Genomic DNA, 57,671 nt, shown 5'->3' on the forward strand with positions numbered 1-57,671 from the left:
AAACGCCCGGTTACATTCCGAACCCGGAAGCTAAGCCTTACAGCGCCGATGGTACTGCAGGGGGGACCCTGTGGGAGAGTAGGACGCCGCCGAACAATCTTTGGAAGGACCCTTGGTCCCAGCGTTCAGCTGGGACCAAGGGTCCTTTTTGTTTTGGCAGTGCGCGCTGGGCACCCGGCTGCGCGAGAATGACTTGCGGTACCGAAGACAGGAGTCACCATGTCCACCAACTCTCCCGACGACCGACCGGAGCGCGACCAGCGGCGACGGGAGGGGGACCGGGGCGACCGCAACGACCGCGGCGGTCAGCGCGGGGGCCGCGGTGATCGTGGTGACCGTGGTGGCTTCCGTCGCGACAACGACCGGGGCGGCAACGACCGCGGAGGATACGGACGTCGTGAAGGCGACCGCGACCGCGGCGATCGTCCCGACCGCGGTGACCGTGGCGGTTTCCGGCGCGACGACAGTCGTGGTGGCGGCTTCGGCCGGCGTGACGACCGTGACCGCGGTCCGCGCAGGGACGATCGTGACCGGGGTGGGTTCCGTCGGGACGACCGTGGTGAGCGCCCGCCCTTCCGCCGTGACGACCGGGACAATCGCGGCGAGCGCAGGGACGACCGCGACCGTGGCGGTTTCCGGCGCGACGACAGTCGTGGTGGCGGCTTCGGCCGGCGTGACGACCGTGACCGCGGCCCCCGTAGGGACGATCGTGACCGGGGTGGGTTCCGTCGGGACGACCGTGGTGAGCGCCCGCCCTTCCGCCGTGACGACCGGGACAACCGCGGCGAGCGTCCCGCATTCCGGCGCGACGACCGGCGCGACGACCGCAGGGACGACCGGCGTGACGGCGACCGCGGCGGGTTCCCCCGCCGCGACGACCGGGACCGTGGCGGTTTCCGCCGGGACGACAACCGCGGCGAGCGCGGTGGTTTCCGCAGCGACGACCGGGACCGGCCGCGCGACGGCGACCGGGACCGTGGCGGTTTCCGGCGCGACGACCGCGGTGGCTTCCGCGGCCGCGACGAGCGCAGGGACGACCGTCGCGGTGACGACCGCGGCGAGCGCGGCGGTTTCCGGCGCGACGACGGCGGCCGGGGCGGACGTCCCGGTTTCCGCCGTGAGGACGGCCCCCGCGGCGACCGCGGCGACTTCCGTCGGGACGACAACCGTGGCGACCGCGGCGACTTCCGTCGGGACGACAACCGTGGCGACCGCGGCGACTTCCGTCGGGACGACAACCGTGGCGAGCGTGGTGGTTTCCGCGGTCGTGACGACCGTGGTGGGCGCGGGCCCCGGCGGGACGACCGCGGTGACCGTGGCTTCCGGCGTGACGGCGACCGGCGTGACGGCGACCGTGGTGGTTTCCGCGGCCGTGACGACCGGCGCGGCCCGGGCCGGTTCCGTGAGGAGCGCGAGCGGGACAGGGAGCCGATCAAGCGGCTGCCGATCCCCGAGGACGTCACGGGCGACGAGATCGACAAGGACGTACGGCAGGAGCTGCAGAGCCTGCCCAAGACGCTCGCCGACGACGTCGCCAGGAACCTGGTGATGGTCGCGCGGCTCCTCGACGAGGACCCGGAGGGCGCGTACGGGTACTCCAGGGTGGCGCTGCGGCTGGCGTCGCGTGTCGCCGCCGTGCGGGAAGCCGCCGGATTCGCCGCGTACGCCAGTCAGAAGTACGGCGAGGCGCTGGCCGAGTTCCGGGCCGCCAAGCGGATGACCGGGAACATCGACCTGTGGCCCGTCATGGCCGACTGCGAACGCGGGCTCGGCCGGCCGGAGAAGGCGCTGGACATGGCCGGGGCGCCCGAGGTGCACAAGCTCGACAAGGCCGGCCAGGTGGAGATGCGGCTCGTCGCGGCCGGTGCCCGGCGGGACATGGGGCAGCTGGACGCGGCCATCGTGACGCTGCAGAGTCCCGAGCTGGCCGCGAACTCCGTGCAGCCGTGGACCGCGCGCCTGCGGTACGCCTACGCCGACGCGCTGCTCGCCGCCGGGCGCGAGGGCGAGGCGCGGGAGTGGTTCGCCAAGGCCGTCGAGGCCGACCGTGACGGCAGCACCGACGCCTCGGACCGGCTCGCCGAGCTGGACGGCGTGGAGTTCGTCGACGCCATGGTCGAGGACGAGGACGAGGAGGCTCCGGCCCCGCGGAAGGCGGACGAGAGCGAGACCGACGCCGAAGGCGGCGACGACAAGGACTGATGTCCGTACGAAAGGGGGCGGGACCCGGGCTGCGAGGCCTCGGGTCCCGCCCCTTCGTCATGACGTCCTGTCAGAGGTCCAGTGCCCGCAGTACCAGGCCGGTTGCCGGTTTCGGACCGAACGACGTCGACTTGCGGGGCATCGTCACGCCCTGGCGGGCCAGCTCCCGCACGACCTCCTCGCGTACCGGGTGCATCAGGACGGCCGTTCCACCGTCGCGTTCCGCCTTCTCGACCGTGGCCGCGGTGTCGTGGATGTAGGCGATGTGGGCGGGTGAGTCCTCCGGGACGCGCCAGACCTGTTCGAGGAGCGTGGCGTGCAGGACCGTCGCGTCCAGGGTCCGCCAGGCCGCGGGGCGGTCGGAGGGGACCGTACGGGCCAGCAGGCCCGGGTCCGGGTGGTCGACGAGGTGGAAGGCGCCGTCGCCGGCCAGCAGGAACGCGTTTCCGGCGCAGGCGGCGTCGGCCAGAGTGTCCAGGGCCTCGGACAGGGGGACGTCGAGGCGCCGCACGCGGAAGTGGCCTTCCAGGGCCGCCACGGCCTCGGCGACCGGCAGATCGTGCAGGAGGCGGTGGATGGCGCGGACCCGGAGCGGATAGCGGGCCGTGTCGACGAGGAGGACCAGGCCGTGGTCCCACGGGCTGGGAGAGGGGTGCTCCGCGCGCAGGCGGCGGTAGGTCGCCCAGCGGTGGTGGCCGTCGGCGATCAGGGCCTGGTGCCGGCCGAGGTCCGCCTGGATCGTCGCCAGGTCCTTCGGGGCGGTGACCGACCACAGGCGGTGGCGGAAACCGTCCTCCGTGGTGGTGGCCAGGAGCGGCGGCAGGGTCGCGGTGTGCTCGATCAGGTCAGCTGTGGCGGTCGTCGAGCCGTTGCCCCGGTAGGTGAGCAGGAGGGGTTCGAGGTTGGCCGAGGTGGCGCGCATGAGTGCCGCGCGGTCGGCGACGACGTGCGGCATGACGTCCTCGTGCGGCAGCACCAGCTGCTCCGCCGGATCCGACACGCGCAGGGCGCCGATGATGCCGCGTTGCAGCATGCCCTCGCCGTCCTGCTGCTCGTAGACGTAGAGGCCCGGTTCCGGGTCGGTGGTCAGGATGCCCTCGGACAGCCAGCGGCGCAGGGTGTCGGCGGCGCGCTCGTTGCGGGCGCTGGGCGTGGCGGCCTGGGGGAGGATCAGGCGGACGATGTTGTGGGGGTCGGCGGATTCGAGGTGGTGCAGGCCGTCGGGGCGGACCACGACGTCGTACGGGGGAGATGTGACGGCGGCAAGGCTGCCGACCCGGTCGGGGTCGTAACGAAGGCCTCGGAACGGGGTGAGTTCCAGGCCTCGGTGCGTCGTTGCCTCCGAGTGACCTGCTGAGTTCATCCCGGCATCGTACGGCTGTCGGTGGCATGGGGGATGATCGGGGGAAAGCCGTCGAACGAGGAGCGATGCGGGATGAGCCGAAGCGTCAGGACGAGGCCCGAGGGCAGTGGGCAGGCCCTGAGCGAGGCGTACGACACGGCGCTGCTCGATCTCGACGGTGTCGTGTACGCGGGCGGGAGCGCGATCGCGCACGCGGTCGAGTCGCTGGCGACGGCCCGGGAGGGCGGGATGCGCCTGGCGTACGTGACGAACAACGCGCTGCGGACCCCCGACACCGTGGCAGCGCATCTGACCGAGCTGGGGATACCGACGGGCGCGCAGGACGTCATCACCTCGGCGCAGGCCGTTGCGCGGCTGATCAGTGAGCAGGTGCCGCAGGGCGCCCGGGTGCTGGTGATCGGCGGGGACGGGCTGCGGGTCGCGCTGCGGGAGCGCGGGCTGGTGCCCGTGGAGTCCGCGGACGACGACCCGGCGGCGGTGGTGCAGGGGTTCGGCGGGGCCGATCTGCCCTGGGGCCGTTTCGCCGAGGCCTCCTACGCGGTGGCGCGGGGCGTGCCGTGGTTCGCCTCCAACACCGACCTGACGATTCCGAGCGAGCGGGGCATCGCGCCGGGCAACGGGGCCGCGGTGGAGGTCGTCCGGATCGCCACGGGGGCCGAGCCGCAGGTCGCGGGCAAGCCGCTGCCGCCGATGCACCGGGAGACCATCCTGCGGACCGGGGCGCGGCGGCCGCTGGTGGTCGGGGACCGGCTGGACACGGACATCGAGGGCGCTTTCAACGGGGAGGTCGACTCGCTGCTCGTCCTGACCGGTGTCACCGACGGCGCGCAGCTGCTGGCCGCGCCGCCGCAGCACCGGCCGACGTATGTGGACGCAGATCTGCGGGGAATGCTCGCCGGTCAGCCGGAGGTCGTCGCGGTGGGCGAGGGCGGCTTCCGGTGCGGTGGCTGGACGGCGACGGCCGGTGCGGACCGGCTGGAGCTCGACGGGGAAGGTGAGGCGCTGGACGGGCTGCGCGCGCTGTGTGCCGTGGCGTGGACGGCGGCCGGTGAGGGTGCGTGCGCGCTGGACGGGGGGAAGGCCCTGGCACGGCTGGGCATCTGAGCGCCTGTCAGTGCCCGGGCCGGGTACCCGGGCGGGGAGGGACACCGGATCTTGCCGGAATGCGAGGGTAGGCTAACCTAACCACGTGTTGGTCGAGAGTCCCCCCGAACAGCGCGCGGAGACCGCCCCCGCGCCCCCGACCCGACGGGCGGTGCGAGCCTTCGGGCTGCTCCTGTCCGTGGCGATCCTGGTGCTCGTCGCGCTGGCGAGTATCGCGATCGGAGCGAAAGAGCTGTCCCTCGGGCAGGTCTGGCACGGCTTGTTCGAGGACTCGGGGACCTACGGCGACGTCGTCGTGGCGGAGCGGCTGTCGCGGACCCTGCTCGGGCTGCTCGCCGGTGCCGCGCTCGGTCTGTCCGGGGCGGTGCTGCAGGCCCTCACGCGCAACCCGCTGGCCGATCCCGGGCTGCTCGGCATCAACGCGGGAGCCTCCGCCGCGGTCGTCACGGCCATCACCTACTTCGGGGTCACCTCACTCACCGGCTACGTCTGGTTCGCGTTCCTCGGCGCGGCCGCGGTCGGGGCGCTGGTCTGGTTCCTCGGTGGCAGCCGGGGCGCCACGCCCGTGCGGCTCGCGCTCGCCGGCACGGCCGTCAGCGCCGCGTTGTACGGCTACCTCCAGGCCGTGATGATCATGGACGAGGCGGCGCTGGGCAAGATGCGCTTCTGGACGGTCGGTTCGCTGGCCTCGGCGACGAACTCGACCATTACGCAGGTCCTGCCGTTCCTGCTGACCGGCACGGTCCTGGCCCTGGCCCTGGCCCGGCCGCTCAACGCGATGGCCATGGGCGACGACACCGCCAAGGCGCTCGGCGCCAACCTCAACCGCACCCGGGCGCTGTCGATGCTGGCCGCGACCGTGCTGTGCGGGGCCGCCACCGCCGCCTGCGGGCCGATCGTGTTCGTCGGGCTGATGGTGCCGCACGTGGTCCGCTCGTTCACCGGGCCCGACCTGCGCTGGATCCTGCCGTACGCGGCGATCCTGTCGCCCGTGCTGCTGCTCGGCGCCGATGTCATCGGCCGGATCGTGGCCCGTCCTTCGGAGCTGCAGGTGGGTATCGTCACCGCGATCCTCGGCGGGCCGGTGTTCATCTTTCTCGTACGACGGCGGAGGACGGCACAGCTGTGAAGACCACCAACCGTGCCGTGCGGACCGGCGGGCTCTCGGTACGCCTGGACGTGCGGGCCCTCATCGTCGTGCTTCTGCTGCTCGTCGCGGCGCTCGTGGCGAGTGTCGTGCTCATCGGCACCGGCGACTTCCCGATCCCGGCCGCCGATGTGCTGCGGACGCTGGCCGGAGAGGGAAATCCGGGCCAGGAGTTCATCGTCAACGAGCTGCGGCTGCCGCGGGTCCTGGTCGGGCTGCTGGTCGGTGCCTCGCTCGGCCTCGGCGGCGCGCTGTTCCAGGCCATCTCCCGCAACCCGCTGGGCAGTCCGGACGTGCTCGGCCTCGGGCAGGGGGCGACGGCCGGCGCGCTCACGGTGATCGTGCTGACCTCCGGCAGCGCCAACCAGGTCGCCGCCGGGGCGCTGGTGGGCGGTCTGGTGACCGGCCTCGCCATCTACCTGCTCGCCTGGAAGCGTGGCGTGCACGGCTACCGGCTGGTCCTGGTCGGCATCGGCGTCTCAGCGATCGTCACGGCGGTCAACGGCTATCTGCTCACCAAGTCGGACATCGTGGACGCCGCCCGCGCGGTGGTGTGGATGACCGGGTCCCTCGACGGCCGGGACTGGGACCAGGTGTGGCCGCTGCTCGCGCTGACCGCCGTGCTGGTGCCGCTCGTCCTGGCCAACGCGCGGGGGCTGCGGATGATGGAGATGGGCGACGACGTGTCGTACGCCCTCGGGGTGCGGGTCGAGCGCGTGCGGCTGCTGCTCATGGTGGCGGCCGTGCTGCTCACCGCCTCCGCCACCGCCGCGGCCGGTCCCGTCAGCTTCGTGGCGCTCACCGCGCCGCAGCTGGCCCGGCGCCTGACCCGTTCACCCGGGCCGAACCTGCTGGCCTCGCTGTGCATGGGCGCCGCCCTGCTGGTCGTCGCCGACTGGCTCTCGCAGCGGGCGTTCGGCGCCGAGCAGCTGCCCGTGGGCGTGGTGACCGGCGTGCTCGGCGGGGTCTACCTGCTGTGGCTGCTGGTCAGTGAGCGCAGGGCGGGCCGGATATGAGGGCGGGTACGCACGCCGAGAGCAGGACCAGCAGCGGACTGAACTACCAAGGGAGCACCGTGAACCGCCTGTCCGCAGAGAACGTCACCCTCGCCTACGACCAGCGGGTCATCGCCGAGCAGCTGTCGGTGGAGATACCCGACCAGTCGTTCACGGTGATCGTCGGCCCCAACGCCTGCGGCAAGTCGACGCTGCTGCGGGCGCTGTCGCGGATGCTCAAGCCGAGCGAGGGCCGGGTGCTGCTCGACGGGCAGGTCATCCAGTCGATGCCCGCGAAGAAGGTCGCGCGGACCCTCGGCCTGCTGCCCCAGTCGTCGATCGCGCCCGACGGCATCACCGTCGCCGACCTGGTCGGGCGCGGCCGCTACCCGCACCAGGGCATCCTGCGCCAGTGGTCCGCCGAGGACGAGCGGGTCGTCCAGGAGTCCATGCGGCAGACGGGCGTCGCCGAGCTCGGCGACCGCTACGTCGACGAGCTCTCGGGCGGCCAGCGCCAGCGCGTGTGGATCGCCATGGCCCTCGCCCAGCAGACGCCGCTGCTGCTGCTCGACGAGCCGACGACGTACCTGGACATCCAGCACCAGATCGACGTCCTGGACCTGTGCGCGGAGCTGCACGAGGAACAGGGCCGCACGCTCGTCGCCGTACTGCACGACCTCAACCACGCCGCCCGCTACGCCACCCACCTCATCGCCCTGCGCGAGGGCCGGGTCATCGCCGAGGGCGCGCCGAAGGACATCGTCACGGCGGACCTGGTCGAGGAGGTCTTCGGGCTGCGCTGCCAGGTCATCGACGATCCGGAGACGGGCACACCGCTGGTCGTGCCGGCGGCCCGCAAGACCCGCGTTCAGAGCACGGTCGGGAAGGCCGCGGCTACAGAAGCTTCCTGAGCTGCAGCAGGTCACGCACACCGGCGTGCAGCTTCACCCGGCCCGAACCCCAGGCCCTGGCGAAGTTCAGCTCGCCGCCCACCAGGGCCACCAGGTCGTCGCCGGTCATGGCGAGTCTGATCTCGGCCTTGCCGGGCGGCGGGCCCTGCACGGTGTCGTGCACCTCGATCCGCCCGCCGCGCATCCGGCCGGCGAAGGTGACGTCGAGGTCCGTGATGTGGCAGCTCACCGAGCGGTCCAGGGCCGCGGCGTCGCGGACGTCCCCTTCGGCGCGCTGCATGTTGTCCGAAAGCTTGTCGAGTGCGCTGCGGCACTCCTCGATCGTGGCCATCGCGGTCGACGGTACCGCAGCGGTTCGCGGTAGCGTCGGGGCATGAACGACGCAGTTCCCGAGCCTCCGCCGGTGGCGGAGGAAGAGCCGGCGTACGACCCCGCCGCCCCGGCTCCCCTGAACGTGCCCCGCACGCCCACCGGTGACGCCGGGGTGGACGCCGCCCTGGACCGGCTCGGCGACGCGGACCACCTCGCCACGGACGGGCATCTCGAGGTGTACGAGGATGTACACCGGGGGCTGCGCGACGCGCTCACCGCGCTCGACGCACGCCCGGGACCTCCCTCCCATGCCCCCAAGCCGCACGCACCTAGGAGCTGAACCGAACGTGGCAGGAGTCGCACGTCGCCGTCTGGACGCGGAGCTGGTCCGCCGGAAGCTCGCGCGCTCGCGTGAGCACGCCGCGCAGCTGATCGCCGCGGGGCGGGTCTCCGTGGGCAAGACCGTCGCGACGAAACCCGCCACGCAGGTGGAGACCGCGGCCGCGATCCTGGTCGCCCAGGACGACAGCGACCCCGACTACGTCTCGCGCGGCGGTCACAAGCTGGCCGGCGCGCTCGCGGTGTTCGGCCCTCAGGGGCTGGCCGTCGAGGGGCGCAGGGCGCTCGACGCGGGCGCGTCCACCGGCGGTTTCACCGACGTCCTGCTGCGGGCGGGCGCGGCCCACGTCGTCGCCGTGGACGTCGGATACGGACAACTCGCGTGGTCCCTCCAGAAGGATGAACGCGTCACCGTCAAGGACCGTACGAACGTACGCGAGTTGACGCTTGAAGCGATCGATGGGGAGCCAGTGGATCTTGTCGTGGGGGATCTGTCCTTCATCCCGCTCGGGCTGGTCCTGCCCGCCCTGGTGCGGTGCGTGAAGCCGGACGCCGATCTGGTGATGATGGTCAAGCCGCAGTTCGAGGTGGGCAAGGAGCGCCTCGGCAGCGGGGGAGTGGTGCGCAGCACCCAGCTGCGGGCCGAGGCGGTACGGGGGGTGGCCGAGAAGGCCTGGGGGCTGGGGCTCGGGGTGAAGGGCGTGACGGCCAGTCCGCTGCCCGGGCCGTCGGGGAATGTCGAATACTTTCTGTGGCTGCGGTCCGGGGCACCGGAACTGGACCCGGCCGAGGCAGACCGTGCAGTGGCGGAGGGGCCGCGTTGACCGAGAACCGAGCTCGTACTGTTTTCCTGCTCGCCCACACGGGCCGGCCCGCGGCCGTGCGCAGTGCCGAGCTCGTCGTGAAGGGGCTGCTGCGCTCCGGTCTCGGTGTGCGCGTCCTGGAGGCCGAGGCACGCGATCTGCCGCTGCCGTCGGAGGTGGAGCTGGTCAAGGAGGCCACCCCGCAGTGCCTCGACGGGTGTGAGCTGCTGATCGTGCTGGGCGGCGACGGCACGCTGCTGCGCGGCGCCGAGTTCGCCCGGGCCTCGGGCGTGCCGATGCTCGGCGTCAACCTAGGGCGCGTCGGCTTCCTCGCGGAGGCGGAGCGGGACGACCTCGACAAGGTCGTCGACCGGGTGGTGACCAAGGCGTACGAGGTCGAGGAGCGGATGACCGTCGACGTCGTGGTGCACCAGAACGGCGACATCGTGCACACGGACTGGGCGCTGAACGAGGCCGCCGTGCAGAAGGTGTCCGCCGAGCGGATGCTGGAGATCGTCCTGGAGATCGACGGACGGCCGGTCACCGGCTTCGGCTGTGACGGGATCGTGTGCGCCACGCCCACGGGGTCGACGGCGTACGCCTTCTCGGCGGGCGGGCCGGTGGTGTGGCCGGAGGTCGAGGCGCTGCTGATGGTGCCGATCTCCGCGCACGCACTGTTCGCGAAGCCGCTCGTGACATCGCCGGATTCCGTGTTGGCTGTGGAGGTTCTGCCCCACATTCCGCCGGGTGTGCTGTGGTGTGACGGACGGCGGACGGTGGAGTTGCCGGCCGGGGCGCGGGTGGAGGTGCGGCGGGGGGCCGTGCCGGTGCGGCTGGCGCGGCTGCATCATGCTTCTTTCACGGATCGGCTGGTGGCGAAGTTCGCGCTGCCCGTTTCCGGGTGGCGGGGCGCCCCCCACTAGCGTGGTTCTTCGCCGTTGGCGGGTGCGGGCCTGCTGTGGCCGGTCGCGCAGTTCCCCGCGCCCCTGACGGGGCGCTGCCACACGCGTGGGTGACAAAGGCAGGCCGGTCGCAATCCTCGGCTCCGACCTCGTAAGGTCGTGTCCGTGTTGGAGGAGATGCGGATACGGTCGCTGGGCGTGATCGACGACGCCGTCGTCGAGCTGTCGCCCGGGTTCACCGCGGTCACCGGTGAGACGGGTGCGGGCAAGACCATGGTGGTCACCAGCCTGGGGTTGCTGCTGGGCGGACGGGCCGATCCCGCGCTCGTACGGATCGGGGCCGGCAAGGCCGTCGTGGAGGGGCGGATCACCGTTCCCCGCGACGCCACGGCCGCGGTGCGCGCCGAGGAGGCCGGGGCCGAGCTGGACGACGGGGCCCTGCTGATCAGCCGTACCGTCTCCGCAGAGGGGCGCTCCCGGGCGCACCTGGGCGGGCGCAGCGTGCCCGTGGGCGTGCTCGCCGAGCTCGCCGACGAGCTGGTGGCCGTGCACGGGCAGACCGACCAGCAGGGGCTGCTCAAGCTGTCCCGGCAGCGGCAGGCGCTCGACCGGTACGCGGGCGACGCGGTCGCCGGACCGCTGGCCAAGTACGGCGAGGCGTACAAGCGGCTGCGGGCCGTGGCCACCGAGCTCGACGAGATCACCACCCGGGCGCGGGAACGGGCCCAGGAGGCCGACCTGCTGCGCTTCGGTCTCGACGAGATCGCGGCCGTGGAGCCCCGGGCCGGTGAGGACGTGGAGCTGGCCGAGGAGGCCGAGCGGCTCGGGCACGCCGAGGCGCTGGCATCCGCCGCGGCGGCCGCGCACGCCGCCCTCGCGGGCAACCCGGAGGATCCGGAGGGCGTGGACGCAGGGACCCTCGTCGCGGGTGCCCAGCGGGCCCTGGACGCCGTGCGGTCGCACGACTCGGCGCTGGCCGCGCTCGCCGACCGCGTCGGAGAGATCGGGATCCTGCTGCGCGACGCGGCGGGTGATCTGGCGGGGTACGCCGACGACCTGGACGCCGATCCGCTGCGGCTCGCGGCCGTCGAGGAGCGGCGGGCCGCGCTCACCGGGCTGACCCGGAAGTACGGCGAGGACATCGCGACCGTGCTGGCCTGGGCCGAGCAGAGCGCCGCGCGGCTCACCGAACTCGAGGGCGACGACGAGCGGATCGGGGAGCTGACCGCCGAGCGGGACGCCCTGCGGTCCGAGCTGGGCGGGCTCGCGCAGGCGTTGACGGACGCCCGGACGGAGGCCGCCGAGCGGTTCGCCGCCGCCGTGACCGCCGAGCTGGCCTCGCTCGCCATGCCGCACGCGCGCGTGTCCTTCGACATCCGGCAGACCGAGGACCCCGACGGCGTCGAGGTCGGCGGCCGTCCGGTCGCCTACGGCCCCGCGGGCGCCGACGAGGTCGAGCTGCTGCTGGCCCCGCATCCGGGCGCGCCGCCCCGGCCGATCGCCAAGGGCGCCTCCGGCGGTGAGCTGTCCCGGGTGATGCTGGCCGTGGAGGTCGTGTTCGCGGGGACGGATCCCGTGCCGACGTACCTCTTCGACGAGGTCGACGCCGGGGTCGGCGGCAAGGCGGCGGTCGAGATCGGCCGGCGGCTCGCGCGGCTGGCGAAGACCGCGCAGGTCGTGGTCGTGACGCATCTGCCGCAGGTGGCCGCCTTCGCCGACCGGCAGTTGCTGGTCGAGAAGACCAACGACGGGTCCGTGACCCGCTCCGGCGTCAAGGTCCTCGAAGGCGAGGACCGGGTCCGGGAGCTGTCCCGCATGCTCGCCGGCCAGGAGGACTCCGAGACGGCCCGGGCGCACGCGGAGGAGCTGCTCGCGGCGGCCCGGGCGGACGCCTAGGCTCTGTCGGTGCACCGGCGCTTTGCGGCAAGGGCCGGGCGGGTCGCCCGATTTCACTCGTGTGGGTGACCCGGCCCGGCGCACACCCCCGATGCCGCCGCCCCGCAGTCGCGTCGCGGGAGCTCCGGCGGTCCCGGAACCCCCTTACGCCCTGGCATCCTTGGCGGAGTACGCGTCGTGACCGCCCGACCCGAACCAGGAGCCCGGCCACGTGACCCCCGTGAGCAGCCACTCACCGCACGGCCAGTTGCCGCTGCGCACCGTGCAGGTGCTGGGCGGAGGCAACGCCGCCAGCAGCGCGCATGTGCGCTCGCTGGCCGCGGGGCTCGTCGCGCGGGGCGTGAAAGTCACGGTGTGCGCCCCCTACGAGGCCGACCGCGCCTATGACTTCAGCGGAGTCGGCGCCGACCACGTGCACGTGCCGCGCAGCAGCGACCCGGTGTCGGTGGCGGCCCTGCGCGCGGCCTGCGCCCACGCCGACCTGGTGCACGCGCACGGCCTGCACGCCTCCTTCCGTACCGTCCTCGCCCTCAGCGGGCGGCGCGTGCGCACCCCGCTGGTGGTGACGTGGCACGACCGGGCGCACGCCGACGGGGCCCGCGCCCACATGCTGCGGGTACTGGAGCGCAGGGTCGTCAAGGCGGCCACCGTGGTGCTGGGCACGACCTCGCCGCTCGTGGACCGGGCCAGGCTCACCGGCGCGCGGGACGCCCGGCTCGCGGCCGTCGCCCTGCCCGGCCCCCGCAGCCCCCGCGAACCCGACGACCCCGACCGGCTGCGGCCCAAGGTCCGCGCCGAACTCGGCGCCATCGGCAGGCCTTTGCTGATGGCTGTCGGCTCCCTGGAACGGCACCGCGGGTACGACGTGCTGCTGGACGCCGCACGCGTATGGCGCCGGCTCGATCCCGTGCCGCTGGTCGTGATCGCCGGGGAGGGGCCGCTGCGCGGTGAACTCCAGGGCCGGATCGAGGAGGAGGGGCTGCCCGTCCGGCTCATCGGCCGGCGCGACGACATCACCGACCTGCTCGCCGCCGCCGACCTCGCCCTGCTGCCCAGCCGCTGGGAGGCCCGCTCCGTCCTCGCCCAGGAGGCCCTCCACGCACGCGTGCCGCTCGTCGCGACGGAGGTCGGCGGCATCCCCGAACTCGTCGGCGACGCGGCCGAACTCGTCCCGTACGGCGACGCGAAAGCCCTGGCCGACGCCGTCGTGCGGCTGCTCGACGACCCGTCGCGCCGGGAACTGCTGACGGCCAGGGGCGCCCGGCAGGCCGCCACCTGGCCGACCGAGGACGAGACGGTCGCCCAGGTCCTCAGCGTGTACGACGAGCTGACGCAACCCCGCCCGCTCACCTAGAGACGCCGGGAGACGCCCAGAGGCCCTAAGGGACGTGTCTGCGCGCTCGCAGGGCCAGGCTCAGGGCCAGGACCGTCTGCGGGTCGTCCAGGTCCGTGCCCAGCAACTCCCCGATGCGGGCCAGACGGTTGTACAGGGTCTGCCGGTTCAGGTGCAGCTCCCGGGCCGTCTCCGCCTTGCGCCCCGCGTGGGCGAGGTAGGTCGTCAACGTGGGCAGCAGCGGCGGCCGGGAACGTCGGTCGTGTTCCAGCAGCGGGCCGAGGGCCCGGTCGACGAAGGCCGCCAGGTCCGGATGGTCGCGCAGCCGCCACAGCAGCAGGTCGATGTCGAGCCGGCGGGCGTCGTACCAGGGCCGGTCCGCGAGCCCCTGGGCCGCCGTGGCCGTTTCGGCCGCGTGCCGCAGGCCCGAGGCCGCCGCCGGCCAGCCGCCGGCCGTCCCCACGACCACCACGGGCGGCTGCCCGCCCGGCCGCGGTATCCCGGCCCGGCCCACACCGGCCCGCAGCGCCGCCGCGACCCGGTCCGCGACCGCAGTCCGCTCCGACTCCGCACGCAGCCCGAGCAGTACCAGCACCCGGCCCTCCAGCGGCCGCACGCCGAGCAGCACCGGCACGCCCAGCGAGGCCAGCTCCTCCGAGACCGCCCGCGCCGGAACGACCCAGCCTCCTCCGCCCGGGGACAGGGCTTCCCCGAGTCGCATGACCACCGGCAGCAGCGGCCCCTCGCCGGGCCGGAAGCCCAGCACGCGGGCCTGTGCGGGGGCGTCCTCGGCCGTCACCCGGCCCTCGGCGAGGTCGGTGAGGAAGTCGCCCCGCCCGCGCGCCGCCAGCTCCTCCTCCTGGCGGGCCTGCATCAGCACCACGGCCAGGATGCCCGCGGCCCGCTCGGCCGCCATCCGGTGCACCGTCGCCAGGGGCGTGCGCACCGGCAGCAGGACGAGACGTGCCCGGACGCCCCCGCTGCCGGGCCCGCCGCCCGGCACGTCCACCAGGACCGACCCCGCGAGCGGCGGCTCGTCCTTGTGCTGGCCGCGCAGCCCCTCCCACACCTGGAGCGGGTCCGCGCCCTGGGGCCCGGCCCCGGCCGCGTACAGCAGCTGCCCGTCCGCCGTCTCCAGGAACACGGGATTGCCGGCGAAGTCGGCCAGGATGCCGAGCACCTGGGGCACCCCGCCGCCGCCCAGCACGGCCTGCGTGCACCGCCGGTGCACCTCCTCGGCCCGCTGCAGCAGCGCGTAGTGGCCGTTGACGATCTCGGTGTGGACCTCTTCGGTGACCGTGACGAACGGCACCTCGCGGTGCAGCTGGACCAGCGGCAGTCCGGCCGCGCGTGCGGTGTCCACGAGGGCCGCGGGCAGCCGGGTGAAGCGCGGTCCGAGCTCCACGACCAGGGCCGCGATGCCGCGCTCGGCCAGGGTGCGCACGAACGCCCGCTGTTCGGCGGGCCGGGTACCGAGGCCGTAGCCCGTGGTCAGCAGCAGTTCCCCGCCCTTGAGCAGCGAGGCGATGTGCGGCACCTCGCCCGCGTGCACCCACCGCACGGTCCGCCCGAGCCGCTCGGCACCCGCCAGCACCTCGGGCAGTCCGCTGCGCAACCCCGGCAGCTCCAGCGCCCGCCGCACGGTGATCCCGGCGCCCTGGGTGTCGTGCGCGCTGTCCGTCCCGCTCTCCATGAGCCGGACGCTACCCGCGCGCCCGCCTCCCGGACATCTGCGGAGGGGCGTCGGGACGATCACCGCCCCGATCCCGTCGTGGACCTCCCCGGATTACCGGATGATCGGCAGGGTAGGGCGCCGTCATGGACATGAGTGTGGTCGCGGTGGGGCGGGAGGACGACAGTCCGGTCGAGGAGCCGTTGCGGTCCGCGGTGCTCGCCGACCGGCTCGGGTACCGGGAGGTGTGGGCGGGCGAGGGACCCACGTGGGACGCGTTCGTCCTGGCCGCGGCGATCGGCGCGGCCACCGAGCAGGTCGCGCTGACCGCCGGTCCCGTGCCGGTGTCGGTGCGGGACCCGCTCACCATCGTCCGGGGCGCCGCCTCCACCGCGGCCGTCACGGGCCGGCCCGTCGGGGTGGCGCTGGGCACCTCCAGCAAGCGCGTCGTGGAGGGTGTGCACGGCCGCCCGCGCACCCGGCCCGCCGCCGCCCTCGAGGAGTCGGCGGCGGCCGTGCGGACACTGATGGACGGCGTGCCCGGCGAGCCCATCGTGCCCGGCAGCGGCTTACTGCGCCGTCTCCCGCCGCCCGGAGGCACCGTCACCGTCGCGGCGTTCGGGGAGCGCGCGGTGGCCGCGGCCGTGGCGCACGCCGACCGGATGCTGCTCGACCTCGTCTCACCCGAGCAGGTCCGCATGCTGCGGGCCCGGATGCTCGCCGCCGCCGAGAAAGCGGGCCGTACACCGCCGCGGCTGGCCGCCTGGCTGCCCGCCGCCGTCGACCCGGAGCCGGAGTCGCTCACCCAGATCCTGCGCGGCGTCGTGGGCTACCTCGCCGTACCGGGCTACAGCGACATGTTCGTCGATGCCGGTTTCGCCGCCGTCGTCGAGCTGGCCGCCAAGGGCGCCGACCCGGACACCCTGCTGCGGGCCCTGCCGCCCGAGGCCGTCGGCACGGTCGCCCTGGTCGGCGACGCGGACACCGTCCGCGCCCGCATCGCCGCCTACGCCGAGGCCGGACTCGACGAGATCGCCCTCGTCCCGGCCACGGCGGGCGACCCCGCGGGGGAACGCACGCTGACGGCCCTCAGGCCGGCGTGACACCCCGGGGGCGTGCTCAGGGCCGACTGCCGCTCAGCCGCCGTACGCGCCCGAGGCGGTCAGGCGCAGCGCCGTGTCGATGAGCGGCACGTGGCTGAACGCCTGCGGGAAGTTGCCGACCTGGCGCTGCAGGCGCGGGTCCCACTCCTCGGCCAGCAGACCGAGGTCGTTGCGCAGCGACAGCAGCTTCTCGAACAGCTTGCGGGCCTCGTCGACGCGGCCGATCATCGCCAGGTCGTCGGCCATCCAGAACGAGCAGGCCAGGAACGCGCCCTCGTCACCGGGCAGACCGTCCACGCCCTCGTCGCCGCCGGAGGTCGGGTAGCGCAGGATGAAGCCGTCCGGCGTGGACAGCTCCCGCTGGATCGCCTCGATCGTGCCGATGACCCGCTTGTCGTCCGGCGGCAGGAAGCCCATCTGCGGGATCAGCAGCAGGGAGGCGTCCAGCTCCTTCGAGCCGTACGACTGCGTGAAGGTGTTGCGCTCCTTGTCGTAGCCCCGCTCGCACACGTCCCGGTGGATGTCGTCGCGCAGCTCCCGCCAGCGCTCCAGCGGGCCGTCCGCGTCCCCGGACTCGATCAGCTTGATCGTGCGGTCGACCGCGACCCAGGCCATCACCTTGGAGTGCACGAAATGGCGGCGCGGGCCGCGCACCTCCCAGATGCCCTCGTCCGGGTCCTGCCAGTGGTCCTCGAGGTAGCGGATCAGCTTCAGCTGGAGCAGGGAGGCGTAGTCGTTGCGGGCCAGGCCCGTCATGTGGGCCAGGTGCAGGGCCTCGGTGACCTCGCCGTACACGTCCAGCTGGAGCTGGTGGGCCGCGCCGTTGCCGACCCGGACCGGGGTGGAGTTCTCGTAGCCCGGCAGCCAGTCCAGCTCCGCCTCGCCGAGCTCGCGCTCGCCGGCGATGCCGTACATGATCTGCAGGTTCTCCGGGTCGCCTGCCACCGCCCGCAGCAGCCACTCGCGCCAGGCGCGGGCCTCCTCGCGGTAGCCGGTGCGCAGCAGCGAGGACAGCGTGATCGCCGCGTCGCGCAACCAGGTGTAGCGGTAGTCCCAGTTGCGGACGCCGCCGATGTCCTCCGGCAGGGAGGTGGTCGGCGCGGCGACGATGCCGCCGGTCGGGGCGTACGTCAGGGCCTTCAGCGTGATCAGCGAGCGGACCACGGCCTCCCGGTAGGGCCCGTGGTACGTACAGTGGTCGACCCACTCGCGCCAGAAGTCCTCCGTCGCCTCCAGCGACTGCTCCGGCTCGGGCAGCGGCGGCGGCTCCTTGTGCGAGGGCTGCCAGGAGATCGTGAACGCGATCCGGTCACCCGGCGCGACCGTGAAGTCCGCGTAGGTCGTCAGCGACTTGCCGTAGGTCTCCGCGGATGTGTCGAACCACACGGAGTCGGGACCCGCGACGGCCACCGTGCGCCCCTCGTGCCTGTGCACCCACGGCACCACCCGACCGTAGGAGAACCGCATCCTGAGCGCCGAGCGCATCGGCACCCGGCCCGAGACGCCCTCCACGATCCGGATCAGCTGCGGGGCGCCGTCACGCGGCGGCATGAAGTCCGTCACCCGGACCGTGCCCCGCTGGGTGTCCCACTCGGACTCCAGGATCAGCGAGTCGCCCCGGTAACTGCGCCGCGCGGCGGTCGGTGGCTCCTGGTCGGAGGCGTACGCGGGGCCCAGCCGCCAGAAGCCGTGCTCCTCGTTGCCCAGCAGGCCGGCGAAGATGGCGTGCGAGTCGAAGCGGGGCAGGCACAGCCAGTCGACCGTCCCGTCCCGGCAGACCAGGGCAGCGGTCTGCATGTCTCCGATGAGTGCGTAGTCTTCGATGCGCCCGGCCACGTGCAACTCCAGTCGAACGGCCACGTCACCCCACGAGGGGGCTGTCGCTAGTGCGGTCAAGGGGGGTTTCAGCAGGTCTTGCAATGCGTCATTGAGCGATGAAGCAAAACAGGTCGCTCAGCCGTGATGCAAAGCGCCAATTGTTGCTCAACGAACTGACGAGCTCACGTTGTTCCGGTGGTTACGGGCGGGGGGTGGTGCCGTTGGGCCGGACGGGCTCGGCAGCGAGTGTCCGAGCAGGATACGACGCACGCAGATGATCCGGGTGCTCGTCCCGGCAAGGCGGGTACGCCGAACGAGTGAGCAACGGGTGAGGGACCCGTGACGACGGTCCCCTCCGTGTCGGGATGTGTGCGGAGGGTGGCCGGAAGCCGACGCCCCGCGGCGCTGATACGCTGGTAGCCCGTGGACCGGTGGGCCCCTGCCCGACAGGAAACCCCCGAACCGCAGCGACGGCACCCCGGATATCTCCGGCGGGCAGCCGCACCGCACCCCCAGACCGCGACCACGGGAGCCCCGTCTTGGCCATGCCGCCCGCCGCATTTCGTAATTCGACGACCAAGCACATCTTCGTCACCGGGGGTGTCGCCTCCTCGCTCGGCAAGGGCCTGACGGCGTCCAGCCTCGGCATGCTGCTCAAGGCCCGGGGCCTGCGCGTCGTGATGCAGAAGCTCGACCCGTATCTGAACGTGGACCCGGGCACGATGAACCCCTTCCAGCACGGTGAGGTGTTCGTCACCAACGACGGCGCCGAGACCGACCTGGACATCGGCCACTACGAGCGCTTCCTCGACCGCGACCTCGACGGCTCCGCGAACGTCACCACCGGCCAGGTCTACAACACCGTGATCGCCAAGGAGCGGCGCGGCGAGTACCTGGGTGACACCGTGCAGGTCATTCCGCACATCACCAACGAGATCAAGCACCGCATCCGCCGCATGGCGACGGACGAGGTCGACGTCGTGATCACCGAGGTCGGCGGCACCGTCGGCGACATCGAGTCGCTGCCGTTCCTGGAGACGGTCCGCCAGGTCCGTCACGAGGTCGGCCGTGACAACGTCTTCGTCGTCCACATCTCGCTCCTGCCGTACATCGGCCCCTCGGGTGAGCTGAAGACGAAGCCCACCCAGCACTCGGTTGCGGCCCTGCGCAACATCGGTATCCAGCCGGACGCGATCGTCCTGCGCTGCGACCGCGAGGTACCCACCGCGATCAAGCGGAAGATCTCGCTGATGTGCGACGTCGACGAGGCCGCTGTGGTCGCCTGCCCCGACGCCCGCTCCATCTACGACATTCCGAAGACGGTGCATGGCGAGGGACTGGACGCCTACGTCGTCCGCAAGCTGGACCTGCCGTTCCGCGACGTCGACTGGACGACCTGGGACGACCTGCTCGACCGCGTCCACAACCCCGACCACGAGATCACCCTCGCCCTGGTCGGCAAGTACATCGACCTGCCCGACGCCTACCTGTCGGTCACCGAGGCGCTGCGCGCCGGCGGCTTCGCCAACCGGGCCCGCGTGAAGATCAAGTGGGTCACGTCCGACGACTGCAAGACCCCCGCGGGCGCCGCGGCGCAGCTCGGCGACGTCGACGGCATCTGCATCCCCGGCGGCTTCGGCGACCGCGGTGTGCTCGGCAAGGTCGGCGCGATCAAGTACGCCCGCGAGAACAAGATCCCGCTGCTCGGCCTCTGCCTCGGCCTGCAGTGCATCGTGATCGAGGCCGCGCGCAACCTGGCCGACGTCACCGACGCCAACTCCACCGAGTTCGACCCGGCCACCTCCCACCCGGTCATCTCCACCATGGCCGAGCAGCTCGACATCGTCGCCGGTGAGGGTGACATGGGCGGCACCATGCGGCTCGGCATGTACCCGGCGAAGCTGGCCGAGGGCTCGATCGTGCGCGAGGTGTACGACGACAAGGAGTACGTCGAGGAGCGCCACCGGCACCGCTACGAGGTGAACAACGCCTACCGCGCGGAGCTGGAGAAGAAGGCGGGCATCGTGTTCTCCGGCACCTCGCCGGACGGCAAGCTCGTCGAGTACGTCGAGTACCCGCGTGACGTCCACCCGTACCTGGTCGCGACCCAGGCGCACCCGGAGCTGCGCTCGCGTCCGACGCGTCCGCACCCGCTGTTCGCCGGGCTCGTCAAGGCCTCGGTCGAGCGGAAGACTTCGAAGTAACACACCAGTTGTACGGTGGCCGGGGTGCATCCCTTCAATGGGTGTGCACCCCGGTTTCGTTTCAGCAGGTCGCGCGGCACGTGGAAGGACAGGCATGACGATCAAGGACACCCCGGAGGAGTGGGAGATCCGGGCGACGGCGACCCCCTTCACGGGCAACAAGACCTCCGTCCGCACCGACGACGTGGTCATGCCCGACGGCACCGTGGTCGGCCGTGACTACCAGGTCCATCCCGGCTCCGTGGCCGTCCTCGCCCTCGACGAGGCCGACCGCGTGCTGGTCCTGCGCCAGTACCGGCACCCCGTGCGCCACAAGCTGTGGGAGATCCCGGCCGGGCTGCTCGACGTGCCCGGCGAGAACCCGCTGCACGCGGCGCAGCGCGAGCTGTACGAGGAGGCGCACGTCAAGGCGGAGGACTGGCGGGTGCTGACCGACGTCTACACCACGCCCGGCGGCTGCGACGAGGCCGTCCGGATCTTCCTCGCGCGCGACCTGTCCGAGGCCGAGGGCGAGCGCTTCGCCGTCGAGGAGGAAGAGGCCGACATGGAGCTCGACCGAGTGCCGGTCGAGGACCTCGTGCGGGGTGTGCTGGCCGGTGAGCTCCACAACAACTGCCTGGTCGTGGGCGTCCTCTCGCTGGTCGCCGCGCGGGCGGGTGACGGACTGGACGCCCTGCGCCCGGCCCAGGCGCCGTGGCCGGCGCGGCCGTTCGAGGCGTAGCGCTCCGCTGGGGGCGCCGCGGTGGTGGGTGCCGGTGAGGTCGTCGGTCGGGTGCGGCTTCGTCGTGGTTTGTCGCGCAGTTCCCCGCGCCCCTTTCAGGGGCGCTTCCCCGACGGTGTCAGTCCTACGATCTGTTGATCCGATCGGGGGATGCCTTCGCCGTGCTCCAGCCGGAACGTTGCAGAGCGTGAACTAGGCTCTGGGGCATGCCCGAACCGGAGTCCCGGCGGGCTTGCGTGTGCGGTGGGACGGGAGTGTGGCCCGTGACGGATCAGGTCGTGGAGACAGGCGACGTGCGGCCGGCCGGGCCCGCTGCCGGGGCGAGCGAGTTCCTCGGCCGCACACGGGAGTTGAAGGAACTGCGCGCCGACATCGAGCGCGCCGGACTGGACACCCTGGCCGGCCGCAAGGCCCCTCGCGCACGCGTGCTGCTCATCGCCGGCCGGCCCGGTTCGGGCCGCACCGCACTCGCCGAGGAACTCGTCCGGCAGGTCGCGGACCGTTACCCCGACGGGGTACTGCGCGCCGGCCTGACCCACCCCGACGGCACCCCCGTCCCCGCCGGACGCGTCGCCCGGGACCTGCTGGCCGCCCTGGACGAGCAGGCACCTGCCGGGGCCTGCGAGGACGATCTCACCGACGCCCTGCGCACCGCCCTGGCCGACCGCCGGGCGCTGCTCCTGCTGGACGACGCGGCCGACGCCGAGCAGGTGGACGCCCTGCTGCCCGACACCCCCGACTGCCTGGTCGTCGCGGTCTCCGAGGGCCCTCTCACCGGTATCTCCGACGTCCGCCCCTGCACCCTGGGCGGACTGGACGCCAAGTCCGGGGTGGAACTGCTGGCCCGGCACACCGGCTCGGTCCGCGTCACCGTCGATCCCCGGGCCGCCGAGGGCCTCGCCGAGGAGTGCCAGGGGCAGCCGGCCGCGCTGATGCTGGCGGGCGGCTGGCTCGCGGCCCGCCCCAAGGCCGCCGTGTCCGACCTGGCCAAACAGCTGCGCGCCGACGACAGCGAGGGCACCGCCCTGACCCGGGTCTTCCGGCTCGCCCACGCCGCCCTGCCGGCCAACGCCGCCCGGATGCTGCGTCTGCTCGCCCTCGCCCCGGCCGGCCTCGTCGACCCGCAGACCGCCTCCGCGCTCGTCGGCTGCTCGGTCGACAGCGCCCGCACCACCCTCGACGACTTCGTCTCCCTGGGCTTCCTGCACGCCGTGGACTCCCCGCTGCCGCAGTACGAGGTGCCCGGCTGTCTGCATCCGCACCTGCGGATCCTCGCCGAGCACCACGAACGTCCGGCCGATCTCCAGCTGGCCCGCGCCCGCATGCTGGAGCGCACCGTCCGGCTGCTCCAGGCCTGCCGGGCGATCACCGAGACCGACAGTCCGCAGGCCCGCCAGAAGCTCCTCGACATGCCCCGCGCGCTGCGCTTCCCCACGCCTCGGGCGGCCGCCGACTGGCTGCGCCTGACCCGGCCCGCCCTGCTGGCCTCGGCCCGGCTCGCGGTGGCCGACGGGGAGCTGGACACCCTGGCCCGACGGCTGATGGCCCAGCTGGTCCGGGCGCTGGCGGCACACATCGGCACCCGGGCCGCCGCACCCGACCTGTACGACATCCACGGCCTGGTCCTCGACGTCGCCGAGCGCCGGAACCTGCCCCGCGAGCGGGCCGCCGCCCTGCTCAACCTCGGCGACCTCGACGCCCGCACCGGCCGCACGGCCGACGCCCTGGCGCGCTACCGGGCGGCGCTGGACGCCGGGCGCGAGGTGAACGACCCGTACGCGACCGGCCGCGCGATGGAATCCGTAGGCGGCGCGCACCTGGAGCTCGGCGACGTCGACCGGGCCGCCGACTGGTTCGGCCGTGCCCTGGTCGAACGGCTTGCCCGGGGCGAGCGCGGCGAGGCCGCCCGGCTCTACGGGCGCATCGCCGCCGCGCACTCGCTCGCGGGCCGCTACGGCGAGGCCCTGCGGAACTGGCGCGCGGCCGTCGCCGGTCACCGCAAGAACGGCGATGTGGCCGCCCAGGCCCGTGCCCTGGGCGAGCTGGCACGGGTCCAGGAGTACGCGGGCCGCCCCGAGGAGGCGCTGCGTACCTGCCGGGAGGCCGTGGAGTGGGCGCGGCGCGCCGAGGACCCGCGGCTGCAGGCGGCCCTGCACCTGCGGGTCGCCGAGACCCTCGAACGTCTGGGTGATCCCGCGTCGGCGGGGCTGCACCGGGGCGCCGCCGAGGGGCTTCTCGGCGACTCAAACCTTCAAAATGACCCTGACGCCTGCGAAATCCGTACCACATCAGCTGAAGATTGATGCAATGAAAGGCTGGACAGCGAGAACACCTTCATTAGACTGGCTCTGCCGCACGTTCTCCTGCGGTCTCTCCCGGTGTGCCCGTGCGTGCCCGGGTATGTCTAAGTAAGACCCCCCATACCCTCTGAGCCAAGGACCGTGATCGACGTGAAGGTCGGCATCCCCCGCGAGGTCAAGAACAACGAGTTCCGGGTGGCCATCACCCCCGCCGGCGTGCACGAGCTGGTGCGCCACGGCCACCAGGTCGTCATCGAGCGCGACGCCGGCGTCGGCTCCTCGATCACGAACGAGGAGTACGTCGCCGCGGGTGCGCAGATCCTGGGCACCGCCGACGAGGTGTGGGCCGCCGCCGACCTGCTGCTGAAGGTCAAGGAGCCCATCGCCGAGGAGTACCACCGCCTCCGCAAGGACCAGACGCTCTTCACCTACCTGCACCTGGCCGCCTCCAAGGAGTGCACCGACGCCCTGCTGGAGTCCGGCACCACGGCCATCGCCTACGAGACCGTCGAGCTGCCGAGCCGCGCGCTGCCGCTGCTCGCCCCGATGTCCGAGGTCGCGGGCCGCCTGGCCCCGCAGGTCGGCGCCTACCACCTGATGCGTGCCAACGGCGGCCGCGGCGTGCTGCCCGGCGGCGTCCCCGGTGTGCTGGCCGGCCGCGCCGTCGTGATCGGCGGCGGCGTCTCCGGCTGGAACGCCGCGCAGATCGCCATCGGCATGGGCTTCCACGTGACCCTGCTCGACAAGGACATCAACAAGCTCCGCGAGGCGGACAAGGTCTTCGGCACGAAGATCCAGACCGTCGTCTCCAACGCCTTCGAGCTGGAGAAGGCCTGCCTGGAGGCCGACCTCGTCATCGGCGCGGTGCTGATCCCCGGCGCCAAGGCCCCGAAGCTGGTCACCAACGAGCTCGTCTCGCGTATGAAGCCCGGAAGTGTTCTTGTCGACATCGCGATCGACCAGGGCGGCTGCTTCGAGGACTCCCGGCCGACCACCCACGCCGAGCCGGCGTTCCGGGTCCACAACTCGGTCTTCTACTGCGTCGCCAACATGCCCGGGGCGGTGCCGAACACCTCCACCTACGCGCTGACCAACGCCACGCTGCCGTACATCGTCGAGCTGGCCAACCACGGCTGGGCGGACGCGCTGCGGCGCGACCCGGCGCTGGCCAAGGGCCTCAACACCCATGACGGCAAGGTCGTCTACCGCGAGGTCGCCGAGGCGCACGGCGTGGAGCACGTGGAGCTGTCCTCGCTGCTCGGCTGAGCCGCCCGCCGGCACCCGGCGGGCCGGTATGTCGGCTAACCCACCCACCCGCAAAGGCGATACGTCAACACACGTCGTCAACGCCGCGCACCCGGCCGGACCTTGCCCGACAAGGTCCGGCCGGATGTGTGTATGGTCACTTCGCGATTCTCGGGCAACTCGCCTCGAACGTAACCCTTCAACCGATTCGCACACCGGTGAAACCTGCCGTGCGACGGCCGTACGCCCTTGACAGCGGGATGTTTCATTGCCGACACATCGGGCCGGGTCCGGCGGATTGTGTTGCTGCGGACGCCCGACACGCCATAGAGTCGCCAGCTGTCGGCATGGTGCCACGCTGACCTGTCTAGAAGTTTCCTGGTCACCAAGGAGGTAAGACGACTTGTGAATGAGTCGACATTTACTCCCGGGGGTGCTCAACCAGGAATGCCTGCACCGGGCCAGGAGCCCGCGGGCTTCGAGGCTGTCGGCTCCGTCGCAGTGCGCACCTTCGCAGCCCACCAGAGTCAGCAGGCGACTCACACAGCACACCAGAAGATGGATGGCCATCACGTGAACGCCATGGCCGGCGACGGAAGTGGCGCGCCCCACAACCACTTCGCCGACTACGACGAACTGCCCGAGGGGCACTTCTACGACCCCGACGCGGAGTACGAGCCCGACCCCGAGTACGCGGCCACTCTCGCGCCCGACGCGGCCAGACAGCGCCGGGAGCGTGTCGGCCCGACCGGACGGCCGCTGCCGTACTTCCCGATCCCGGGTCCGCTGCCCGAGCACGGCCCCGCGAAGATCATCGCGATGTGCAACCAGAAGGGCGGCGTCGGCAAGACCACGTCGACCATCAACCTGGGTGCCGCGCTCGCGGAGTACGGACGCCGGGTCCTGCTCGTGGACTTCGACCCCCAGGGCGCGCTGTCGGTCGGACTCGGTGTCAACCCGATGGAGCTCGACCTCACCGTCTACAACCTGCTCATGGAGCGGGGGATGGCGGCCGACGAGGTGCTGCTGAAGACGGCGGTCCCCAACATGGACCTGCTGCCCAGCAACATCGACCTGTCGGCGGCCGAGGTCCAGCTCGTCTCCGAGGTCGCCCGCGAATCGACGCTGCAGCGCGCCCTGAAGCCGCTGCTGCCCGACTACGACTTCATCGTCATCGACTGCCAGCCCTCGCTCGGCCTGCTCACGGTGAACGCCCTGACGGCCGCGCACAAGGTGATAGTGCCGCTGGAGTGCGAGTTCTTCGCGCTGCGCGGTGTGGCCCTGCTGACGGAGACCATCGAGAAGGTCCAGGAACGGCTCAACCCGGACCTGGAGCTCGACGGCATCCTCGCCACCATGTACGACTCGCGCACGGTGCACAGCCGTGAGGTGCTCGCGCGGGTGGTCGAGGCCTTCGACGACCACGTCTACCACACGGTCATCGGGCGCACGGTCCGCTTCCCGGAGACCACGGTCGCCGGCGAGCCGATCACCACGTACGCCTCCAACTCCGTCGGTGCCGCCGCCTACCGCCAGCTCGCCAGGGAGGTGCTCGCCCGGTGTCACGCCGAGTGAGTCTGCCGGGGGCCGACGAACTCTTCCGTACGACAGGGGGGATGGCGCTTCAGTCGTCCCAGCCCAGGCGTCAGGCCAACGGCGACGCCCGGGTGCCCGCTCCGGCGGGGGAGGGCGACGCGGCGGCCGCCGCTGCGGAGGACGCGCCGCAGGCGGTGCCCGCGCAGGGCGGTGACGGCGAGGGTCCGGAGCATGTCGCGGCGGACGCCGAGCCGGGCGAGGCCGGGGAAGGCCACAGCCGCTCCGCTGCCGCCGAGCGCTCCGGCGCCGGTCGCAGGCAGGCGGCGCAGGAAGGTTCTGCCGCCGGTGCGGCGGCGGCCGCGCCCCGCAAGCGCGGCCGCAATCCCTCGCGCCGCCCCAGCGGCCGTGAGCGGCACGACGAGAAGATCACGGTGTACGTGTCGGCCGAGGAGCTCATGGACCTCGAGCACGCCCGTCTCGTGCTCCGCGGCGAGCACGGCCTGGCCGTGGACCGCGGCCGCATCGTCCGTGAGGCGGTCGCGGTGGTCCTCGCCGACCTGGAGACCCGCGGGGACGCCAGCATCCTCGTACGACGACTGCGCGGGCGGTAGCGGTAGCCTGCGGGGGCCATGACCTCGAACGCTTCCCCACCTCCCCCCGGCGGCCCGGCCGGCCGCCGGCGTGCGCTGGGAAGGGGGCCGGGGGCTCCGCCGGCTGAGCCGCGAGAGGCCGATCCGCAGGAGGCCGGACCCTCGGCTCTGCCGGTCGAGCGGGCGGGCACCGAGGCGGCGGAGGCCCCCGGGCCCTCGACGGATGGCCGCGGGACAGCTCCGCCGGTCGAGCAGCGGGCGGAGACGGTTCCTTACGGAACGCCGTCCGCGAGCGCGGCGCTCGCGCACGCGGGGTCGACCGTCCCTGAGGCCGAGCCGGGCCGCTCGCCCCACAACGCGGGGCCCGCGGCTTCGTCGGCCGGATCCCTGAAAGCCACGGCCCCCGGGCCGGAGGAAACAGCCGGGGCCATGGCACCGCCTGCGAATGCGACCGTGCCCGAGGGGCCTTCCGCGCCCGCCCCGGACCTCCCGCCCCCGGCCGGTGAGACCGAGGCGGCGGCGGACGACGGCGTCTTCAAGGTCCGGCTCGCCAACTTCGAGGGGCCCTTCGATCTGCTGCTGCAGTTGATCTCACGGCACAAGCTGGACGTCACCGAGGTCGCGCTGTCGAAGGTGACCGACGAGTTCATGGCGTACATCCGGGCGATGGGGCCGGACTGGGACCTGGACGAGACGACGGAGTTCCTGGTCGTCGCCGCCACCCTGCTCGACCTGAAGGCCGCGCGGTTGCTGCCCGCCGCCGAGGTGGAGGACGAGGGCGATCTCGCCCTGCTCGAAGCACGGGACCTGCTGTTCGCCCGGCTGCTGCAGTACCGCGCGTACAAGCAGGTCGCCGACATCTTCAGCGGGCGGCTCGACGACGAGGCCCGGCGCTACCCGCGGACCGTCGGACTCGAGGCGCACCACGCCGAGCTGCTGCCCGACGTCGTCATCAGCATCGGGGCGGAAGGATTCGCCAAGCTCGCCGTCAAGGCGATGCAGCCCAAGCCGAAACCGCAGGTCTACGTCGACCACATCCACGCCCCGCTGGTCAGCGTGCAGGAGCAGGCGCAGATCGTCGTGGCCCGGCTCAGAGAGCTCGGCGAGGCCGGCTTCCGCGACCTCGTGGCGGACACCGACGACACCCTGACCGTCGTGGCGAGGTTCCTCGCCCTGCTGGAGCTGTACCGGGAGAAGGCCGTGGCGCTGGAGCAGGAGACCGCGCTCGGCCACCTGCTGGTCCGCTGGACCGGCGGCGACGGGGACGAGACACCGGCCGTCACCGACGAGTTCGACCGGCCACCCGAGCCGCTGAAGGAGGAGGAGAAGGCGTGAGCGAGCGAACGACCGACCTGCCGGCCGGACCGCGTACCGTCGCCGACCTTGATCTGAAGCCCGCGCTGGAGGCCGTCCTGATGGTCGTGGACGAGCCCGCGACCGAGGAGCACCTCGCGAAGATACTGGAGCGGCCGAGGCGCCGGATCGCGGACGCCCTGCGTGAGCTGGCCGACGAGTACACCGTCCAGGGCCGCGGTTTCGAGCTGCGGTACGTCGCCAACGGCTGGCGCTTCTACACCCGGGCCGCCTTCGCTCCGGCCGTGGAGCGCTTCGTCCTGGACGGCCAGCAGGCCCGCCTCACCCAGGCCGCCCTGGAGACCCTGGCCGTCGTCGCCTACCGCCAGCCGGTCAGCCGCAGCAGGGTCTCGGCGGTACGCGGAGTCAACTGCGACGGCGTCATGCGTACCCTCCTGCAGCGCGGACTGATAGAGGAGGCGGGCACGGAACCCGAAACAGGTGCGATCCTGTACAGGACGACGAACTACTTCCTGGAGCGGATGGGCCTGCGCGGTCTGGACGAGCTCCCGGAGCTCGCGCCCTTCCTCCCGGAGGCGGAGGCGATCGAGGCCGAGACCCAGGAGGGCGTACCGTCGTTCGACCCGGACGCGCCTGACGACGACGTGCCGGGCAGCCGCCCGGCCACCCCGGGTACCGACGACGAAGACGACCAGACGGAACTTTGATGCGAAGCAGCGGCAGCGGCAAGAGCGGCGGGCGCGGTAACCACCGCGGCGCCGGCAACAACAGGGACCAGAAGCAGGGGCAGGGCCGCCCCGGCAAGCCCCGCCCCGAGGAGCGCCGCTACGACGTGGGCCCCGGGGCGACGAAGGACGGCCCCAAGTCCGGGCGCGGCGGCTCCGCCCGGGGCGGCGCGAAGGGCGGCCCCAAGCAGCCCCAGCGGCAGGGGCGGACAGCCCCGGCGCGCCCGCGCGAGTACGAGGCGCAGGTCGAGGAGCGCAACCGCGACCGGTATGCCGGGAAGAAGGAGGTCAAGCTTCCGAAGACCTTCCCCGGTGCCGAGCAGGAGGGCGAGCGGCTGCAGAAGGTCCTCGCCCGGGCGGGCTTCGGCTCCCGCCGTGCCTGTGAGGAGCTGATCGAACAGGCCCGGGTCGAGATCAACGGCGAGATCGTCCTGGAGCAGGGGCGGCGCGTCGACCCCGAGAAGGACGAGATCAAGGTCGACGGCCTGACCGTCGCCACGCAGCGCTACCAGTTCTTCTCGCTGAACAAGCCCGCCGGGGTCGTGTCGACGATGGAGGACCCGGAGGGCCGGCAGTGCCTCGGTGACTACGTCACCAACCGCGAGACCCGGCTCTTCCACGTCGGCCGGCTCGACACCGAGACCGAGGGCGTCATCCTGCTCACCAACCACGGCGAGCTGGCCCACCGGCTGACGCACCCGAAGTACGGCGTGAAGAAGACCTACCTCGCGCACATCGTCGGCCCCATCCCGCGGGACCTGGGCAAGCAGCTCAAGGACGGCATCCAGCTCGAGGACGGCTACGCCCGCGCGGACCACTTCCGGGTCGTCCAGCAGACCGGCAAGAACTACCTCGTCGAGGTCACGCTCCACGAGGGCCGCAAGCACATCGTGCGCCGGATGCTGGCGGAGGCCGGGTTCCCGGTCGACAAGCTGGTCCGGGTCGCCTTCGGGCCGATCGCCCTCGGTGACCAGAAGTCGGGCTGGCTGCGGCGGCTGTCCAACACGGAGGTCGGGATGCTGATGCAGGAGGTCGACCTCTAGGCCTTGTGAACCACCGGCACCCCCTTTTATAGTCAACGCGACTATAAAAGGGGGTGCCGGTGCATGGACGGTTACGACAAGTACGCCCACGAACCCTTCGCGGTGACCGTCGACCTCGCGGTGTTCACCCTCCGGGAGGGCGCACTGCACGTGCTGCTCGTCGAGCGCGGGCAGGAGCCGTACGCCGGACGCTGGGCCCTGCCCGGCGGGTTCGTGCAGCCGGACGAGTCCGCGGAGACGGCCGCCCGGCGTGAACTCGCCGAGGAGACCGGCCTGTCCGACGTCTCCGGGCTGCATCTGGAACAAGTGCGGACCTACAGCGAGCCCGGCCGCGACCCCCGGATGCGGGTCGTGTCGGTCGCCTTCGCCGCACTGCTGCCCGACGCCCCCGAGGCACACGGCGGCAGCGACGCCGCGCAGGCCCGCTGGGTGCCGTACGGGACGGCCGGGCCGCTCGCCTTCGACCACGACCGCATCCTGGCCGACGCCCACGACCGCGTCGGCGCCAAATTCGAGTACACCTGCCTCGCCACCGCCTTCTGCCCGCCCGAGTTCACCCTCGGCGAGCTCCAGCAGGTCTACGAGACCGTGTGGGGCAACGAGCTCGACCGGCCCAACTTCCGGCGCAAGGTGCTCGCCACCCCCGGCTTCGTCGAAGCCGTCCCCGGCGCGGCCCGGCTGACCGGCGGCCGCGGCAAACCCGCCGCGCTGTACCGCGCCGGAACCGCCACCACCCTCCATCCACCCCTCCTCCGGCCCGCCCGGGAAGGACACCCCGCATGACAACGCTCGTCCACAAGCAGGCCGCCACCGGAGCGCTCACGGGTCTCGCGCTCGGGGATGCGCTGGGCTTTCCGACCGAGTTCAACGACGTTCCCTCGATCCTCGCCAAGTGCGGGCCCTGGCGGCGGATGAGCCTTCCGGCGCCGGCGATCGTCACCGACGACACGCAGATGACGCTGGCGCTCGGGCGGGGGATACGGGCGGCGATGGACCGGGGCGTACTCGGGCCCCAGGGGATGGCCGAGGCGGTGCGACAGGAGTTCATCGCCTGGAACCGCTCTCCGGAGAACAACCGCGCCCCCGGCAACACCTGTCTGCGGGCCTGCGCGCTGCTGGAGCGCACGGACCGCCCCTGGCAGGACGCCAGTCAGATCGAATCCAAGGGCTGCGGCGCCAACATGCGCGTCGCGCCCCTGGGTCTGGTCCCCGGCCTCAGTGACGAACAGCGTGCGGGCGCCGCCCAGTTGCAGTCCGCCCTCACCCACGGGCATCCCACCGCCCTCGCCGCGTCCGACCTCACCGCACGCGCGGTACGCCTGCTCGCGCAGGGCGCCGAGCCGACCGGGCTGATCGGCCTGCTCCGCTCGTACGCCCTGGAGAACCGCAGTCACTACCACGAGCGCTGGCTCGGTGACCTGTGGCGGCGTGCCGGGGACCCGAGCCCCGAGCGGTTCATCGCCCGCGGCTGGGACGAATGCCTGGAGGCCCTCGAGCGGCTCCGGCACGCCGTGCGCACCGTCTCGCCGGAGACCGACCCGTGTCTGGCCACCGGCGAGGGCTGGATCGCCGAGGAGGCCCTGGCGACCGGGCTGTTGTGCTTCCTGCTCTTCGTCGACGAGCCGGTGACGGCCCTGCGCCGCGGCGCCTGCACCGCCGGCGACTCGGACTCGATCGCCTGCCTCGCCGGCGCCTTCGCGGGCGCGCACCTGGGCGCGGAGGCCTGGCCCGCCGAGTGGGCCGACCGCGTGGAGTACCGGACCGACCTGCTCACCCTCGGGGCGCTCTGGGACGCGTGACGGCCCGGTGCCGGGCGCAGGCCCTCAGGCCAGACGGATGGAGTTCCCCTCCACGGTGATCTGCTCGGCGGGCAGCGGCCGGGTCGCCGGGCCGTGCGCCACCGCGCCGTCGGCGATCTTGAACTTGCTGCCGTGGCAGGGGCAGTCGATCGTGCCGTCGGAGACGGACCCCACCGTGCAGCGCTGGTGGGTGCAGATCGCCGAGAAGGCCTTGAACCGACCTTGCTCCGGCTGGGTCACCACGACCTTCTCGTCCGCGAAGATCTTTCCGCCGCCGACTGGGATCTCGTCGACGTTGGCCAGGACCTGCCCGGCGGGGCCGCCCGTCGTCTCCTGGCCGGTGGGGGAGCCCGTCGACGAGGAACCGCTGTCGTCGCCGCCCCCGCCGCAGGCCGCGACGAGTGCCGCCGCACCCGTGGCGCCGGTCGCGAGGAGAACCGTGCGGCGCGTGGTCTCGTAGGTCATGTCGTCACTCCGAACGTGCCAAAGGGTGTGAACAGGGACATTCATCATCCGGTCACCGAACTTACCCAAAGGTGCCGTTCCTGGCGTCTCGCCGGGCGGGCGCCGCGCACCCGGGTCGCGCGGGCTGACTAGGCTGGTCGGACGTAGAGCGACACCCACGTCAGCAAGGAGCATCGCCGTGGCGGTACGAGCGGTCCGGGGCGCGGTCCAACTGGAACGGGACGAGGCCGGGCACATGGACGAGCAGGTCGGAGCCCTGCTCACGGAGATCCTGGAGCGCAACGAGCTCGCCGCCGACGACCTGATCAGCATCTGGTTCACGGCCACGCCCGACCTGCACAGCGACTTCCCGGCCGCTGCCGCCCGCAAGCTGGGCATCGTCGACGTGCCGCTGATCTGCGCGCAGGAACTGGACATCGAGGGCGCCATGCCCCGGGTCGTCCGCGTCCTCGCGCACATCGAGTCCGACCGGCCCCGGTCCGCCATCGCCCACGTCTACCTCGGCGCCGCCGCCGCCCTGCGCAAGGACATCGCCCAGTGAGGACCGCACTCGTCGTCGGCACCGGCCTCATCGGCACCTCCGCCGCCCTGGCCCTGTCCCAGCGGGGCGTCACCGTGCACCTCGCCGACCCGGACCCCGAGCAGGCCCGTACGGCGGCCGCGCTCGGCGCCGGCACGGACGAGGCGCCGGACGGGCCCGTCGACCTCGTGATCGTCGCCGCCCCGCCCGCACAGGTGGCCGACGTCCTCGCCGACGCCCTGCGCCGTGGTGCGGGACGCGGTTACCTCGACGTCGCCAGCGTCAAGGGCGGACCGCGCCGCGAGCTGGAGGCGCGCGGTCTCGACCTGTCCGCGTACATCGGCTCCCACCCCATGTCGGGCCGGGAGAAGTCCGGCCCGCTGGCCGCGACCGGCGACCTCTTCGAGGGCCGCCCCTGGGTGCTCACCCCGACCCGGGACACCGACACCGAGGTGCTGAACCTCGCGCTGGAGCTGGTCTCGCACTGCCGCGCCGTGCCGGTGGTGATGGACGCCGACGCCCACGACCGTGCCGTCGCCCTCGTCTCGCACATGCCTCACCTGGTCTCCAGCCTGGTCGCCGCGCGCCTGGAGCACGCCGAGGAGGCCGCCGTACGGCTGTGCGGGCAGGGCATCCGGGATGTGACGAGGATCGCCGCCTCCGAACCCCGGATGTGGATCGACATCCTCTCCGCCAACCCCGCGCCGGTCGCCGACCTGCTCACCGACGTCGCCGCGGATCTGGAGGACACCGTGCGCGCCCTGCGTGCCCTGCAGTCCTCCGACGACCACAAACGCCGCGAGGGCGCCGACAGGGTCGAGGACCTGCTGCGGCGGGGCAACGCCGGCCAGGTCCGCGTCCCCGGCAAGCACGGGTCCGCGCCGCGCGCCTACGAGGTCGTGGCCGTGCTCATCGACGACCAGCCGGGGCAGCTGGCCCGGATCTTCGCCGACGCGGGCCTGGCCGGCGTCAACATCGAGGACGTGCGCATCGAGCACGCGACGGGGCAGCAGGCGGGTCTGGTGCAGCTCATGGTGGAGCCGAAGGCGGCCCCGGTGCTCAGTGCCGCGCTGCGGGAACGGGGCTGGGCGCTGCGGCAGTAGGGGGTGCGGTCGGTGGCGGTTCCGGGGGCTGCCGCCCCCGGGCCCCCGCTTCGGCCTCAACGGCCTCGTCCTCAAACGCCGGACGGGCTGACTGCGGCCGAGCGTCGTCGGCGGTCCCGCGCAGCCGCCCCGGACGCGCGGCCGGACGAGTGACGCGCACCCAGTAACCTTGTGCGGGGCACTCGCGCCCTCACCCCCGCCGAGCCCGGTTCAGGAAGGTCCCCACTGTGGAAAGCGCCACGCCAGTGATTGTCGCCATCGACGGCCCCGCCGGCACCGGCAAGTCGAGCACCTCGAAGGCCGTGGCGGCCCAGCTGGGGCTGAGCTACCTGGACACCGGCGCCCAGTACCGGGCGATCACCTGGTGGATGGTGAGCAACGGCATCGACATAGACGACCCGTCCGCCATCGCCGCCGTGGCGGGCAAGCCCGAGATCGTCTCCGGCACCGACCCGGAGGGGCCCGCCATCACGGTCGACGGGGTGGACGTGGCCGGCCCGATCCGCACCCAGGAGGTCTCCTCCAAGGTCAGCGCGGTCAGCGCGGTGCCCGAGGTGCGCGCCCGGATCACCGAGCTGCAGCGCTCGATCGCCGCCGCCGCGGAGAGGGGCATCGTCGTCGAGGGCCGGGACATCGGCACGACCGTGCTGCCCGACGCCGACCTCAAGATCTTCCTCACCGCCTCCCCGGAGGCCCGCGCCGCCCGCCGCAGCGGTGAGCTGAAGGGCTCCGACGTCCACTCCACCCGCGAGGCGCTCATCAAGCGGGACGCCGCCGACTCCAGCCGCAAGACCTCCCCGCTCGCCAAGGCGGACGACGCCGTCGAGGTGGACACCACCGAGCTCACGCTGGCCCAGGTCATCGAGTGCGTCGTCACCCTCGTCGAGGAGAAGCGGGCCGGAAAGTGACCGAGCTTCCTTCGGCGCGGGGTGCCGAGGTCGGGCGGCGCATCGGCGTCGGCCTGATGTACGGGCTGTGGAAGCCGCGCGTGCTCGGCGCCTGGCGGGTGCCGGCGAGCGGCCCCGTGATCCTCGCGGTCAACCACTCCCACAACATCGACGGCCCCATGGTCATGGGCGTGGCGCCCCGGCCGACGCACTTCCTGATCAAGAAGGAAGCCTTCATCGGTCCGCTGGATCCCTTCCTGCTGGGCATCGGGCAGGTCAAGGTCGACCGCGACACCACCGACCGCACGGCCATCACCCGGGCGCTGGGCGTCCTGGACAGCGGTGGCGTGCTCGGCATCTTCCCGGAGGGCACCCGGGGCGAGGGCGACTTCGCCTCGCTGCGCGCCGGCCTGGCGTACTTCGCGGTGCGCAGCGGCGCCCCGATCGTGCCGGTGGCCGTGCTGGGAAGTTCCGAGCGGCGGGGACGGTTGATAAAGGGGCTGCCCCCGCTGCGCTCCCGCGTCGACGTCGTCTTCGGCGAGCCCTTCGAGGCGGGCGACGGCAGCGGCCGCCGGACGCGCAAGGCGCTGGACGAGGCGACCGGGCGCATCCAGAAGCAGCTCGCCGCCCACCTGGAAAACGCCAGGCACCTCACCAGGCGCTAGGCGACACTGAGTAGTGGATCAGCCCGGAACCCCCGGGTGCTCCACCGACCACCACGAATGAACGACGAGGTACGGACTTCATGAACGACCACATCCAGCCCGACGGCTCGGACGCGTCCGAGGGCGCCCACGAGCACGACCACGGGGCGCTCGGCGACGCCGAGTTCGCGGAGTTCATGGAGCTCGCCGCGGAGGAGGGCTTCGACCTCGAGGACGTCGAGGGCGCCATCGAGGAGGCGGGTCACGGCCCGCTCCCCGTGCTCGCCGTCGTCGGCCGCCCCAATGTCGGCAAGTCGACTCTGGTGAACCGCATCATCGGGCGCCGTGAGGCGGTCGTCGAGGACAAGCCCGGCGTCACCCGCGACCGTGTGACCTACGAGGCCGAATGGGCGGGCCGCCGCTTCAAGGTCGTCGACACCGGCGGCTGGGAGCAGGACGTCCTCGGCATCGACGCCTCCGTGGCCGCCCAGGCCGAGTACGCCATCGAGGCCGCCGACGCGGTCGTCTTCGTCGTCGACGCCAAGGTCGGCGCCACCGACACCGACGAGGCCGTCGTCCGGCTGCTGCGCAAGGCCGGCAAGCCGGTCGTACTGTGCGCCAACAAGGTGGACGGCCCGAGCGGCGAGGCCGACGCGTCCTACCTGTGGTCGCTGGGCCTGGGGGAGCCGCACCCGGTCTCCGCCCTGCACGGCCGGGGCACCGGCGACATGCTCGACCAGGTCCTGGAGGTGCTCCCCGACGCGCCGCGCCAGACCTTCGGCGGGGTCGGCATCGGCGGCCCGCGGCGCGTCGCCCTGATCGGCCGCCCGAACGTCGGCAAGTCCTCCCTGCTGAACAAGGTGGCGGGCGAGGAGCGCGTCGTCGTCAACGAGCTGGCGGGCACCACCCGCGACCCGGTCGACGAGCTGATCGAACTCGGCGGCGTCACCTGGAAGTTCGTCGACACGGCGGGCATCCGCAAGCGTGTCCACCTCCAGCAGGGCGCCGACTACTACGCCTCGCTGCGCACCGCCGCCGCCGTCGAGAAGGCGGAGGTCGCGGTCATCCTGATCGACGGCTCCGAGTCCATCTCGGTGCAGGACCAGCGGATCGTCACCATGGCCGTGGAGGCGGGCCGTGCGATCGTCCTCGCGTACAACAAGTGGGACACCCTCGACGAGGAGCGCCGCTACTACCTGGAGCGGGAGATCGAGACCGAGCTCGGCCAGGTGGCGTGGGCGCCGCGGGTCAATGTCTCGGCGCGCACCGGCCGGCACATGGAGAAGCTGGTCCCGGCGATCGAGACCGCCCTGGCGGGCTGGGAGACCCGGGTCCCGACGGGACGGCTGAACGCCTTCCTCGGTGAGCTGGTAGCGGCCCACCCGCACCCGGTCCGGGGCGGCAAGCAGCCGCGCATCCTGTTCGGCACGCAGGCGGGCACCAAGCCGCCGCGGTTCGTCCTGTTCGCCTCGGGCTTCATCGAGGCGGGCTACCGGCGCTTCATCGAGCGCCGCCTGCGCGAGGAGTTCGGCTTCGACGGGACGCCGATCCACATCTCCGTGCGGGTGCGCGAGAAGCGCGGCAAGAAGAAGTAGCGCGAAGCACCGGAAAGGGCGGCCCCGAACGGGGCCGCCCTTTCTGTCCGGTGCGCGCTCAGCCGCCGCCGCGCCGTCCCGGCGGCAGCGCGGCCGGGACGTAGTGCATCCCCGTGCCGTACGTGCCCGTGCCGTACGCGCCCGTGCCGTATGAGCCGGCGGTGCCGACACGCTGCCACTGCGACTGCTGCCCGGCGGCATGGCGGGCGCTCTGGGCACCCGCGCTGTAGGCACTGTACGAGCTGCCGTACGTCCCTCCGTACGAGCCCGAACCGTGCGGGGTGTTCCCGAAGGCGGTGAAGCCCAGCTTCTCCTCGCCGCTGCGGTCGCCCGGCAGTGCGCGGAAGGACTTGACGTACTCGGCGTAGAGCGCGTCGTAGATCGGCGTGGCCGATGGGCCGCCCTGGGAGTCCTGGGCCGATCGCGCGGACGGGATCGGCGTGAAGGACTGGCGGCGGGGAACGTCGTATGCGTGCACGTATGTCCAAACGACCCCGCGGGTCGGGGGATGCGGTCCGGGTGCTTCTTTCGCAGGTGGACGGCGTGGACGGGTGACGTTCGGCTCAGGTGCCGGCCAGCGGCAGCGTCGAGGCGACCAGTTTTCCGTTCGCCGCGGCCTTGTCCAGCGCGTCCCGCATCAGGTCCTCGCGCGGCTGGCGGCCGATGGAGCCGGCCGGCGCGGCGAACATCAGCACCTGCTGGTGCTTGTTGGCGGCCGCGCGCCACCCCTCGGTCACCTGGAGCGGCTGGTGCGCCTGCCACCAGGCCACCGGCTGGCCGCCCGCCGGGCCGGGCTGGAGCACCGCGTGCAGCCGGCCCACGGCGAGCAGCACCGACCAGCCGTGCAGCACCGGCGGTACGGCGGACAGCTCCGTCAGCGGCATGAATCCCTGTTCGATGAGCAGCGGCAGGAATTCGTCGCCGCCGCCGGTCGAGCCGGGCCGGGCGATGGCGCCGGTCGGCTCGACCACCAGGGCCGGGTGCAGCTCCCCGCCGATCAGGACGAGCCCGCTGGTCACGCCGAGCACCGCCTGCTCGGGCGCCAGCTCGGCGGGCTCTGGGGCGACCGTGTCGCCGGTGATGGACTTCACGGCGCCCTGCAGCTGTTCCTCGGTGACCTGCACGACCTGCGAGGGCAGGCACCCGGCGTGGGCGAAGGCGAGGACGGCGGTCTCGTCGCCGATGAACAGGACGGTGCTGGTGCGCTCCTGCGCGGAGTCGCCCGGAGTGCGGCAGGACGTGCAGTCGTAACTGCCCGGGGCGGTCTCTCCGGCGAGCAGGCGGTCGGCTTCTTCGTCGCCGATCTCGGCGCGTACCTCGTCGCTGACGTCGAGCATGCGCGGCACGGGTGGCTCCCTCGGGGATGCGGTGCGTGGCAAAGCCGGGTGGCTCCCGGCCCGTGGTCCGGGTCGGTCCCGGCTCATGCAGAAGACAACGGGCGATCTGTGGCGGTAGTCACGCCCCAGAGCGAACGGAATCGAACCATCCAGCGCATGGAGTCACGCCTCGCGCGGAATCGTGCACTCACCGTCAACCAGCCGCTACACAAAGGGTGTTGGGTGGGTGAAGTGGGTCACAGATCGGCAGGGTGGGTGGTCGACAAATCCGGAAATCCGCGAATGAAGTGGGTGTCCGGAAATTGCCGTTACCCGAGGTATCGGTGAACTGGCCTGCCCGGACGGGCGACTGGTTGATGCCGGCCGCCCGCCTCCATAGATTCCTCCGCCGTGTGCAACGAGCACCGCTCGGGTACGTCCACCGGCCGCCGGGTTCCCAGGAACCGGGCACGGCACCGCTCCGGTGGGCGGGGCGAGCGCGACCCCCGCGCCCCATGGCGCGGGAGTGGCGCTCCGCCTTGGGGGATCCCGGGTGTTTCGAAAGGGACCTACATGTCCGAATGTGCCGATACCACTCGCTCCACCGCCCGGAAGCACCAGGTTCGAACGACGGCGGTCCTCGCCGGGGCGGCCCTGCTCGCGCCCCTCGGACTGCTGGCCGCGACCGGAAACGCCGCGGCGGCCGACAGCGGAGTGTGGGACCGCATCGCCCAGTGCGAGAGCGGCGGCGACTGGCACATCAACACCGGCAACGGCTACTACGGCGGACTCCAGTTCGCCCCCTCCACCTGGAACGCCTACGGCGGCACGGCCTACGCGCCCACCGCCGACCGGGCGAGCAGGTCCCAGCAGATCGCCGTCGCCACCAAGGTCCAGCGCGCTCAGGGGTGGGGCGCCTGGCCCGTCTGCTCGGCACGCGCCGGGGCGAGCGGCGGCGCACCCGCCGCCGACCCGGTGACCTCCACCACGTCCTCGGCGGCGAAGCCGTCGAAGGCACCCGCGCGCCCCGCGGAACACGCGGACCGCGGCTCCGACCGCGGTGACTACACCGTCCGCCACGGCGACACACTGAGCGGTGTCGCCGCCCGGCACGGGACCACCTGGCAGCGCCTCTACGCCGCCAACAAGGCCGCCATCGGGGCGGACCCCGACGTGATCGTGCCCGGCCTGCGCCTCAGGTTCTGAGCCGGCGCTCCCCCTCGCCGGGACACGGGCCCCGTCCGGTCGACCGACCGGACGGGGTTCAGGGCGTGATGCCATCCGCCCGGCCGCCCGCACGGCGCCGGGCGCGCGGGCGGACGTCCCGGATCAGCCCGCGAGTTCACCCGCCTCACCGGCGAACACGACCGCCCCGCGCCGCAGTTCGTAGACGACGGCGGGCCGGCCCCGCAGGCCGGGCGGCATCCGCTGCTCGGCGATCACCACACAGGCGTCGAGCGCGCTCAGCAGCTCGTACGTCCGGGCCGCGACCGAGGGCGACATGCCCTGGGCGGGCTCGTCGGCGAGCACCACGCGCGCCCGTGCGAGCAGTGCCCGGGAGAGGGCGAGCATGCGCTGCTCCCCGCCGGACAGGGTGCCCGCGCGCCGCTCCAGCAAAGGGCGCAGCTGCGGGTAGGAGTCGAGGGCCAGGGTGTGGTCGCGCGCGGCGAGTGCGAGGTTCTCGCGCACCGTGAGCGAGCCGAACACGGCCCGCCGTTCCGGCACGAGGCACATCCCGCGCCGGGCGCGTTCGTGGGCCGGGACGCGGGTCACGTCCGTGCCGTCCCACACCACCGCGCCGCCCGACAGGGGCAGCGTGCCGGCCAGGGCGTTCAAGGCGGTGGTGCGGCCGGAGCCGTTGCGGCCCAGCAGCACGGTGAGGCCCGGGCCGGGGGCGGCGAGCGTGATGCCGTGCAGGGCCTCCAAAGGGCCGTAACGCACGCGAGCGCGGCGCAGGGAGAGCGTCGTCATCGTCCGGCCCCCGGATCCAGGGCGTCCAGGACGTGCCCGGGCGGACCGGAGGCGACGACGCGGCCCGCGGTCATCACCTGTACGACATCCGCGAGACCGGCCACCAGGTCCAGATCGTGCTCGACGACGAGGAGGGCCGTGCCGTCGGCGGCCAGGGCTTTCAGGACGCGGGCCAAGGCGGCCACTTCGGCGGTGTCCAGACCGGCGGCGGGTTCGTCCAGCAGGAGGACGCGGGGGCTGCCCGCGAGGGCCCGGGCCAGCTCGACGCGGCGCAGCGTGCCGGTGGGCAGCGAGGCGGCGGGCCGTGCGCGTACGGGCCCGTCGAGCCCGAGCAGCCTGAGGGTGCGTTCCACCGCGCCCGGGTCGGCCACCCGGCCCTGCTCCGCCCCCACCCGGACGTTCTCGGCCACGGTCAGCGAGGGGAAGACGGCCAGCTGCTGGAAGGTCCGCGCCACACCGAGCCGGGAGCGGGTGTGGGCGGGCAGCGCGGTGATGTCCCGTCCGCCGAGCCGCACGGTCCCGCGCCCGGGCCGCAGCGTCCCGGCCAGACAGTGGAACAGGGTGCTCTTCCCGGCCCCGTTGGGCCCCACGACGCCGGTGATCCGTCCGGGGGAGAGGCTCAGGTCCACCCCGTCGAGGGCGGTGAAGCCGCCATAGCGGACGTGGAGGTCCCGGGCGGTGAGGAGGGGCGCGGTGGCGGGGGAAACGGCCATCGGGCGACGTCCCGAACGTGGTTCGCGGTCTCGGGCCTCCCGCCGACCGGCCGGTCCCGCCTCGCCGTGTCCCCCGCCCGTTCCCGCCTGCTCCCCGCCGCGTGCTCCGCCTGTCGCCCCGGCCGTTCCCGCTTGCTCCCCGCCGTGCGCCACACCCGTCGCCCCCGCCGGCACCGGTGCCCTCACCGCCGCGCGCGGCTGCGCCGGCTGCAGCAGTGCGCGGGCCCGCAGGCCCCTCTCCGTCAGCGCCGGGGTACGGCGCGGCCGCAGACGGTCCGCCGTCGCGCGCAAGGCCTCGTACGGACCGCCAGGGAAGCGGCCCACCAGGATCGCCAGGATGCCGACGAGGGCGGCCGCGACCCCGCCGCGCGTGCCCGCGTCGAGCCCGACCAGGAGGGCCGCGGCGGCGAGGGCGCCGAGCGTGCTGTCGGCGCCCAGCACCACCACGGCCGCGAACCACAGCAGGCCCCGCACCGGGTCGTAGGCGCCCGCGTCGAAGGCACGCAGCCCCATGCCGAGCATGGCGCCGCCCAGCGCGGCCAGAGCGGCACCCGCGACGAACGCCAGCAGCTTCAGGGACGGCACCCGGACGCCCGCCGCCTGCGCGCCCCGCTCGTGATCCCGCATGGCGGCGAGGGCCCGGCCCGTCCGCCCCCGGCGCAGCGCGCGCGTCGCCAGCAGCGCGGCCGCCAGCAGGAGCAGCTCCAGGACGTAGTACGCCCGGTCCCCGTCGAAGCCCGCCGGACGGCCGAGCGCGAGGCCCGCCGTGGCGTACGGCTGGGCGAAGACGAAACGGCTCACCCCCACACCGACCGCGAACGTCGCCAGCGCCAGGGCCAGGCCCCGGCGGCCGATCGCCGGCCAGCCCGTCAGCAGCCCGAGCGGCGCCACCAGCACGACCGCCACCGCGAGGGCCGCCAGTTCCGGCAGGCGGGGCAGGCCCGGGAAGCGGCCCGACGCCAGCAGTGCCGTGAAAAGGGCGCCCAGACCCGCGTACGCGGCCTGCCCCAGGCAGATCTGGCCGCCCCGTCCGGTGACCACCACCAGCGACAGCAGGATCACGGCCAGCGCCGGGACCTGGACCGAGGTGTGCAGGTCCCGGCCCGCGAGACCCAGCGGCAGCAGGAACAGCACCAGCACCACGATCCAGACGCCCGGCGCGGCCGGCACGCGCACCGTGGCCGCGCGCGGCAGCACGTCCCGCTCCCCGACGCCCGGCAGCACCAGCGCCGCGACCAGCAGCGCGACGACGAACAGGTTCGTTCCCACCGCCTGGAGCAGCGGCTCGGCCCAGCCCGGCGGATGCAGCCGCGTCAGGTGGCTCTGCGCCACCCCGATGCCCAGCGCCACCACCACCGCGACCGTCAGGCTCCGCATCCGTGCCGCCACCGCGACCGCGACGACCTCCATCACGAGCAGCGACAGACCGTAGGGGTCGAGCCGTACGTACGGCGCCAGCAGCACACCCGTCAGCCCGGCCGTGAACGCACCGAACGCCCAGCCGGTGGCCGCGACCCGGTCCGCGTCGATGCCGCCCAGTACCGCGAGCCGCCGGTCGTCCACCACGGCTCGCAGCTCCCGTCCGAACCGCGTCCGGCGGACCACCACCGCGACGCCGGCGGCCAGCACCAGCACCACCGCGAGCTGCCCCCACGGCTCGTCCGGCACCAGCACCGGGGCGTCGTCCCGCGCTCCCTGCCCCCACACCAGCGCCGCCCCGCCCACCAGCAGGACGAACACCCCGATGGACGCCACCAGCGTCTGCGCGGGATCACCGCCCAGGACCGCCAGAGGCCGGAAGACGAACCGTTCCAGGACCACCCCCACCCCCGGCGCCAGCACCAGCAGCGTCACCGCCGCCCCGAGCCACAGGGGCCAGCCCCACTCGACTACGCACTGCCGCAAGCCGTACGCGCACACCATGGCGATCGCGCCGTGCGCGAAGTTCAGCACGCCCGTCGCGCGGTACGTCACGACCAGGCCGATCCCGGTGAGCGCCGCCGCGCTGCCGACCGAGAGCCCGGCGAGCGTGAGGTCGTACGTCAGCGAGGACATCAGTCGGTTTCTTCGGCCGGTTCGCAGATCGGGCAGGCGTCCAGCTCACCGCCGGCCACCAGCTTGGAATCCACCGGCACCGCCTCCGCCTTGCCGGCGACCAGCGGGCAGTCGGCGCGGTGCCACAGGGTGCCGCCCGGCACCATCAGCAGATCGCCGCTGACCGCGAGGGGCGCGAGCACCGCCCGGCCGGTCTCCTCCGTCCCGGCCGGTTCGGCCGCCACCAGCAGGCCGTACAGCTCCTCCACGCGCGAGGCGGCGACCGAACCCCTGCCCTGGGCCAGCAGTACCGCCCCGGCGATGATCAGCGCGGCCCCGGGGATCGTGCAGGAGGCCAGGTAGGGCAACTGCCGTTCGGCGTAACGCTCGCCGGAGACCCCGTACCAGCCCACGGCGCACAGCACCGCGCCGGCGGCCAGGGCGGCCCAGCCCGCCCACAGGACGGGATGCACGGTCCGCAGTCGGCTGGTCCGCATCGCTGGCTCCCACACGTCGGATTCGGCTGTGCGTGCGTCGGGCTGCCTGTTCGAGTCCGCCGATCGCTTGCACTATGCCCTGTGGAAGCTGACCCTGAAAGCACCGGGCGCACATGGCCCGGACCGACACCCGGTGGTGAGCCAGATGGTTCTCGGCAGCGACCTCAGGCGGGGGAACGCGACGGGGGGTCCACGCACCGCGGGACGGGGCACGGCGATCGCGGCCGCCCTAATCCTGGTCCTCGCCCCGGCCCTCGCGGCGTGCAGCGACGACTACGGCGGTGGCGGCGCGAGCACGCCCCCCACACCGACCGCGGAGCGCACCACGAGCGCCCCGGCCAGCGCACCGGCGGACCGGGCCGCGGCGGAGACGGAGATCAAGCAGAACTGGCAGAAGTTCTTCGACCCGAACACCCTGCCCGAGGACAAGCTGGCCGTCCTGGAGAACGGCGAGCGGATGGCACCCGTCCTCAAGGCCTTCAGCGGTGACGCCCGGGGCGGGCAGGTCGAGGCGAAGGTCACCAAGGTCCGGTTCACGTCGCCGACCGGCGCGGACGTGACGTACACGCTCACCCTCAAGGGCGCCACCGTCCTGCCGAATGCCTCCGGTACGGCCGTCGAACAGGACGGCACCTGGAAGGTGTCCGTCAAGACGCTGTGCTCGCTGGTGCAGATGAGCGGTAATGCGTCGCCGGTCCCGGGTTGCTGAGATCCTCGCCGCGGTCCTGTTGCTCTCCCTGAGCGCGGCCTGCGGCAGCCGGCTTCCGGAGAGCGACTTCCGGCACGACGACCGCACCCCGCCGCCCCCTGCGTCCGCGCCCCTGCGGGTCGGCATCATCACCAGCGCCACCAGCCCGGTCGGCGGAAGCGCCTTCACCGGCCCGCGCGACGGCGCCCAGGCCTTCTTCGACCGGCTCAACGCCCGCGGCGGCATCGACGGGCGCCGGGTCGAGGTACGCCGCTGCGACGACGGCGGCAGCGGCGTCGGCAACAACGAGTGCGTGCACCGGCTCGTCGAGGAGGACGACGTCGTCGCCCTGGTCGCCACCACCGCCCTCGACTACGCGGGCGCCTCCCGCGTCTCCCGCGCGCGCGTGCCCGACATCGGCGGCCAGCCCATCGGCGCCGCCTACGACACCTACCCTCACCTCTACGGCATCTACGGCAGCCTCGCGCCCCGCGACGGCACCCCCGGCTGGGACGGCAAGCTGTACGGCGGCACCGAGGTCTACCGCTACTTCAAGCGCGAGCACGGGGCCCGCACCGCCGCCGTCGTCTCCTACAACCAGTCCGCCTCGGCCGCCTACGCCCGGCTCGTCGAGCGGGGCCTGCGCGCCGAGGGCTACCAGGTCGTCACCGAGCAGGTCGACTTCGCCCTGCCCAACTTCCGCGCCGTCGCCGCCGATCTCAAGGAGCAGGGCGCCGACCTGGTGTTCGACGCCATCGACGCGCACGGCAACGCGCAGCTCTGCCGGGCCATGGACGAGGCCGGCGCCGACCTCACCGCCAAGGTGACCAACGTGCAGAACTGGACGTCCACCGTCGCCGACGACTACAAGGACGCCCCGCGCTGCCGCAACGCCCTCTGGGCGACCGGCGCCAGCCGCAACTTCGACGACACCGGCGACCCGGCCGTACGGGAGTTCCGCGAGGCGACGAAGGGGCTGGAGACGCACTCCCAGTGGCAGCTCGAGGGATGGGCGGCCGCACGGTGGTTCACGGACGCGGCGAAGTCCTGCGCGGCGAGGGGCATCACGCGCGCGTGCGTCGACTCGTTCATGAACCGCAGCCAGGGCTACACCGCTGGAGGCCTGCTGCTCCCCGTCCGGTTCGCACACCTCCCCGAGCCGCCGCGGACGAACAGGACCTGCCTGTCGGTGGCCCGCTGGCAGGACGGCAGGGGCTGGGTGGGCCAGGGGGACATGAACCGCACCTGCTTCACCGTCCCCCAACTGGCCTACACCCCTTGAGGACAGCGGCTGTCCGCAAGTCCTGGCAGACTCGTCCCATGTTGGAGACCTCGGCCCGTCTGCTGCGTCTGCTGTCCCTGCTCCAGGCCCACCGCGAGTGGTCCGGCGCCGACCTGGCCGGCCGGCTCGGCGTCAGCGCCCGCACCCTGCGCCGGGACGTCGACCGGTTGCGCGAACTCGGCTACCCGGTCAACGCCAGCCCCGGAACCGGCGGCGGCTACCAGCTGGGCGCCGGGGCCGAACTGCCGCCGCTGCTCCTGGACGACGACGAGGCCGTCGCCGTCGCGGTCGGCCTGCGCACCGCCGCCGGACAGGGGATCGACGGCATCGGCGAGACCTCGGTGCGCGCTCTCGCCAAGCTGGAACAGGTGCTGCCGAACCGGCTGCGCCGCCGTGTGGGAGCCCTGAACGCCGTCACCGTGCCGATGCTGCGCAGCACGCTGCCCTCCTCCGTCGACCCGGCCGTGCTCACCGAACTCGCCCATCTGTGCCGGGACGCCGAACGGCTGCGCTTCGAGTACCGCGGCCACGACGGCACCCCCTCTCGCCGCACCGTCGAACCGCACCGGCTGGTGTGCACCGAACGCCGCTGGTACCTGGTCGCCTGGGATCTCGGCCGGGACGACTGGCGCACGTTCCGCGTGGACCGTGTCACACCCAAGCCCCCGCACGGCCCGCGCTTCACCCCCCGCAAGCCGCCCGCCGAGGACCTCGCCGCCTACGTCTCCCAGGGCGTCTCCACGCGCGCGTACGCCACTCACGCCGTCGTGCGGCTCCTGGTGCCGCTGGAGGAGGCCGCCGAGCACATCTCGCCCTCGGCCGGGGTGCTGGAGGCCGAAGGGCCGGACAGCTGCCTGCTGCGCTGCGGCGCCGGGAGCCTCGACGTGATGGTCATCCACGTGATGATGCTGGGCTTCGAGTTCGAGGTGCTGGAGCCGGTCGAGCTGATCGAGGCGATCAGGAGGACCCGGGACCGGCTTGATGGCGCTCTGGCTCGGGCTGCGACGTCACCGCCGCGTACTCCGGATGGTGCAGGTCGAACGCCGGGGACTCGGAACGGATCCGGGGCAGCGTCGTGAAGTTGTGCCGCGGCGGCGGACACGAGGTCGCCCACTCCAGCGAGCGGCCGAAGCCCCACGGGTCGTCGGTCTCGACCTTCTCGCCGTACTTGGCGGTCTTCCACACGTTGTAGAGGAACGGCAGCGTCGACATGCCGAGCAGGAACGCCCCGATCGTCGACACCGTGTTGAGCGCCGTGAACCCGTCCGCCGCGAGGTAGTCCGCGTACCGGCGGGGCATGCCCTCGGCGCCCAGCCAGTGCTGCACCAGGAACGTGGTGTGGAAGCCGACGAACAGCGTCCAGAACTGGATCTTGCCGAGCCGTTCGTCGAGCATCTTCCCGGTGAACTTCGGCCACCAGAAGTAGAAGCCGGCGAAGATCGCGAAGACGACCGTGCCGAAGACGACGTAGTGGAAGTGCGCGACCACGAAGTACGAGTCCGTCACGTGGAAGTCCATCGGCGGCGACGCCAGGATCACCCCGGTCAGCCCGCCGAACAGGAACGTCACCAGGAAGCCCGTCGCCCACAGCATCGGCGTCTCGAAGGACAGCGAGCCCTTCAGCATGGTGCCGGCCCAGTTGAAGAACTTCACACCGGTCGGCACCGCGATCAGGAAGCTCATGAAGGAGAAGAACGGCAGCAGCACCGCACCCGTGGCGAACATGTGGTGCGCCCACACGATCATCGACAGACCGGTGATCGCCATCGTCGCGCCGACCAGCGTCAGATAGCCGAACAGCGGTTTGCGGCTGAACACCGGGATGATCTCCGTGATGATGCCGAAGAACGGCAGCGCGATGATGTACACCTCGGGATGACCGAAGAACCAGAACAGGTGCTGCCACAGGATCGCCCCGCCGTTGGCCGCGTCGAAGACCTGCGCACCGAACCGCCGGTCCGCCTCCAGCACCAGCAGCGCCGCCGCCAGCACCGGGAACGCCATCAGGATCAGGATCGACGTGAACAGGGTGTTCCACACGAAGATCGGCATCCGGAACATCGTCATGCCCGGGGCGCGCATCCCGATGATCGTGGTGATGAAGTTGACCGCGCCGAGGATCGTGCCGAAGCCCGACAGGGCCAGCCCCATGATCCACAGATCGGGGCCGAGACCCGGCGAACGCTCCGCGCTGTTCAGCGGGGCGTAGGCGAACCAGCCGAAGTCGGCCGGTCCGGAGGGCACGAGCAGCGAGCCGAGCACGATCAGTCCGCCGAAAAGGAACAGCCAGTACGAGAACATGTTCAGCCGCGGGAAGGCGACGTCGGGCGCGCCGATCTGCAACGGCATCAGCTCGTTGGCGAAGCCCGCGAAGCTCGGCGTCGCGAACAGCAGCAGCATGATCGTGCCGTGCATCGTGAACGCCTGGTTGAACTGCGCGTTGTCGATGATCTGCAGGCCCGGCCGGGCGAGCTCGGCGCGCATCAGCAGCGCCATCACCCCGGCGATCAGGAAGAACACGAACGACGTGACCAGGTAGAGATGGCCGATCTTCTTGTGGTCCGTCGTGGTCAGCCAGTCGACCACCACCCGCCCGTGCCGTGTGCGCGGCTCGGACGGCGTCACCGCCGGTACGGTCTGCGTCCCCATCGCTCGCTCGCCCCTTCGCTCATCGCGCACCGGGCCCGCCGTAGCCCGCGCCTCACGTACCCGCGAGCTCACGCCATGATGCTCACGGCACCGCGAGGTCCGACAGGGGGTGAACCGGCCTCCGGGTGCAGAAGCCATGCATTTCCTGTACCGCGCCGACTTCAACCGGCCGGTCCGGCAGCGGAAAGGAACGGAGGCCGAAGGTACTTCTCCCGGAACTTTCAGCCGGGCTTTTCCATGAGCTCATGGGACACGCGGGAATTACGGCCGAATGCCTGCGGAAGGCCTACGGAACCGCTCGTCCGTGTGACGGACAGCTCCCGAAACGCCTGTCGTGATCTTGTGACAGAAGCGTGACGGGAGGCGGACAGTGACCGGCCGCGGCCCGCCGGGACGGCAGCCGGACCGGACTTCCGCGGCCGCCGGTCAGGACATAGCGTGGCGGCATGGCACCGACTCCGACACCTTCCGCGGAACCCGACGACAGCCCGGACACCTATGTCGGCCTGGAGGCCGGCCGAGCCGAAAGCCTCGCGCGTGAGCGCGGCTGGCCCACGGTGCGCGCGCTGCCGCCCGGGGCGATCATCACGATGGAGTACCGCGTGGGCCGGCTGAACTTCGAGGTCAAGGGCGGCCGGGTGGCGCGGGCCTGGAAGGGCTGAGATCCGGCGAGGCCCCGGTTCCGCTCCGGAACCGGGGCCTTCGCCATGCCGGGGGCGGCGCGTACCGGCCGGTGGTCAGCCGCCCGTGACCGGCCGGGCCGACGAGGCGGAACCGCGCGCGTGGCGATCGGCGTGCGGCGGACGGCGGCTGCCTGCCGGGGTGACCGGCGAGCGCTCCGAGCGGACCGCGTGCGGGCCCGGCGCCAGATGGACCGCGGGCCGCGACGAGCGGGCCGCGACGTCGTCACGGTCGGGCAGGGGCGTGACGACGACGGGCGGCGCGCCGGTCGGAACCGCCGAGGTGCGGCGCCCGCGGGCCCGCAGACGGTCGCGCAGGCCGAAGATCGCGTTCTCGGCACGGGTGATCAGCGGCTCGAACCACGGCAGGCCGAGGAGGATCAGCAGACCCGCCGTCCAGCCGAGGAGCACATCGCTCAGCCAGTGCGTACCGAGGTAGACGGTGGCCATCCCGACGCCGAGCGAGGTCACCGCGGACACGGCGGACAGCCAGCGTTGCGCTCTGGCGCCGGAGGCCAGGTAGGCCAGGATTCCCCAGGTCACCACGGCGTTGGCGGTGTGACCGCTCGGAAATATATCGCCGCCGAGCCACATCTCGTTCGAGCCGATGACGGTCGCGTAGTGCGGTCCCAGACGGCCCATGCCGTACTTGGCGGCGCCGACCGTGATGTTCAGCAGCAGCAGCGAGACGCCGAGCGCGAGCAGGGGCCGCAGGGTGTGCTGCCGCCAGGAGCGCCAGCCCAGCCAGGCCGCCACCATCACGGCGGTCGGGCCGCGCTGTCCGAGAACCACGTAGTAGTCGACGAACCAGTGGATCTCCGACCACTGCTGGTACGGGCGGAAGAACATGACCTGCCAGTCGAGCCGGACCAGCCAGGACGTGATCACCACGGCCCACACGATCGCGCCGTAGAAGGCGAGGGTCGCCGCGAAGAGCACGATGCGGTGCCTGCTCATCTTCGGCAGGTCGATGTGGGCCGGTCGTTCCGGCTCACGGTCCAGCCGGGCGAAGACCCGGTCCAGACGGGTGAGCTTCGGTTCGGTACGCACCCAATCGACGTTACAGCGAGTGAGCTGAGATCCCGGGCGAATCAACGGCTTTGTGATGACGATGTGATGTGGGATTCCTCTCAGGAGCGGGTTTATTTCCAGCGAATCTGCAATCGCCGGGCGTGCCGGCCTTCAATTCCTTTGATCATTTCGGATGCGGGTTTTATCGCGCTTTTGAATTCGTTCACCGGCGCATGGTGTCGAATTCCCCTGGTGCTCACAGCGGGTCAGGGCGGACCGGAGCCGTTCAGCCAGAACGCCCCGTACACGGCACCGGCCACCGCCACGCACCCCAGCACTGTCGCTGACCAGCGGATACGCGCCCTGGCCAGGGCCAGGGCGAGGGGCAGCAGCAGCGGGAAGGCGGGCAGCAGCAACCGCGGTTTCGAGCCGAAGTAGCTCGACGCGCACAGGGCGAGCGCGGTCACGGCGCCGGTGTAGACCAGCAACGGCAGCGGCTGGCGCTGACGTACTCCGGTCGCATACAGCCAGACGACTGACGCGACCCCGAGGATCAGCCCCACGCCGGCCAGGGCCGCCGGGAACGACGTGAACTTCTCGGCGACGAACCGGGCGAAGGCGTACCCGCCGTCGAAGCCGTTGCGCCATCCGGCCTGGACGTCCAGATACCCCAGCGGGCCCCTGCCTGTGCGGTGCCCGACCCAGAGCACGTAGCCGGCGGTGCCGAGCGGGGCCAGGAGCATGGCGAGGACGCGCCCGGTCCGGGTGCTGCGGCCGGCCGGAGAGCCGGTGGCATCAGGACCGGCCGTGCGGCCTTCCCGTACGAAGGCGGCCGCCGCCGTCACCCACACCGCCGCCACCACGGCCAGGCCCACCGGGCGGGTCAGTCCCGCGAGCAGGGCCAGCGTGCCCGCCGTCACCCACCGGCCGGTCAGCACCGCGTACAGCGCCCAGGCCGCGAGCGCCGTGAAGAGGGACTCGCTGTAGGCCATCCACTGCACGATCCCGACCGGCAGGACGGCCCACAGCAACACCGCGCACACGCCCACCCTACGGCCGTACACATGGTCCGCCACCGCGAAGATGCCCCATGCCGCCGCGAGCGAGGCCAGCAGGCTGACGAGGAACCCCCCGTCCGCGTACGACAGCGGCGAGAGGGCCGCCACCAGCCGCTCCAGCCAGGGCAGCAGCGGGAAGAACGCCAGGTTCGAGTGCACGTCCCCGTTCGCCAGCCGCACCTCGTAGCCGTAACCGAGCTCGGCGACCCTGACGTACCAGAGCGCGTCCCAGCGGGCGGTCAGCAGCGTGTACGCGCTCTTGTCCCGCGCCCCGCTCCACAGGAAGAGGGCGACCAGGCCCAGGGCGCGGACGGCCGCGTACCCGGCGAGCGCCGGGGCCGCCCGGCGCAGGGCCCCGGCGCGGGACGGGGCCGCGCGCGTGTCGAGATCGGTCACCCGCCCGATTATCGACCCGGGCCGGAACCACCCGGTCGGCCGACGCGTCGACGACACGGGAGGAAGTGGCGTACGCCACATCCCTCCGCCGGAGGTGTGAGAGGTCCGCCACTGGTCTGCGCCGGGGACTCGCGTACGCTGACGTGTCACTCGCTTTTCGTTTGCGCCGGCCGGAGACCGCCGCTCCTCTCCGGCCGGGTCACGGGGGCGTCCCCCACTCCGTGAGCCCGCCGATCGCGAGGGAACATCTGGGAGGTACGTACATGTCCGGGACGACCACGGCCGCCGCTGCGCTGCGCCGTAGGGCGGCCGGGGCCGGTGCCAACCGCTGGGTGGTCCTCGTCGTCCTCTGCGTCAGCCTGCTGCTGGTCGCCGTCGACGCCACCGTGCTGCACGTGGCGGTCCCCGCCGTCACCGAGGACCTGAAGCCCGGCGGGATGGAGCTGCTCTGGATCGTCGACGTCTACCCGCTGGTCTGCGCCTCGCTGCTGATCCTGTTCGGCACGCTGGGCGACCGCATCGGCCGCCGGAGAGTCCTGCTCCTCGGATACGCGCTGTTCGGCGTCGCCTCCGGCCTCGCGGCCCTGGCCGACAACGCCCAGGTACTGATCGTGGCGCGGGCGCTGCTCGGCGTGGGCGGCGCGATGATCATGCCCGCCACCCTGTCGATCCTTCGGCAGGTCTTCCCGGACCGGCGGGAACGGGCGCTCGCGATCGGCATATGGAGCGCCGTGGCCGCGGTGGGCGCGGCGGTCGGTCCGCTGCTCGGCGGCTTCCTGCTGGAGCACTTCTGGTGGGGCTCGGTGTTCCTCGTCAACATCCCGCTGATGCTGGTCAGCCTCCCGGTGGGGCGGCTGTTGCTGCCCGAGTCGAAGGGGGACGGCAAGGGCCCCTGGGACGTGGTGGGCGCGCTGATGGCGGCGGCCGGACTGTTCGGTGTCGTGCTGGGCGTGAAGCGGCTCGGCAGCGGGGGGGCGCCGGGCAGCCTGCTCACCGTGCTGCCGCTGGTGGCGGGCGCGGCCCTGCTGGCCGGCTTCGTACGGCGGCAGCGGCGGCGGGAGTATCCGCTGGTGGACCTCAGGATGTTCGCGCGGCCGGCGTTCAGCACGTCCGTGGGGTGCATCGTGCTGGCGATGCTCGCGCTGGTGGGTCTGGAACTGATCGCCGCCCAGTATCTGCAGCTGGTGCTCGGGCTGTCGCCGCTGGAGACCGGGCTGCGGCTGCTGCCGCTGACGTTCGCGGCGATGGCTGCCGGGCTGGCCGGCGCGCGGATGCTGCGGCGGTTCGGACCGCGGCGGATGGTGTGCGCCGGGTTCTGCCTCACGGCGTTCGCCGTGGTGCTGCTGACGGCGCTGGGGCGGACGGACGACTGGGCGCTGATGCTGAGCGGGTTCGTACTGCTCGGCTTCGGGCTGGAGACGACGCTGTTCGGGGCGTACGAGTCGATGCTGAGCGAGGCGCCGCAGGAGCAGGCCGGTGGGGCGGCGGCCATCGGGGAGACGTCGTACCAGCTCGGGGCCGGGATCGGGATCGCACTGCTCGGCACGGTGATGAACGCGGCGTACACGCCCGGGCTGTCGGGCGTCCCCGGGGTTCCGGCGTCGGCGTCCGCGTCCGCGGGGCATTCGCTGGGGGAGGCGTACGAGGTCGCCGCGCAGCTGGGCGGGTCCGCCGGTACCGCTCTGCGGCATGCGGCCCGGGACGCGTTCGTGCACGGGCTGCATGTGACGTTGCTGGTGAGCGCGGCGTTGCTGCTGCTCGGGGCGGCGATGGCGTTGCGGCTGCCGCGGGTGATGCAGTGTGAGCCGGAGCAGGTGGAGCTTCCTGCCCCTAGGGATGCTGCGGACTCACGCGTCTCGGTGTGACGCCCCTTCGCCCAGGGCGCGTCCGCCCAGGGGCGACCCCCGAGGGCGCTTGGCCCCCACTGGGCGACCTCGACCCGTGAAGTTGGCGGCTACGGGTGGTGCATGGGCTGACCGGCGTCGTAGCGTCGTGGTTAGCAGTGCTAGTTAAAGAGCTTCGGAGGGTGTCGATCATGTCCGGTTCGTCCAAGCTGCCTTCTTTCGATCCCGGCGATCCCCTCGGCCTGGACGACCTGCTCGAGCCCGAGGACCTGGGGATCAGGGACACCGTGCGGGCCTGGGCCGCGGACCGGGTGCTGCCGTTCGTCGCCGAGTGGTACGAGAAGGGGGAGCTGCCGGCGATCCGGGAGCTGGCCAGGGAACTCGGCGGCATCGGGGCCCTGGGGATGTCCCTCGACGGATACGGGTGTGCCGGTGCGTCCGCCGTGCAGTACGGGCTCGCCTGCCTGGAACTGGAGGCCGCCGACTCCGGCATCCGTTCCCTCGTCTCCGTGCAGGGCTCCCTCGCGATGTATGCCATCCACCGCTTCGGCAGCGAGGAACAGAAGCAGCGGTGGCTGCCGCGCATGGCCGCCGGAGAGGTCATCGGCTGCTTCGGGCTCACCGAGCCCGACCACGGCTCCGACCCCGCCGCCATGCGGACGTACGCCAAACGCGACGGCACCGACTGGATCCTCAACGGCCGCAAGATGTGGATCACCAACGGGTCGGTCGCCGGTGTCGCCGTCGTGTGGGCGCAGACCGAGGAGGGGATCCGCGGGTTCGCCGTGCCCACCGACAGCGCCGGGTTCTCCGCTCCCGAGATCAAGCACAAGTGGTCCCTGAGGGCCTCCGTCACCAGCGAGCTCGTGCTCGACGACGTGCGGCTGCCCGCCGACGCCGTCCTCCCGGAGGTCACCGGCCTGCGCGGGCCCCTCAGCTGTCTGTCGCACGCCCGGTACGGAATCGTGTGGGGCGCCATGGGTGCGGCCCGTGCCAGTTTCGAGGCCGCGGTCGAGTACGCGAAGTCGCGGGAACAGTTCGGGCGGCCCATCGGCGGCTTCCAGCTCACCCAGGCCAAAATCGCCGACATGGCGGTCGAACTGCACAAGGGGATCCTGCTCGCCCATCATCTGGGGCGACGGATGGACGCCGGCCGCCTGCGTCCCGAGCAGGTCAGCTTCGGCAAGCTCAACAACGTCCGGGAGGCGATCGAGATCTGCCGCACGGCCCGGACGATTCTCGGCGCCAACGGGATCTCGCTCGAATATCCCGTGATGCGGCACGCGACCAACCTCGAGTCGGTGCTCACCTATGAGGGCACCGTCGAGATGCACCAGCTCGTGCTGGGCAAGGCGCTCACCGGACTCGACGCCTTCCGGTAGGCCGGTCCGGTAACCCCGCGGGGGCAGGGCCGGTGAGCGGCCCTGCCTCAGCTCTGGTTGAAGAAGCCGTCCGTACGGTGTCCGGCCGGGTCGCCGTTGACGATCTCCGTGTGGGCCGGGGTCAGCAGGAACACGCGGGTCGAGACTCTCTCGATCGAACCGCGCAGCCCGAAGATCAGCCCGGCCGCGAAGTCGACCACGCGCTTGGCGTCGGACGCTTCCATGGCCGTGAGGTTCATGATGACCGGCACGCCCTCGCGGAACAGTTCGCCGATGGCGCGTGCGTCCCGGAAGCTGTCCGGGGTCACCGTGCCGATGCGGCGGCCCTTCTCCTCGGCGACGTCCGAGGCCACCTTGACGCGTGGGTCGGTGACCCAGGCTTCCCCGGGCTCGTTTCCGTCGGAGTAGTCGTCGTCGTCGTAGTAACGCTCGTCTTCGTTGTCGTCGACGAGGCCAAGCCAGGCACTTGCCTTGCGTACCGATCCCATGGACGCCTCCTCTCACAGCGGTCTTTCTGCTTTCCGCATCCCTATGGTCGTCCATGATGCGGATGGCGCGCCAAGTGGATAGACGCCGCACGGGGGGTTTGTGACGGTACTGGTGCACAGCGATTCCGTCGAGAGTCCGTGTGTCCCAAGGGCCGTTTCCCAAACGGCTGCTGACTGTGAGTGAAATATGATTCTTCCCGGCGTACGGGTGATGGCCGGGGCGTACGGGTGAATGCGGGGGCCGGTACGATGCCGCAGCTCAGCGTCGTCAGGAAGTTCGGGGGAGCGTCGTGTTCGGAATCGTCAGGCCTTGCAGACACCGGCTCGGAGACGAGCTCGCCGGCCAGTGGATGGCGCATTTGTGCGGGCTTTGCCTCGCTCTGCGCGGTGATCACGGGCAGTTCGCCCGGATAGTCACGAATTACGACGGGCTGCTTCTCTCGGTTCTGACGGAGGCTCAGGCGGAGGGCGGGGGTGGTGCAGGTCGGCGTACGGCCGGGCCGTGCCCGCTGCGCGGCATGCGCACCGCCTCCGTCGCGGACGGCGAGGGAGCCCGGCTCGCGGCAGCGGTTTCCCTGGTGCTGGCCTCGGCCAAGGTCCGCGATCACGTCACCGACGGTGACGGGCTGCTGGCCCGCAGGCCGGTGGCCCGTGCCGCACGCAGGGTCGCCAAGAGCTTCGACACGGCCGGTGCCCGGAGCGGCACCGCTGTGGGATTCGACACCTCTCTGCTGGTCGACGCGGTGGACCGGCAGGCCGGAATCGAGGTACTGGCCGGGCCCGGGACGCCGATCCTCACGGTCACCGAGCCGACCGAGACCGCCACCGCCGCCGCCTTCGCGCACACCGCGGTCCTCGCCGGCCGGCCGGACAACGCCGGACCGCTGTCCGAGGCCGGGCGGCTCTTCGGACGCCTCGCCCACCTGCTGGACGCCGTGGAGGACCGCCACGCTGATGCCGCGTCAGGTGCCTGGAACCCGATCACCGCGACCGGCACCTCCCTCGCGGAGGCCAGGCGGCTCGCCGACGGCGCGGTGCACGGCGTGCGGCTCGCGCTGCGCGACGCCGAGTTCACCGATGCGCGGCTCGTGCATCTGCTACTGGTGCACGAACTGCGGCGCTCGGTGGACCGGGCGTTCGGCACGGTGCCGGTGTGTGCCTCCCATCAGGGCGGCGGGCCCTACGGACCGCAGGGACCCCACGGGCAGCAGCCGCCGGGGCCCTACGGCTCCCCGCAGCACCCGTACGCGGGCGGCGGAAACCCGTACGCCGGTGGCGGTAGTGGTGGTGGCGCGTACGGCGGGGACGGTTTCGGCGGCGGTTTCGGTGGGGGTGCTCCGGTGCCCCAGCCGCCCCGCCGGCGTGGATTCTGGGCCGGATGCGGGATGTTCTGGCTGCTGTGCTGCACCTGCAAGCTGTGCTGCGCCAAGGAGTACGAGGGGCCGTGGTCCCGTAAGAAGCGCGAGGGCGTCTGCCGGGACTGCGACTGCGACGGGTGCGACTGCTGCTGCCCCTGCGATGGCTGACCTGCGCTCCAGGGCTGTCCGGGGGGCGTGGGGCGTGCGGGCCTTCGACCTGGAATCCTCCGTGCGCCGGGCGTTCGGTGGTCTGTGCGTCACGCCGTTTGACCGCCCCGGGCGCCGTCGGGCGTACCACCGTCGGCTTCAACCGGACGCTGCTGCCGCCCTGTGTGTTCGCCGGACACTTCGTGTGCCCCTCCCCGCCGTCGGGGAACACGCTGGACGTCGGGGTCGCGGCGGGGGAGCGCACGTTGGTGTGAGGCGCGGCCGGGGGTGAAAGGCGGGCGCGGAGCGGCTTCGTAAAGATCCATCAAAGGCGCGAGTCCGAAAGGCACTCTTGCGCCGACCGGCCGTTCGGCCGAATACTCCCCCTCAGCGCTTGTCAGGGGCACGGCGTGTTCGGAATCCGGACGACCGGTCCCAGGCTGCGCCTCACGGGCCCGAAACCCCACGAGGGCCCCCTACTTCCTTTGTGGAGGAACGAAAAGTGAGGATCAAGCGCACCACCCCTCGCAGTGGCATTTCGAGACGGACCCGGCTGATCGCCGTTTCCACCGGCCTCGTCGCCGCCGCAGCGATCGCGATCCCCAGCGCGAACGCTTCCGACACCCCCACCACCTTCAGTGCCGCGGAGCTCAAGAGCGCCGGTGCCTCGCTGCTGAAGGCCGATGTCCCGGGCACCGCCTGGGCCGTCGACAGCAAGACCGGCCGCGTGCTCCTGACCGTGGACAGCACGGTCACGCAGGCGGAGATAGCGAAGATCAAGCAGCAGGCCGGCGGCAACGCCGACGCGCTCACGATCAAGCGCACCCCGGGCAAGTTCAGCAAGCTCATCCAGGGCGGCGACGCCATCTATGCGAGTAGCTGGCGCTGCTCCCTCGGCTTCAACGTCCGTGCCGGCAACGGCACCGAGTACTTCCTGACCGCCGGTCACTGCACCGACGGCGCGGGCACCTGGTACTCCAACTCCGCCCGCACCACGGTCATCGGCTCGACCGCCGGGTCCAGCTTCCCGGGCAACGACTACGGCCTCGTGCGCTACAGCGGGTCCGTCAGCCGTCCCGGCACCGCGAACGGCGTGGACATCACGCGCGCGGCCACCCCGAGCGTGGGCACCACCGTCATCCGCGACGGCTCCACGACCGGTACCCACAGCGGCCGTGTCACCGCCCTTAACGCCACCGTCAACTACGGCGGCGGGGACATCGTCTCCGGCCTGATCCAGACCACCGTCTGCGCCGAGCCCGGTGACTCCGGCGGTTCGCTCTACGGCAGCAACGGCACGGCGTACGGCCTGACCTCGGGCGGCAGCGGCAACTGCTCCTCCGGTGGTACGACGTTCTTCCAGCCCGTCACGGAGGCCCTGAGCGCCTACGGCGTCAGCGTCTACTAGGCCCTGGCGGCAGTTCGCGGCACTTGTCTTCGCAGCACCTCTCACGGCCCCCGCGCGCATCGCGTGCGGGGGCTTCGTGCTGTGTGCGGGCTCTCTTCCTCCTCCTCTCAACCGGCCTTCGGAGGGGCGGAATTCAGCCACCTGCAGACGTCGCAGAG

General features: G+C 72.4%; 50 protein-coding genes, 1 rRNA gene and 1 pseudogene. 38 read left to right on the forward strand and 14 right to left on the reverse strand.

The window, feature by feature from the left end; genetic code table 11:
- A 5S ribosomal RNA gene (rrf, locus tag ADK65_RS23135) occupies positions 1-95 on the forward strand; the annotation flags it as partial.
- A gap of 1,345 nt (positions 96-1,440) precedes the next feature.
- On the forward strand, positions 1,441-2,202 hold the full coding sequence (locus tag ADK65_RS38930; RefSeq protein ID WP_053672362.1) for a tetratricopeptide repeat protein: 762 nt from the start codon (positions 1,441-1,443) through the stop codon (positions 2,200-2,202).
- A 70-nt stretch (positions 2,203-2,272) separates the two neighbouring features.
- Here ADK65_RS38930 and ADK65_RS23145 read toward each other — a convergent pair whose 3' ends face one another.
- On the reverse strand, positions 2,273-3,565 hold the full coding sequence (locus ADK65_RS23145) for a DUF1015 domain-containing protein (RefSeq protein WP_053672282.1): 1,293 nt from the start codon (positions 3,563-3,565) through the stop codon (positions 2,273-2,275).
- A 72-nt stretch (positions 3,566-3,637) separates the two neighbouring features.
- Between ADK65_RS23145 and ADK65_RS23150 the strand changes: the two genes are divergently transcribed.
- From ADK65_RS23150 to ADK65_RS23165, 4 genes are all read left to right on the forward strand, one after another.
- Positions 3,638-4,669: an HAD hydrolase-like protein gene (locus ADK65_RS23150; RefSeq protein ID WP_053672283.1), complete on the forward strand. Its 1,032-nt coding sequence runs from the start codon at positions 3,638-3,640 to the stop codon at positions 4,667-4,669.
- Positions 4,670-4,754: 85 nt separating this feature from the next.
- Complete coding sequence (locus ADK65_RS23155) at positions 4,755-5,798, forward strand: FecCD family ABC transporter permease (protein WP_053672284.1); 1,044 nt, start codon at positions 4,755-4,757, stop codon at positions 5,796-5,798.
- A complete protein-coding gene (locus ADK65_RS23160) occupies positions 5,795-6,832 on the forward strand; it encodes a FecCD family ABC transporter permease (protein WP_053672285.1) in 1,038 nt (345 codons plus the stop codon). The genes ADK65_RS23155 and ADK65_RS23160 overlap by 4 nt, the downstream gene beginning before the upstream one ends.
- Positions 6,829-7,722: an ABC transporter ATP-binding protein gene (locus ADK65_RS23165; protein WP_078956099.1), complete on the forward strand. Its 894-nt coding sequence runs from the start codon at positions 6,829-6,831 to the stop codon at positions 7,720-7,722. Before ADK65_RS23160 ends, ADK65_RS23165 begins: the two co-directional genes overlap by 4 nt.
- On the opposite strand, the gene ADK65_RS23170 is transcribed toward ADK65_RS23165, so the two are convergent.
- Entirely contained in the window at positions 7,706-8,053 is a 348-nt protein-coding gene (locus ADK65_RS23170) for a sterol-binding protein (protein ID WP_053672287.1), read from the reverse strand. The genes ADK65_RS23165 and ADK65_RS23170 overlap by 17 nt on opposite strands.
- A gap of 42 nt (positions 8,054-8,095) precedes the next feature.
- Here ADK65_RS23170 and ADK65_RS23175 point away from each other — a divergent pair, with 42 nt between their 5' ends.
- The 5 genes from ADK65_RS23175 (at position 8,096) to ADK65_RS23195 (ending at position 13,328) form a co-directional block, all read left to right on the forward strand.
- Positions 8,096-8,374: a hypothetical protein gene (locus tag ADK65_RS23175; protein ID WP_053672288.1), complete on the forward strand. Its 279-nt coding sequence runs from the start codon at positions 8,096-8,098 to the stop codon at positions 8,372-8,374.
- A 7-nt stretch (positions 8,375-8,381) separates the two neighbouring features.
- On the forward strand, positions 8,382-9,197 hold the full coding sequence (locus ADK65_RS23180) for a TlyA family RNA methyltransferase (RefSeq protein WP_053672289.1): 816 nt from the start codon (positions 8,382-8,384) through the stop codon (positions 9,195-9,197).
- Positions 9,194-10,099 (forward strand): NAD kinase, encoded by a 906-nt coding sequence (locus tag ADK65_RS23185; protein WP_053672290.1) that lies wholly within the window; start codon positions 9,194-9,196, stop codon positions 10,097-10,099. The genes ADK65_RS23180 and ADK65_RS23185 overlap by 4 nt, the downstream gene beginning before the upstream one ends.
- A 156-nt stretch (positions 10,100-10,255) precedes the next feature.
- Positions 10,256-11,974, forward strand: a complete 1,719-nt coding sequence (gene recN, locus ADK65_RS23190) for a DNA repair protein RecN (protein ID WP_053672291.1) — start codon at positions 10,256-10,258, stop codon at positions 11,972-11,974.
- Positions 11,975-12,185: 211 nt separating this feature from the next.
- Positions 12,186-13,328 (forward strand): glycosyltransferase family 4 protein, encoded by a 1,143-nt coding sequence (locus tag ADK65_RS23195; protein ID WP_053672292.1) that lies wholly within the window; start codon positions 12,186-12,188, stop codon positions 13,326-13,328.
- Positions 13,329-13,353: 25 nt separating this feature from the next.
- Here the strand turns inward: ADK65_RS23195 and ADK65_RS23200 are convergent, their stop codons facing one another.
- Positions 13,354-15,000 (reverse strand): PucR family transcriptional regulator, encoded by a 1,647-nt coding sequence (locus ADK65_RS23200; protein ID WP_053672293.1) that lies wholly within the window; start codon positions 14,998-15,000, stop codon positions 13,354-13,356.
- 125 nt (positions 15,001-15,125) lie between these two features.
- Between ADK65_RS23200 and ADK65_RS23205 the strand changes: the two genes are divergently transcribed.
- Positions 15,126-16,082 (forward strand): LLM class F420-dependent oxidoreductase, encoded by a 957-nt coding sequence (locus ADK65_RS23205; protein WP_053672294.1) that lies wholly within the window; start codon positions 15,126-15,128, stop codon positions 16,080-16,082.
- Between the two features lie 33 nt (positions 16,083-16,115).
- Here ADK65_RS23205 and ADK65_RS23210 read toward each other — a convergent pair whose 3' ends face one another.
- Positions 16,116-17,918, reverse strand: a complete 1,803-nt coding sequence (locus ADK65_RS23210; protein WP_053672295.1) for a glycoside hydrolase family 15 protein — start codon at positions 17,916-17,918, stop codon at positions 16,116-16,118.
- 527 nt (positions 17,919-18,445) lie between these two features.
- Between ADK65_RS23210 and ADK65_RS23215 the strand changes: the two genes are divergently transcribed.
- The 11 genes from ADK65_RS23215 to ADK65_RS23265 all read left to right on the forward strand — a co-directional run bounded on the left by ADK65_RS23215 (position 18,446) and on the right by ADK65_RS23265 (position 31,377).
- Positions 18,446-20,104 (forward strand): CTP synthase, encoded by a 1,659-nt coding sequence (locus ADK65_RS23215; protein ID WP_053672296.1) that lies wholly within the window; start codon positions 18,446-18,448, stop codon positions 20,102-20,104.
- Between the two features lie 94 nt (positions 20,105-20,198).
- Complete coding sequence (locus ADK65_RS23220; protein ID WP_053672297.1) at positions 20,199-20,825, forward strand: NUDIX domain-containing protein; 627 nt, start codon at positions 20,199-20,201, stop codon at positions 20,823-20,825.
- A gap of 263 nt (positions 20,826-21,088) precedes the next feature.
- Complete coding sequence (locus ADK65_RS23225; RefSeq protein WP_053672298.1) at positions 21,089-23,128, forward strand: tetratricopeptide repeat protein; 2,040 nt, start codon at positions 21,089-21,091, stop codon at positions 23,126-23,128.
- Between the two features lie 138 nt (positions 23,129-23,266).
- The gene (ald, locus tag ADK65_RS23230) at positions 23,267-24,391 is read left to right on the forward strand and encodes an alanine dehydrogenase (protein ID WP_199825684.1); all 1,125 of its coding nucleotides are present in this window, start codon (positions 23,267-23,269) and stop codon (positions 24,389-24,391) included.
- 426 nt (positions 24,392-24,817) lie between these two features.
- On the forward strand, positions 24,818-25,945 hold the full coding sequence (locus ADK65_RS23235) for a ParA family protein (RefSeq protein WP_053672299.1): 1,128 nt from the start codon (positions 24,818-24,820) through the stop codon (positions 25,943-25,945).
- Positions 25,930-26,517: a hypothetical protein gene (locus ADK65_RS23240; protein ID WP_078956100.1), complete on the forward strand. Its 588-nt coding sequence runs from the start codon at positions 25,930-25,932 to the stop codon at positions 26,515-26,517. The genes ADK65_RS23235 and ADK65_RS23240 overlap by 16 nt, the downstream gene beginning before the upstream one ends.
- Before the next feature lie 18 nt (positions 26,518-26,535).
- The gene (locus ADK65_RS23245; protein ID WP_078956101.1) at positions 26,536-27,831 is read left to right on the forward strand and encodes a segregation/condensation protein A; all 1,296 of its coding nucleotides are present in this window, start codon (positions 26,536-26,538) and stop codon (positions 27,829-27,831) included.
- Complete coding sequence (gene scpB, locus ADK65_RS23250) at positions 27,828-28,517, forward strand: SMC-Scp complex subunit ScpB (protein WP_053672302.1); 690 nt, start codon at positions 27,828-27,830, stop codon at positions 28,515-28,517. The genes ADK65_RS23245 and scpB overlap by 4 nt, the downstream gene beginning before the upstream one ends.
- The gene (locus ADK65_RS23255) at positions 28,517-29,578 is read left to right on the forward strand and encodes a pseudouridine synthase (RefSeq protein WP_053672303.1); all 1,062 of its coding nucleotides are present in this window, start codon (positions 28,517-28,519) and stop codon (positions 29,576-29,578) included. Before scpB ends, ADK65_RS23255 begins: the two co-directional genes overlap by 1 nt.
- A 63-nt stretch (positions 29,579-29,641) precedes the next feature.
- Positions 29,642-30,361, forward strand: coding sequence for an NUDIX hydrolase (locus ADK65_RS23260; protein ID WP_053672304.1), 720 nt, complete (start codon positions 29,642-29,644; stop codon positions 30,359-30,361).
- The gene (locus tag ADK65_RS23265; protein ID WP_053672305.1) at positions 30,358-31,377 is read left to right on the forward strand and encodes an ADP-ribosylglycohydrolase family protein; all 1,020 of its coding nucleotides are present in this window, start codon (positions 30,358-30,360) and stop codon (positions 31,375-31,377) included. Before ADK65_RS23260 ends, ADK65_RS23265 begins: the two co-directional genes overlap by 4 nt.
- Before the next feature lie 24 nt (positions 31,378-31,401).
- Here ADK65_RS23265 and ADK65_RS23270 read toward each other — a convergent pair whose 3' ends face one another.
- Positions 31,402-31,842 carry a Rieske (2Fe-2S) protein gene (locus ADK65_RS23270; protein ID WP_053672306.1) on the reverse strand — a complete coding sequence of 147 codons (441 nt, stop codon included), beginning with the start codon at positions 31,840-31,842 and terminating at the stop codon, positions 31,402-31,404.
- Between the two features lie 178 nt (positions 31,843-32,020).
- Between ADK65_RS23270 and aroH the strand changes: the two genes are divergently transcribed.
- From aroH to der, 5 genes are all read left to right on the forward strand, one after another.
- The gene (gene aroH / locus ADK65_RS23275) at positions 32,021-32,383 is read left to right on the forward strand and encodes a chorismate mutase (protein ID WP_053672307.1); all 363 of its coding nucleotides are present in this window, start codon (positions 32,021-32,023) and stop codon (positions 32,381-32,383) included.
- Positions 32,380-33,465 (forward strand): prephenate dehydrogenase, encoded by a 1,086-nt coding sequence (locus ADK65_RS23280; RefSeq protein WP_053672308.1) that lies wholly within the window; start codon positions 32,380-32,382, stop codon positions 33,463-33,465. Before aroH ends, ADK65_RS23280 begins: the two co-directional genes overlap by 4 nt.
- A gap of 227 nt (positions 33,466-33,692) precedes the next feature.
- Positions 33,693-34,373: a (d)CMP kinase gene (gene cmk, locus ADK65_RS23285; protein WP_053672309.1), complete on the forward strand. Its 681-nt coding sequence runs from the start codon at positions 33,693-33,695 to the stop codon at positions 34,371-34,373.
- On the forward strand, positions 34,370-35,017 hold the full coding sequence (locus ADK65_RS23290) for a lysophospholipid acyltransferase family protein (protein ID WP_053672310.1): 648 nt from the start codon (positions 34,370-34,372) through the stop codon (positions 35,015-35,017). Before cmk ends, ADK65_RS23290 begins: the two co-directional genes overlap by 4 nt.
- An 80-nt stretch (positions 35,018-35,097) precedes the next feature.
- Positions 35,098-36,591, forward strand: a complete 1,494-nt coding sequence (der, locus tag ADK65_RS23295; RefSeq protein ID WP_053672311.1) for a ribosome biogenesis GTPase Der — start codon at positions 35,098-35,100, stop codon at positions 36,589-36,591.
- A 58-nt stretch (positions 36,592-36,649) separates the two neighbouring features.
- Here der and ADK65_RS23300 read toward each other — a convergent pair whose 3' ends face one another.
- A complete protein-coding gene (locus ADK65_RS23300; protein WP_053672312.1) occupies positions 36,650-37,069 on the reverse strand; it encodes a hypothetical protein in 420 nt (139 codons plus the stop codon).
- A gap of 85 nt (positions 37,070-37,154) precedes the next feature.
- Positions 37,155-37,937, reverse strand: coding sequence for a hypothetical protein (locus ADK65_RS23305; RefSeq protein ID WP_053672313.1), 783 nt, complete (start codon positions 37,935-37,937; stop codon positions 37,155-37,157).
- A gap of 543 nt (positions 37,938-38,480) precedes the next feature.
- Here ADK65_RS23305 and ADK65_RS23310 point away from each other — a divergent pair.
- Positions 38,481-39,113 (forward strand): transglycosylase family protein, encoded by a 633-nt coding sequence (locus ADK65_RS23310; protein ID WP_053672314.1) that lies wholly within the window; start codon positions 38,481-38,483, stop codon positions 39,111-39,113.
- A gap of 123 nt (positions 39,114-39,236) precedes the next feature.
- Here ADK65_RS23310 and ADK65_RS23315 read toward each other — a convergent pair whose 3' ends face one another.
- The 3 genes from ADK65_RS23315 to ADK65_RS23325 are packed head-to-tail and all read right to left on the reverse strand — an operon-like array spanning position 39,237 to position 43,122.
- On the reverse strand, positions 39,237-39,878 hold the full coding sequence (locus ADK65_RS23315; protein WP_053672315.1) for an ABC transporter ATP-binding protein: 642 nt from the start codon (positions 39,876-39,878) through the stop codon (positions 39,237-39,239).
- The gene (locus ADK65_RS23320; RefSeq protein WP_053672316.1) at positions 39,875-42,646 is read right to left on the reverse strand and encodes an ABC transporter permease subunit; all 2,772 of its coding nucleotides are present in this window, start codon (positions 42,644-42,646) and stop codon (positions 39,875-39,877) included. The genes ADK65_RS23315 and ADK65_RS23320 overlap by 4 nt, the downstream gene beginning before the upstream one ends.
- Positions 42,646-43,122, reverse strand: a complete 477-nt coding sequence (locus ADK65_RS23325; protein WP_053672317.1) for a hypothetical protein — start codon at positions 43,120-43,122, stop codon at positions 42,646-42,648. Before ADK65_RS23325 ends, ADK65_RS23320 begins: the two co-directional genes overlap by 1 nt.
- Before the next feature lie 145 nt (positions 43,123-43,267).
- Between ADK65_RS23325 and ADK65_RS23330 the strand changes: the two genes are divergently transcribed.
- The 3 genes from ADK65_RS23330 to ADK65_RS37360 are packed head-to-tail and all read left to right on the forward strand — an operon-like array spanning position 43,268 to position 46,171.
- Positions 43,268-43,831, forward strand: a complete 564-nt coding sequence (locus ADK65_RS23330; protein ID WP_053672364.1) for a hypothetical protein — start codon at positions 43,268-43,270, stop codon at positions 43,829-43,831.
- Positions 43,806-45,092: an ABC transporter substrate-binding protein gene (locus tag ADK65_RS23335; RefSeq protein ID WP_053672318.1), complete on the forward strand. Its 1,287-nt coding sequence runs from the start codon at positions 43,806-43,808 to the stop codon at positions 45,090-45,092. Before ADK65_RS23330 ends, ADK65_RS23335 begins: the two co-directional genes overlap by 26 nt.
- A gap of 38 nt (positions 45,093-45,130) precedes the next feature.
- On the forward strand, positions 45,131-46,171 hold the full coding sequence (locus tag ADK65_RS37360; protein WP_107092362.1) for a helix-turn-helix transcriptional regulator: 1,041 nt from the start codon (positions 45,131-45,133) through the stop codon (positions 46,169-46,171).
- On the opposite strand, the pseudogene ctaD reads toward ADK65_RS37360, so the two are convergent.
- Positions 46,065-47,741, reverse strand: a pseudogene (ctaD, locus tag ADK65_RS23340) (cytochrome c oxidase subunit I); the annotation flags it as partial. The gene ADK65_RS37360 and the pseudogene ctaD overlap by 107 nt on opposite strands.
- Positions 47,742-48,187: 446 nt before the next feature.
- Between ctaD and ADK65_RS23345 the strand changes: the two are divergent.
- On the forward strand, positions 48,188-48,403 hold the full coding sequence (locus tag ADK65_RS23345) for an I78 family peptidase inhibitor (protein ID WP_053672320.1): 216 nt from the start codon (positions 48,188-48,190) through the stop codon (positions 48,401-48,403).
- 75 nt (positions 48,404-48,478) lie between these two features.
- Here the strand turns inward: ADK65_RS23345 and ADK65_RS23350 are convergent, their stop codons facing one another.
- The gene (locus tag ADK65_RS23350; protein WP_053672321.1) at positions 48,479-49,471 is read right to left on the reverse strand and encodes a phosphatase PAP2 family protein; all 993 of its coding nucleotides are present in this window, start codon (positions 49,469-49,471) and stop codon (positions 48,479-48,481) included.
- A 227-nt stretch (positions 49,472-49,698) separates the two neighbouring features.
- Positions 49,699-50,886, reverse strand: a complete 1,188-nt coding sequence (locus ADK65_RS23355) for a mannosyltransferase family protein (RefSeq protein ID WP_053672322.1) — start codon at positions 50,884-50,886, stop codon at positions 49,699-49,701.
- Positions 50,887-51,149: 263 nt separating this feature from the next.
- On the opposite strand from ADK65_RS23355, the gene ADK65_RS23360 reads away from it, so the two are divergent.
- Positions 51,150-52,751 carry an MFS transporter gene (locus tag ADK65_RS23360; RefSeq protein ID WP_053672323.1) on the forward strand — a complete coding sequence of 534 codons (1,602 nt, stop codon included), beginning with the start codon at positions 51,150-51,152 and terminating at the stop codon, positions 52,749-52,751.
- Between the two features lie 170 nt (positions 52,752-52,921).
- The gene (locus ADK65_RS23365; RefSeq protein ID WP_053672324.1) at positions 52,922-54,112 is read left to right on the forward strand and encodes an acyl-CoA dehydrogenase family protein; all 1,191 of its coding nucleotides are present in this window, start codon (positions 52,922-52,924) and stop codon (positions 54,110-54,112) included.
- A gap of 47 nt (positions 54,113-54,159) precedes the next feature.
- On the opposite strand, the gene ADK65_RS23370 is transcribed toward ADK65_RS23365, so the two are convergent.
- A complete protein-coding gene (locus ADK65_RS23370; protein WP_053672325.1) occupies positions 54,160-54,600 on the reverse strand; it encodes a cell division protein SepF in 441 nt (146 codons plus the stop codon).
- A 290-nt stretch (positions 54,601-54,890) separates the two neighbouring features.
- Here ADK65_RS23370 and ADK65_RS23375 point away from each other — a divergent pair, with 290 nt between their 5' ends.
- The 3 genes from ADK65_RS23375 (at position 54,891) to ADK65_RS23380 (ending at position 57,513) form a co-directional block, all read left to right on the forward strand.
- On the forward strand, positions 54,891-56,126 hold the full coding sequence (locus ADK65_RS23375) for a DUF5685 family protein (protein ID WP_199825685.1): 1,236 nt from the start codon (positions 54,891-54,893) through the stop codon (positions 56,124-56,126).
- 77 nt (positions 56,127-56,203) lie between these two features.
- The gene (locus tag ADK65_RS39335; protein ID WP_420709066.1) at positions 56,204-56,380 is read left to right on the forward strand and encodes a DUF1684 domain-containing protein; all 177 of its coding nucleotides are present in this window, start codon (positions 56,204-56,206) and stop codon (positions 56,378-56,380) included.
- A gap of 227 nt (positions 56,381-56,607) precedes the next feature.
- Positions 56,608-57,513 (forward strand): S1 family peptidase, encoded by a 906-nt coding sequence (locus ADK65_RS23380; protein ID WP_053672327.1) that lies wholly within the window; start codon positions 56,608-56,610, stop codon positions 57,511-57,513.
- Positions 57,514-57,671 lie beyond the last annotated feature (158 nt).

Source organism: Streptomyces sp. NRRL B-1140, from assembly GCF_001280065.1.
In the GTDB taxonomy this organism is placed as follows: domain Bacteria; phylum Actinomycetota; class Actinomycetes; order Streptomycetales; family Streptomycetaceae; genus Streptomyces.

Coding starts and splice junctions, on each gene's coding strand:
- ADK65_RS23255 (WP_053672303.1), top strand. CDS start 28,517: ATGCGAAGCAGCGGCAGCGGCAAGAGCGGCGGGCGCGGTAACCACCGC.
- ADK65_RS23370 (WP_053672325.1), bottom strand. CDS start 54,600: ATGGGATCGGTACGCAAGGCAAGTGCCTGGCTTGGCCTCGTCGACGAC.
- ADK65_RS23265 (WP_053672305.1), top strand. CDS start 30,358: ATGACAACGCTCGTCCACAAGCAGGCCGCCACCGGAGCGCTCACGGGT.
- ADK65_RS23260 (WP_053672304.1), top strand. CDS start 29,642: ATGGACGGTTACGACAAGTACGCCCACGAACCCTTCGCGGTGACCGTC.
- ADK65_RS23360 (WP_053672323.1), top strand. CDS start 51,150: ATGTCCGGGACGACCACGGCCGCCGCTGCGCTGCGCCGTAGGGCGGCC.
- ADK65_RS23320 (WP_053672316.1), bottom strand. CDS start 42,646: ATGTCCTCGCTGACGTACGACCTCACGCTCGCCGGGCTCTCGGTCGGC.
- ADK65_RS23175 (WP_053672288.1), top strand. CDS start 8,096: ATGAACGACGCAGTTCCCGAGCCTCCGCCGGTGGCGGAGGAAGAGCCG.
- ADK65_RS23220 (WP_053672297.1), top strand. CDS start 20,199: ATGACGATCAAGGACACCCCGGAGGAGTGGGAGATCCGGGCGACGGCG.
- ADK65_RS23270 (WP_053672306.1), bottom strand. CDS start 31,842: ATGACCTACGAGACCACGCGCCGCACGGTTCTCCTCGCGACCGGCGCC.
- ADK65_RS23345 (WP_053672320.1), top strand. CDS start 48,188: ATGGCACCGACTCCGACACCTTCCGCGGAACCCGACGACAGCCCGGAC.
- ADK65_RS23330 (WP_053672364.1), top strand. CDS start 43,268: ATGGTTCTCGGCAGCGACCTCAGGCGGGGGAACGCGACGGGGGGTCCA.
- ADK65_RS23245 (WP_078956101.1), top strand. CDS start 26,536: ATGACCTCGAACGCTTCCCCACCTCCCCCCGGCGGCCCGGCCGGCCGC.
- ADK65_RS23215 (WP_053672296.1), top strand. CDS start 18,446: ATGCCGCCCGCCGCATTTCGTAATTCGACGACCAAGCACATCTTCGTC.
- ADK65_RS23200 (WP_053672293.1), bottom strand. CDS start 15,000: ATGGAGAGCGGGACGGACAGCGCGCACGACACCCAGGGCGCCGGGATC.
- ADK65_RS23310 (WP_053672314.1), top strand. CDS start 38,481: ATGTCCGAATGTGCCGATACCACTCGCTCCACCGCCCGGAAGCACCAG.
- ADK65_RS23235 (WP_053672299.1), top strand. CDS start 24,818: ATGCCTGCACCGGGCCAGGAGCCCGCGGGCTTCGAGGCTGTCGGCTCC.
- ADK65_RS23150 (WP_053672283.1), top strand. CDS start 3,638: ATGAGCCGAAGCGTCAGGACGAGGCCCGAGGGCAGTGGGCAGGCCCTG.
- ADK65_RS23365 (WP_053672324.1), top strand. CDS start 52,922: ATGTCCGGTTCGTCCAAGCTGCCTTCTTTCGATCCCGGCGATCCCCTC.
- ADK65_RS37360 (WP_107092362.1), top strand. CDS start 45,131: ATGTTGGAGACCTCGGCCCGTCTGCTGCGTCTGCTGTCCCTGCTCCAG.
- ADK65_RS23165 (WP_078956099.1), top strand. CDS start 6,829: ATGAGGGCGGGTACGCACGCCGAGAGCAGGACCAGCAGCGGACTGAAC.
- ADK65_RS23205 (WP_053672294.1), top strand. CDS start 15,126: ATGGACATGAGTGTGGTCGCGGTGGGGCGGGAGGACGACAGTCCGGTC.
- ADK65_RS23315 (WP_053672315.1), bottom strand. CDS start 39,878: ATGACGACGCTCTCCCTGCGCCGCGCTCGCGTGCGTTACGGCCCTTTG.
- ADK65_RS23335 (WP_053672318.1), top strand. CDS start 43,806: ATGCGTCGCCGGTCCCGGGTTGCTGAGATCCTCGCCGCGGTCCTGTTG.
- recN (WP_053672291.1), top strand. CDS start 10,256: ATGCGGATACGGTCGCTGGGCGTGATCGACGACGCCGTCGTCGAGCTG.
- ADK65_RS23170 (WP_053672287.1), bottom strand. CDS start 8,053: ATGGCCACGATCGAGGAGTGCCGCAGCGCACTCGACAAGCTTTCGGAC.
- ADK65_RS23145 (WP_053672282.1), bottom strand. CDS start 3,565: ATGAACTCAGCAGGTCACTCGGAGGCAACGACGCACCGAGGCCTGGAA.
- ADK65_RS23325 (WP_053672317.1), bottom strand. CDS start 43,122: ATGCGGACCAGCCGACTGCGGACCGTGCATCCCGTCCTGTGGGCGGGC.
- der (WP_053672311.1), top strand. CDS start 35,098: ATGAACGACCACATCCAGCCCGACGGCTCGGACGCGTCCGAGGGCGCC.